Below are 54,938 nucleotides of genomic sequence, written 5' to 3'. Positions count from 1 at the left end.
CCGCATCTCGCCGCCCAGAACGCCGGATCCGGGCCTACCGATACGATGATGAACGAGCAGGTGAAGGAATATGACTGGGTCCGTCCCCAGGCCGATTTCGTCCGCCGCACGGTGATGATCCCGATGCGCGACGGCAAGAAGCTCTTCACCGTCATCGTCTTCCGCAAGGGCACCAAGGACGCGCCGGTCCTGCTCAGTCGCACCCCCTACAATGCCGACAAGGCAACCAGCCGCAATCGCAGCCAGCGGATCGAGGAAATCCTGCCCGTGATGGACGCGGAGTTCGTCAATGACGGCTATATCCGCGTCTATCAGGACGTCCGGGGGCTCGACGGGTCGGAGGGCGACTATGTCATGAACCGCCCCCTGCGCGGCCCGCTGAACCCGACCAAGGTCGATCACGCCACCGACGCCTATGACACGATCGACTGGCTGGTGAAGAATGTGAAGGAGAGCAACGGGAAGGTCGGCATCACCGGCTCCTCCTATCTCGGCTTCACCTCGCTGATGGCGCTGGTCGATCCGCATCCGGCACTCAAGGCGGCCGTGCCGCAAAGCCCCATGGTTGACGGCTGGATGGGCGACGACTGGTTCCACAACGGCGCCTTCCGCACCTTCGGCTTCGACTATGATCTCGGCCAGACGGCGAAGAAGGGGGGCGGCTCGGTGCCCAAGGGCACCGGCGACGAATATACCGCCTATCTGGAGGCCGGATCGGCCGCGGACTATGCCCGGACCTACGGGCTGTTCGACCTTCCCGTGGTGCGCAAGCTGCTGGAGCATCCCAGCTATGACGCCTGGTGGCAGGGCCAGGCGGTCGACAAGCTGCTGGCCGAGCGCAAGCTGACCGTCCCTACCATGCTGGTCGTCGGCCAGTGGGACCAGGAGGACAGCTACGGTGCCCCGGCGGTCTACCAGGCGTTGGAAAAGCAGGACACGGCCAATGACATGGTCAGCCTGGTCATCGGCCCGTGGCGCCATTCCCAGGTCAATTACGAAGCGCGCGCGCTGGGACCACTGACCTGGGAGGGCGACACCGGCCTCCAGTTCCGCACGCGCTACATGAAGCCGTTTCTCGACTGTCACCTCAAGACCAATCCGCCCCAATGCGCCACGCCGCCGGTGCTGACCTATGCGACCGGCGAGGACCGCTGGGAGGTTTCGCAGCAATGGCCGGCGGGCAACTATACCCCGCTCTATCTGGGCGCCAATTTCGGCCTGTCCTGGACGAAGCCGGAGGCGGGCAGCGACAGCTATGTTTCGGACCCCGCGAAGCCCGTGCCGATGCTGCCTCGGCCGATCCACATGCAGGGTGAGGAATGGCGCACCTGGCTGGTGCACGACCAGCGCTTCGTCGACGGCCGTCCCGACGTGCTGAGCTACACGACCGGCGTGCTCGACAAGCCGGTGCACATCAAGGGCGCGCCCAAGGTCGACCTGCGAGCGGCGACCACCGGCCGCGACAGCGACTTCGTGGTCAAGCTGATCGACGTCTATCCGCAGGAGGATTCGGCCAATCCCACCATGGCGGGCTACCAGCTCGGCATCGGCATAGAAATCTTCCGCGGCCGCTACGTCCACGGCTTCTCCAGCCCCGCGCCGCTGGAGCCCGGCAAGACCTATGCCTTCCAGTGGTCGCTGCCCAATGTCGACCATGTGTTCCTGCCGGGCCACAAGATCATGGTCCAGGTGCAGTCGAGCCTGTTCCCGCTCTACGACCGCAATCCGCAAAGCTGGGTGCCCTCCATCATGGAGGCCAAGGCAGCGGATTATGTGAAGGCGACCGAGACGATCCACCGGGGCGGCGACGCCGCCAGCGCCGTCTGGCTGCCGGTCGCGCAGGACTGACCGCAGCCCTCGGGGAAGTCGCTCAGCTGCCCGGCCGCAGCGGCTTCATCGTGCGCAGTTCGGGGAAATCCTTGCTCAGCTCACGCGTGATCGGCTCTGCGGTGGGGATGATGAAAATCTCCAGGATCAGCGAGACCGTCGCCTCGCGCAGATGACCGCCATGGGCGTTGAAGTCCGGCCCGCCCAGGACGACATGCGGGTGCACGATCGGCTTGCCGTCGAGCGTGCCCAGATTGCCGCTCAGCGACAGCACCTCCATCGACGGCTCGAATACGGTGGTGCGGTAGCGCTTGGCGTTGAGGTCGTAATAGGCGACCTCCGCCTTCTCCACCGCCCCGATGCCGGAAATGAGAGCGCCGGGAATGCGCTCCTTCTCGATGATGGCATTGAGGCTGGCGACCACAGGCTGGCCGCGATGCAGCACCAGCAGGTAACCTGTCCCGTCCTTCCGATAGTCCAGGTCGGCGGCGGTGACGGCTGCCGCGGGGGCAGCCGGCGCCGGAGCGGGAGCGCCATTGGCGGCGGCGAGGAGGAGGAATGCGGGAAGGACGGCGATCATGCAGGGGCGCTCCGGTCTCTGTCGGTCGAGCGCCAACCTAGCGGCGGGGCGAGAAAGGACAATCCCGGTTGCCCGCATGCCCACGCGATGTGGCCTCAGATGATGTCTTCCTCCGACGCCTCGTTCTTCCGGGGCCTCCAGGTGAAAAGTCGCCAGAGATAGAGAACTGCCGCCCCGACGACGCAGGCGGTCGCGACCGGTCCGACATATTTGTCGATGTCGCGGAAATTCTGCCCCAGCACATAGCCGGCATAGGCCAGGATCAGGTTCCACACCAACGCGCCGCCACCGGTCCACAGCAGGAAGCGGACATGGCCCATGCGGAAAAGCCCGGCCGGCAGGGAGATCATCGTGCGGAATGCGGGCATGAAGCGGAAGACGAAGACGACCGCTTCGCCATATTTGCCGAACAGCCGGTCCAGCACCATGACGTCGTGCCATTCCAGCGTGGCCCAGCGGCCGTAGCGGTCGACCAGCGGCTTCAGACGCCGGAAACCCAATATGTGGCCGACGAGATACCAGAAATAGTTGCCGACCACGGTGCCGAGCGTGCCCGCCACCTGCAGCCAGACCATGTCCATCCGCCCCTGTCCCACGCGGATGCCGCCGATCCCCATGATCAGCTCCGACGGGATGGGCGGAAAGACATTCTCCAGCACCATCAGCAGGAAGATGCCCCAATATCCCCCCGCGTCGATCAGGCGGAGCACCCAGTCGGTCATCGCGTCGGGCCCAACTTTGCGCCGTCATTCCAGCGTAAGCTGGAATCCCTCTTCTTCCAGTGGATGGCAGGGGGATCCCAGCTTTCGCTGGGATGACGCAACATGCACATGGATGCTAGGCCGCGGCGCGCGCGGCCAGCCGGGCGTCGATCGCGTCCCAGATCATGCCGCCGGTGTCAGTGCCGTTGAAGGCGTCGATCGACACGATGCCGGTGGGCGACGTCACATTGATCTCCGTCAGCCATTCGCCGCCGATCACGTCGATGCCCACGAACAGCAACCCGCGGCGCCTCAGTTCCGGCCCCAGCGCCTCGCAGATCTCCAGCTCTCGCTCCGTCAGCTCGGTCTTGGCGGCCGATCCGCCGACCGCCAGGTTGGAGCGGATCTCGCCCTGTCCCGGGATGCGGTTGACCGCGCCCGCCACCTCTCCATCGACCAGCACGATGCGCTTGTCGCCCTGCGCGACACCGGGGATGAAGGCCTGGACCATGAAGGGCTCGACCCATGACGCCTTGAAGAGTTCCACCAGCGCGGACAGGTTCGCGCCCGACTGCCCGACGTGGAAGACCGCATTGCCGGCATTGCCGTAGAGCGGCTTCACCACGATCTCGCCATGCTGGGCGAGGAAGCTCTTCACCTCGTCGAGGTCGCGGGTGATCATCGTCGGCGGCATGAAGCGCGCATAATCGAGCACGAATAGCTTTTCCGGCGCGTTGCGGACGCTTGCCGGGTCGTTCACCACCAGCGTTTCGGCCTGCACCCGCTCCAGCAGATGGGTCGCGGTGATGTAGCTGAGGTCGAAGGGCGGGTCCTGCCGCATCAGCACCACATCGACGTCGCGGCCGAGATCGAGCATCTCCCAGTCGCCGAAGGCGAAATGGTCCCCCTCAACCTTCTGCACCTTGACCGGCCGCGCCTTCGCCAGCACCCGCCCTTCGCGATAGGTCAGGTCGGGCGCGAGATAGTGATAGAGCCGATGCCCCCGCGCCTGCGCCGCCAGCATGATGTGGAACGTCGAATCGCCGCCGATCTTGATGCCCTCCATGGGGTCCATCTGGACGGCGACGGTCAGGGGGTTGAGTTCAGTCATGCGCTACGCTTTCCTTCTTCCGTTCGCCCTGAGCCTGTCGAAGGGCCGCACTTCTCTTCAAGAAAAGGACTGGGCTTCGACAAGCTCAGCCCGAACGGTTGGAGGTGGCTCACCCCCCATGCCAGACGTTCGCCAGATGGCGTGGCGCGCGGCCCGGCGCAAGGAGGATGACGTCGATTCGCATGTCGTCGCCCGGCTTTGCGAGGTCGTGCCACAGGATTTCCGCCGCTGCCGCGACCCGGGCCAGCCGCCGCTCGTCGATCGCCAGCGCCAGCTCCGCGCCGCTCGCACGGGCCTTCACCTCGACGAAAGCGAGCATCGATCCACGCCTCGCGACCAGGTCGACCTCGCCCGCCGGCGTGCGCATCCGCCGCCCGACGATCTGCCAGCCCTTGAGGCGCAGCCACCAGCCGGCGATTCGCTCCGCCTGCCGCCCGCGCTTCTCGGCGGCCTGCTTATTCACCCTTGATCTCCATCGCACGGGCATAGAGCGCCCGGCGATCGAGCCCCAGCTTCTTCGCCACCTCGCCCGCCGCCTTGGATACGGGCAGGCGCTCCAGCGCCTCGCGCAGCGCCGCGTCGGCATCCTCGGCACTCGCGGGCGGCGCTTCTCCGGGCGGACCGACGATGACGACGATCTCGCCCTTGGGCGGCGCGTCGGCATAGCGGGCGGAAAGCGTTGTCAGCATGCCCGTCGCGGTCTCCTCGAACGCCTTGCTGATCTCACGGCTCACCGTCGCCTCCCGGTCGCCCAGATGCTCCGCCATTGCCGCCAGGCTTTCCGACAGGCGCGGCCCGCTTTCGTAGAAGACCAGCGTGGCGCGCAGCGCCGCCACCTCGTCCAGCGCATCGCCGCGCGCCTTGGCCTTGGCGGGCAGGAAGCCCATGAACAGGAAGCGATCGGTCGGAAGCCCGGAAAGCGTCAGCGCCGCGATCGCCGCGCTGGGACCGGGCAGCGTCGTCACCTTGCGCCCGGCCGCCCGCGCGTCGCGCACCAGCTTGTAGCCGGGGTCGGAGATCAGCGGCGTGCCCGCATCCGACAGCAGCGCCACCGATTCGGCCGCCATCCGCTCGACCAATCGCGCGCGGACGCCTTCTGCGCTGTGATCGTGATAGGGGATCATCGGCCGGTCGGACCCGGCGTGGCGCAGCAGCCGTGCGCTCACCCGTGTATCTTCCACGGCGACCACATCGGCAAGGCGCAGGACTTCGGCCGCGCGGGGCGTAAGGTCTCCGAGGTTGCCGATCGGCCCCGCAACGATGTAAAGCCCGGGTTCAAGCCCAGAAGCAGCAGTTTCCATAAGGATGCCAGATGACAGAGACGGATGCCCCCCGGCAAGCGGACTTGTTCGCTTCGATGAAACGCGCCGGGCGAATCCTCTTCGCCGCGACGGCCCTGCTGGTCGCCGCCTGCCAGTCGATCGTGCCCAAGGGGCCGGCGCCGACCCAGCCCACGGCCCCCACCCAGCCGAGCGGCCCCGACGTCAGCCAGGGCCTGCCCACCGACACCGAACGGCATCGCGTTGCGCTGCTGGTGCCCATGAGCGGCTCCAATGCCGGCGTGGGCCAGTCGATCGCCAACGCGACGACCCTCGCGCTGCTCGATACCAAGGCCGACAAGGTCCGCATCACCACCTATGACACCGCACAGGGCGCCGCTGCTGCCGCCAGCCGCGCAGTGGCAGACGGCAACAAGCTGATCCTCGGACCGTTGTTGGCGGAGGACGCACGCATCGTCGGGCCGATCGCCGCGCGCGCCAACGTACCGGTGCTCAGCTTCTCCAACGATGTCAGCATCGCCGGCAGCGGCGTCTATGTCATGGGATATAATCCCAACCAGTCGATCGAGCGGGTGGTGGAGTTCGCGCGCGGCAAGGGGCTGTCCAACTTCGCCGCGCTGGTGCCCAAGGGCGTCTATGGCGAACGGTCGGACACCTCGCTGCTGCGCGCGGTCGAGCAGGCGGGCGGCACGGTGGTGTCGCTCCAGACCTTCGACCGGACGCCCGCCTCGATCAATGCCGCGGTCAAGAAACTGCAGGCCTCTTCCAGCTATGACGCGCTGCTGATCGCCGACAGCGGCCGGGTGGCGATGCAGATCGCGCCGGTGGTACGCAAGAATGGCGGCGCGACCGCGCGCCTGCTGGGTACCGAGCTGTGGAATACCGACGCGTCGCTCGCCGCCAGCCCCGTGCTGCGCGGCGCCTGGTTCGCCAGCGTGTCGGACGGGCTCTATCGCCAGCTCGCCACCAAATATCGCGCACGCTTCGGCGGCGCGCCCTTCCGTCTGTCGGCTCTCGGCTATGACGCGGTGTTGCTGACCGTGCGGATCGCGCGCGACTGGAAACCGGGCACGGTCTTCCCAGCGGCACGGCTGCGCGATCCCGGCGGCTTCGCGGGCATCGACGGCGCCTTCCGCTTCGGCCGCAACGGCATAGCGGAGCGCGCGCTGGAGGTGAGCGAGGTAGGCGCGGGCACGTTCAACGTCGTCTCCCCCGCCCCGCGCAGCTTCGGCGAATAGCCCCCGCCTAGTTCTCCAGTCGACCGACCGGCAACACCAGCGGCCAGTCGCCTTCAAGATCGATCCGCGCGGCGATGCCATAGACCCGCGCGAGATTGTCGGCTGTGAGGACATCCCGCGGCGCCCCGTCGACGACCAGGCGCCCTTCCTCCATCAGCAGCAGCCGGTCGCACCAGCGCGCTGCCATGGCAAGGTCGTGCAGCACGGTGACGACCAGCGATCCCGCCTGCGCCTCCGCCTGCAGCAACGCCATCACGTCGATCTGATGCCCCGGATCGAGCGCGGCGAGCGGCTCATCCGCAATCAGTGCCGGCGCGCCGACGGCCAGCGCCCTTGCGAGAAGCACGCGCGCCCGCTCGCCACCCGACAGCTCGGTCGCGACCCGGTCCTTAAGCGACAGCACGTCGGCGCGCACCATGGCCGCTTCGATGGCCGCCTCATCCTCGCCACGCAGGCGGGACAGCGGCCCCAGATGCGGCAAGCGACCCAGCGCCACCAGCCGCTCGACCGCCAGCGGCCAGTGCAGCGTCTGGCCCTGCGGCAGATAGGCGATACGTCGGGCGATCTCGCGCCGGTCCATTCCTTCTTTCCCGTCGATCAGCACGCGCCCGGCATCGGCGCGGATCAGGCCCAGCATGGCGCGGATCAGACTGGACTTGCCCGCTCCATTGGGGCCGATGATGCCCACCAGCCGGCCGGGCTCCAGCGTCACGTCGACGCCCCGCACTGCGGCATGGCGGCCCAGCCGCACCTCCAGCCCTTCGGTCGCGATCGTTACCATAGCCGCCGTTCCCGCATCAGGTGAACCAGGAAGACCGGCACGCCCAGGATCGCAGTCAGCACGCCCAGCTTCAACTCGCTGCTCGTCGGGATCAGCCGCACGGCGATGTCGGCGAAGGTCAGCAGCGCCGCGCCGCCCAGCAGCGAGGGCAGCAGGATCGCCGAGGGAGAGCGGTCGGTCAGCGGCCGCACCAGATGCGGCACGATCAGCCCGACAAAGCCGATCGCCCCCGACACCGCCACCGCGCCGCCGACGCCGATGGCGACGCCCAGCATCAACCGCAACCGCGCGCCCCCCAGGTCGATCCCCAGCGCCTGCGCACCATCCTCTCCCAGGGTAAGCGCGTCGAGCGTGCGCCCGTCGGCAAGCAGCAGGGCCGCTCCCGCCGCCACGCAGGGCATCGCGACAAGGACATGCGCCATGCTGCGGTTTTCCAGACTGCCCATCAGCCAGGTCATGATCTCCATCGCCGCGAAGGGATTGGGGGACAGGTTGAGCGCCAGGCTGATCCCCGCACCCGCCAGGGTCGCGACGGCGATGCCCGCCAGGATCAGAGTCAGCGGGCTTTCCGCCGGACCGGCGAGCAGGAACAGCACCCCCAGCGCGACCAGCGCGGCCAGGATGGCGAGCAGCGGCAGGACCACCGGATGAAGCTGCGACAGGCCGAAATAAAGCGCCGCGACCGCCCCCAGCGCGGCCGCGTTGGAGGCGCCCAGCACCGAGGGCTCCGCGAGCGGATTGCGCAGATAGCCCTGAAGCGAAGCCCCTGCGAGGCCCAGCATCCCGCCCACGGCGATCCCCAGCACCATCCTTGGCAGGCGCAGGTCCAGCAGGATGGCCCGCGCGGTCTCGTCGCCATGGCCGGTCAGCACCGCGAGGATGCGGGCCGGCGACAAGGGAACGACGCCGAGTGCGAGCGAGCCGACCGCACCCAGAAGCAGTAGCGCGACGAGCATGGGGAGCAGCAGGGGATGGCGAACGGTCACGCTGTCCCTTCGCCTTCCGTTCTCTTCCCATGCAGGCTAAGGCCGGCACCATGCGCCGCCCGATCGCCGCCCTCGCCGCCCTGGCCCTCACCGCCGCAGCGCCCGCGCCGCCACGGCGGATCGTATCGCTCAACGTCTGCGCGGATCAGCTGGTGCTGGCGCTCGCCGATCCGGGGCAGATCGCCGCGCTCAGCGCCTATGCCCATGATCCCGAGCTTTCGGCGGCGGCGGACAAGGCCCGCGCCTTCCGATCGCTGCGCCGCCCGGCCGAGGAGGTGCTGGATATCCGCCCCGACCTGTTGGTCGGCTTTCCAGCGGGGGAAAACGCGGTCGTCGGTGCCCCGCCGGGCCGCTGGCGCACGCAGGGCGTCGCGAGCGCCGACAGCTATGCCATGATCCGCGGCCAGATCCGCGACGTCGCCCGCGCGGTCGGCCATCCCGCGCGCGGCGAGGCGCTGGTCGCGCGGATGGATCGCGATCTCGCCGCCCTGCCCCGCACCCGGCGCGGCGGGGTCGCCGCCTATTACCAGCGGCGCGGCTATATGACCGGCACGGGCACGCTGGTCGACGATCTGATGCGCCGGGCCGGCCTCACCAACCTCGCCGGCAAGCTCGGCAAGCCGGCGCTGGCGCAGGTTTCGCTGGAGGAAATGATCGCTGCGCGCCCTGACTGGCTGATGGTCGAAAGCGGCAGCGAGGCGGTGGTCGACCAGGGCACCGAGATGCTGCACCACCCCGTACTCGCCGGCATCCCGCGTATCCGGCTGCCGCAGGCGTGGACGGTCTGCGGCGGCCCCGCCTATGTGCAGGCCGCGCGCAGCATCGTCGCGCAGGCGAACCGCTGACCGGTCCGGCCCGTCAGAAGCGCACACGCACGCCGCCATAGGCCGATCGCCCATAGGTGCCATAGCCATAGGCGGTGGCGTAATTCGCATCGAACAGATTGTCGATCCGGCCGTACAGCTCCAGATGCTCGCCCAGCGGCAACGACGCCCTGACTCCGGCCAGCGCATAGCCGTCCAGCCGCCGCAGGTTTGCCGCATCGTCGAAGCTGTCCCCCACCATGGTCAGCGTTGCGCCGGTCGACAGGCCGAAGGACCAGGCATAGTCGGCCGACACGCTCACCGCATTGGCCGCCCGCCGCGCCAGCCGATTGCCGCGATCGGGCGACAGGTCGGACCGGTCGCGCGCGTCGACATAGCTGTAGGAACCGGTGACCGTCAGCGCCTCCACGGGCTTCAGCGTCACGGTCGCCTCCACCCCCTTGGCGCGGGTGCGGTCGAGATTGCCATAGACGAACGTGGCATTGTCGAAATTGATCTGGTTGCGCGTGTCGCGCCGGAACGCCGTCACGGACAGCACCGCCCGCCCATCGTCCAGGCTCTGGTCGATCCCGATGTCATAGCTCTTCGACCGCTCCGGTCGCAGCGCGCTGTTGCCGCTGAAACTGTCGTAGAGCTGGTAGAGCGACGGCGCCTTGAAGCCCTCGCCATAGCTCAGGCGCAGGTTGGTCGCACCACGGTTGGGCGTGTAGTTGGCGTTCGCGCCGAAGGTCGTGGCGCCCCCGAACTGGCTGTGGTCGTCATGACGCAGGCCGCCGGTCAGCGACAGGCCCTCGACCGGCTTGACGATGGCAAGGCCATAGACGCTGTCGATGTTCGCCCTCGCACTGCCCGTGTCGCCGAAGCCGAAAAAGTCATAATCCGGCCGCTCATGCTCATAGCCGAAAATCAGCTTCGCCTGCTCGACGGGCGTATAGACCCCCTCATATTCGAAGCGCAGGTTGGTGCCGGAATAGCCGTAATCCGGGTCGGTCCCGCGCACGAAATAATAGTCGCGGTCGTTCCGCAGCCAAGTCACCGCCGCCCGATTGGTCAGCTTGCCGTCGAGCAGGGCAAGATTGATCCCGGCATAGCCGACATATTGGTCGAGCTTGCTGACGTCCGCGCTGTCGGCCGGCGCGCCGAAGAAGCTGTCATAGTCAAGATCGGCATGAATATAATAGCCGCGCAGGTCGAGACTGAGCGTGTCGGTGAAGGCGAGCTTCAGCTTGGCGTTCGCCGCGACATTCTCATAGCCGTCCTTCTCGGTCGCGCCGAACGACCGCGCGGCCGACGATATGCCGTCCGTGTCGAAATAGGCGACGCCGACTCCGCCGGAAGCGATCCCGCTGCTGCCCGACACATCGGCTTTCGCGTTCAGCGTGTCGCTATAGCCGTAGTCGGCCGAGGCATTCGCCTCGAACCCTTCCGCCGGCGTGCCGGTCATCACGTTCACCACGCCCCCGATAGCCTGGCTGCCGTAAACCACGGAGTTGGAACCGCGCAGCACCTCGATCCGGCGGATATTGCCGGTCAGCAGGTGGCCGAAATCATAGCCGTCGCCGATGCCGCTCGGATCATTCACCTTGACCCCGTCGATCAACACCAGCGTCTGCGTCGTCTCCGCGCCGCGCAGCGACACCCCGGTCGCGCCGCCGACCGATCCGTTGCGGTTGAACCGCACGCCCGGCGTGGTGGCCAGCAGGTCGACGACATCCACGGCCTGCCGCGTTTCGATGGTCTGGGCGTCGATGACGGTGATCGCCTGCCCCACCTCGTCGCGCGGCTGCGCGATGCCCGACGCGGTGACGACGATGTCGTCCTCCTGCGCCAGCGCGGGCGCGGCGGCGATCAGCGCGACGAGCGATAGTCCGGTCTTCAGCATGTAAGTCTCTTCCCCCCGGCGCCACGCGACTGCGGCGGGGCACCGCCTGAGCGGCCGGCATGCGGGACCGACGGGACGCCACCGTCCGTTCCGCGCGCCGTGCGGCCCCATGCCGCTCGGTCGTCGCTCAGACGGAAAGACACCGTGCCCCGGCCATCCCCTGGACGCGTGGGCAAGAGCGACACGCTCCGGCAGGTCTCCTGGCTCGCGGGTCAGGGCACGATGCGCCAGCCTTCCCGGGCCTCGCCCAGTGGCCGGTCCTTGCGGACCACGGCACATCGCACTCACCGCTCACAGTTGCAGGGACAGCCGCGGAATGGGGCCTTGCAAGGCCCGCACCGCATTCCCGTTTTCAGCCCATAAAGGGCACCGGCGCGCTATGCGGTGGCCCATAGGGGAATGACGCGGCGTTGCCAAGCCGGATGCCAACGCTTGGGATCACCGCGCCGGAAGGCCGTGTCGTCCGTATCGGCTGGTCTTCGAATGTCATCCGCTATCCAGTCGCCGCCCCCGGGCTCGCCAGCACCGCATCACCCCGCGCCAGCACTACCAACGGCAAGCCGGCGACGGCGGCGCGCTCAACGGCAAGACTGGTGGGGGCGGAGATGGTGACCAGCAACGGACATCCACTCAGCACCGCCTTCTCGACCAGTTCGTAGGAACAGCGCGAGGACAGCAGCGCAAAGCCGCCGTCCCAATCCGCATCCGTCCGGCGCATGGAGCCCACCAGCTTGTCAAAGGCGTTGTGGCGCCCGACATCCTCCCGCACCAGCCGGATCGTACCCGTGGCATCGGCCCAGGCGGCGGCATGGGCAGCGCCGGTCGCGCGGTTGAGCGGCTGCTGCGCCTCCAGACCCGCTAGCGCGCGGAAGATCGCGACGCGGTCCGCGCAACTGCGTGCCTCGACCTGGGGCAGAGGGCGCAGCGCCTGCTCGAGATTCTCTATGCCGCAAAGCCCGCAGGAGGAATCGGTCGCCCGGTGCCGGACCCGCGCCAGCAGCCTTTCCGCCCGCCCGGCGGGCAGGGTCGCGCGCGCGACCAGCCCCTGCGGCGCGATATGGACATCGACATCGAAAGGCGCGTCCTGGGGCTCGACAAGCCGCTCGGACAGCGCAAAGCCTTGCACCAGCTCTTCGACATGCTGCGGCGTTGCCATCAGCACGGCATAGCCGACCCCGTCGAACTCGATGGCGACGGGCACCTCCTCCGCCAGCATGCGCCTGATCGGCGCCGCATCTCCATCGGGGGTCAGCTGGGTGAAGGGCCGCTCGCCCGCGGGATCGATCGCTTGTGTCGCCATCCGCCGGATATAGCCCGCCCCGGCGCGATGCCAATGCCCCCTCCCCGGCTGTTGCGGACCGCCGCTGCCCCCTTACTGACGGATGCAGCAACAAGGGAAAGCCGCATGTCCGATTCGCTCGCCATCTCCGCCGCCGATGTCGCCGATGCCGCCCGGCTGCTCGCCCCGGTGGCGGTGCGCACGCCGCTGGTGGAGAATGCCGCGCTGAACGAGCGCTGCGGACGGCACGTGCTGGTGAAATTCGAAGGCGCACAGCATTGCGGGTCATTCAAGTTTCGCGGTGCCTACAACCGGCTCGCCCGGCTGGATGCCCGCGAACGAGCGGCGGGCGTGGTCGCCTGGTCGTCCGGCAACCATGCCCAGGGCGTCGCCTTCGCGGCGCGGATGCTGGGCATTCCCGCGACGATCGTGATGCCGTCCGACGCGCCCGCCATCAAGACCGCGAACACCCGCGCGCTGGGTGCGGAGGTCGTGCCCTATGACCGCTTCACCCAGAGCCGCGAGGAAATCGCCACCGCATTGGCGCAGGCACGCGGAGCGACACTGGTACCTTCCTTCGACGACCCATATATCATAGCCGGCCAGGGCACGGCAGGGCTGGAGATCCTGGAACAGGCGCAAGCGGCCGGCGCGCGGGTGGGCCAGATCCTGGTCTGCTGCGGCGGAGGCGGCCTCGTCGCCGGCATCGCCACGGCGGCGAAGGCCGGGCAGCCGGATATCGACGTCTATGCGGTGGAACCCACCGCCTTCGACGACACCGCGCGGTCGCTGCGCAGCGGCGTGCGGGAAAGCGTGCCGTCGGATGCTCGATCGATCTGCGATGCGCTGCTGTCGCCGATGCCGGGCGCGCTTACCTTCCCGATCAACCGGGCGCTGCTGTCGGGTGGCCTCACCGTGACCGACGAACAGGTGAAGGAGGCGATGCGCTTCGCCTTCTCCGCGCTGAAGCTGGTGGTGGAGCCCGGCGGAGCGGTGGCGCTGGCGGCCGTGCTGGCGGGTCTAGCGCCAGAAACCGAGGGAGCGACGGTCGTGGTCGTGTCCGGTGCCAATGTCGATCCCGCCGCCTATGCCGCGATCCTGACCGGGGACGCGCGATGAGGCTGCTCGGCGCGGTGCTGGCAGGCGGGCGATCCAGCCGCTTCGGGAGCGACAAGGCGCGGGCGCTGATGGCGGACGGGCGCAGCCTGCTGGACCATGCCGTCGCCGCGCTGGCGCCGCATGTCGAAGCGGTGGCGGTGTGCGGGCGGGCGGTCGAGGGGCTGCTGTCCTTGGCCGACCGGCCGGCGCCCGATCTGGGGCCGCTCGGGGGGCTGGCAGCAGCGCTGCATCATGCGCGGGAACGAGGCTTCGACGCGGTGCTGACGACCGGCTGCGATATGCCGGTGTTTCCCGCCCGGCTCGCGGCGGCGCTGATCGACAACGCGCCGGCCGTGCTCCAGGGACAGCCGCTCGCCGGCTGCTGGCCCGTTGGCTTCTCTGACGCGCTGGACGCGCATCTCGCCGCGACGGAGGACCGGTCGATCCGCGCATGGGTCAGCCGGGCGGGTGCGCGCACCATCACCCTGCCCGACATGGTGCTACCCAATATCAACCGTCCCGCCGACCTTGAAACGCTGCAGCGGGACCGATCCTGACGGTCAGTGCGCGGCGGACGTGTCGACCTGACCGGGCGGCTTGGGGCGGGGAGACAGGATGACCAGGGTCGCGCTCGCCACCAGCACCAGGGCCGTGATCAGGAAGATATAGTTCAACCCGACGACGGCGGCCTGCTGGTTCACCAGATTGTCGATGGTCTGACGAATCTGTTCGGAGGAGAATCCGGCGCCGGACAACAGCGCCTGCGCCTGCTCGGGCTGGATCGCCCCCGCCAGTTCGCTGTGCGACACCCGTTGCGCGTCGCCCCAGCCGGTCAGCACCAGCGACGTCGCGACTGCCGACCCCATCGTCCGCAGGAAATTTTGGAGGCCCGCGGCGGATGCCGTTTCTTGCGGCTCGACCGCGCCCAGCGTCAGCGTCGTCATTGGAATGAAGAAGAAGGGCATGGCGAAACCCTGCAATATCTGCGGCAGGGCAAGCGTCCAGAAGTCGGCCGACGTGTTCCAGTGAGCGCGGAGCACCGACATGCAGGCCAGCCACAGGATGGCGCACGCCACCATCACCCGCGAATCGACCTTCCCCAGCAGCCGGGCGGCGATCGGGGAGGTGGTGAGCGCGGTCATCGCGGTAAAGGCGGTGACGATCCCGGCGTCCGTGGCGGTATAGCCCATGGATATCTGCAGCCATTGCGGGATGGCTACGATGCTGGCGAAGTAAGCGCCGAAACACAGCGAGAGCGCGAACACGCCGAACGAGAAGCCGGAATGGCGGAATACGCGCAGGTCGACGATCGGATGATCCTGCGTCGCTTCCCAGATCAGGAACACGCAGAAGCCGATCCCCGCGAAGACCGCGAGCATCACGATCAGCGGATCGCCGAACCAGTCATGGTCGCGCCCGATGTCCAGCATGATCTGAAGGGAGCCGATCCAGAAGATCAGCAGCGCCAGGCCGACCCGGTCGATGGGCTGCCTGCTGGTTTCGGTATCCACCGGCCGCAGCAGGGCAAAGGCCGCCAGGACGCAGACCACCGTGATCGGGACGTTGATGAAGAAAATCCAGTGCCAGCTCCAATTATCGCTGATGTAGCCGCCGACGATCGGTCCGATGGCGGGGCCCAGCAGCGTCGTCATCGCCCACATGCCCATCGCCCGCCCGCGTTGATCCGGCGGGAAGACGCGCAGCAGCAGGGTCTGGGACATCGGCATCAGCGGCCCGCCGCACAGCCCCTGGCCGATGCGGCATACCACGATCATGCCCAGCGTCGTGGACAGGCCGCAGAGCAGCGAGAAAAGCCCGAAGCCCGCCATGCCGAACGCGAACAGCCGAAGCGCACCGAAGCGCTGCGCCAGCCAGCCCGTCAGCGGCACGCAGATCGCCTCCGCCACGGCATAGGACGTGATCACCCATGTGCCCTGATCGGGCGAGATGCCCAGATTGCCGGCGATATGCGGCACCGACACATTGGCGATCGTCAGGTCTAGGACGACGATGAAGTTGGCGAGGGCCAGCGTCAGTCCGGCGAGCGTGCGCTGCCGGGGCGAAAGCCTCTCCCAGGACGGGATGTCTGCCACGGGAGGCCTCAATTACCCGAAAGGTCGATCTCGACCTCGGTCGACAGGCCCACGCGCAAGGGATGTTCCGCCAGTTCCCTGGGGTCGAGCGCGATCCGCACCGGCAGGCGCTGCACCACCTTGATCCAGTTGCCGGTCGCGTTCTGCGCCGGAATCAGCGACAGCGAGGAACCGGTGCCGCCGGAAAAGCCGACGACCTTGCCATGATACACCACGCCGCCGCCATAGATGTCCGCCACGACGGTGGCGGGCATGCCCACCTTCACGCGGCGAAGCTGGCGTTCCTTGAAGTTGGCGTCGACATAGACCTGCGACAGCGGAACGATGCTCATGATCGGCGAACCCTGGCCGACGCGCTGCCCCACCTGGACCTGGCGCCGGGTCACCACGCCGTCGATCGGTGCGCGGATGACGGTGCGGACCAGGCCCAGCCTCGCATTGTCGAGCCGCGCCTTGGCCGCCATCACCGCCGGGTCGGTATCCTCGGTCGATCCGCGCACCAGTGCATCATTGGCCTCCAGCTGCCCTTCAGCCGCGCCGCGCGTGGCCTGGGCCTGCGCCACCGCGGCTCGGGCAAGGTCGAGCGCCGCCTTGGCCGATGCAAAGGTGTTGCGCGCACTGGTCAGTTCCTCGCCCGACACGGCGCCATCGGGCGCCAGCGCCTCGCGACGCTGCAGGTCGATGCGCGCCTTCTCGTAATCGGCCTGGGCGGTGGCGAGCTGTGCGCGTGCCTGCGCGATGTCGGAACCCCGCGCCGTCACCTGCGCCGCGAGCGAGCTGCTGGTCGCCGAAGTCTGACGGAAGCGCCGCCGTGCCTCGGCCAGGTCCGCCTCCGCCTGGGCCACGGCGATGCGGGCATCGGTGGGGTCGAGACGCACGAGCACGTCGCCCCGCTTCACCGTCTGGGTGTCGCTGACCAGCACCTGCGTCACCTGGGCGGAAATCAGCGGCGTCACCTGCGCCATTTCGGCGTTCACATAGGCGTTGTCGGTGCTGACATGGTTGCGCCCGACCAGAAAGTACCAGGCGGCATAGATCAGACCGACGATCGCGATCGCGGCCGCCAGGCGCAGCAGCCAGGTCCGGCGCGTCGCCATGCGGCTGGCCTTCTCGTCGGTCTGGCCGGCATCGGCGGTGAATTCGGGGGCGGCATCAGCCATGGGGTTGATCCTTGGGCAAGGCGCCGGCGGCGAAGCCGCCGCCCAGCGCGCGAATGAGGGCAATGTCGGTGGAAAATGCGCTGGCTTCCAGATCCGCGACCGTCTGGCGCGTATCAAGCAGCTGGTTTTCCACGTTCAGGACATCGAGATAGGTGGAAAGGCCGCCTTCGTAGCGCTTGCGCGCTATGGCATAGGCATCCTCCGAAGCGGTGACCGCGGCGCGGGCGTCCACCAGCCGCTGGTCGATCATGCGGCGCGACGTGACGGCATCCGCCACCTCCTGATAGGCGCCGAGCACGGCCTTGTCATAGGTTGCCACCGCCTCGTCATATTGCGCGCGGGCGTTGCGATACTGCGCCTTGATCGCACCGCCGTGAAAGATTGGCAGGCTGATCGCAGGCCCGGCATTGCCGTATAGCGAGTCCTTTTCGAACAGGTTGTTCACGAAGGGAGTGGAGCTGCCGGAGATGCCTGCGCCGTTGAACAACGTCTCGTAGCCCAGCGACTGCACCCCCACCAGTGCGCTGAGGCGGATGGCCGGGAAGAAGTCCGCCCGCGCCACGTCGATACGCTTTGCGGCAGCCTCGGTGCGGGCCAGCGCAGCAGCGACATCAGGCCGGCGGACCACAAGATTTGTCGTGACATCGGCGGGCAGGCCCAGCGGGCGCAGCGCGCCGACCTGCGGCCGCGCGATAGACAGGCCCCGATCCGGGCCGGCGCCGATCAGCGCCGCGATCTGGTGCCGGCGCAGCGCAATCTGCTGGTCGATGGCCGACAGCTGTGCGCGGGCGGACGCCACGGTCGCATCGGACTGGCGCAGGTTGCCCCGGGTCTCCAGCCCGTTCTTCTGCCGATCCGACACCAGCTTCTGGCTGGACAGGCGGATGTCCAGCGCGCGCTGCCGGATGTCGCGCTCGTCGAACAGGCGGGCAAGGTCGGCATAGGCGTCGGCGATGCCGGTGGTCAGGACCAGCCGCGCCTGCCGCTGGTCGATCTCCGCGGCCCGCGCCTGCGACGTGGCGGCGGCCAGCGCGGCGCGGTTCCTGCCCCACAGGTCAAGATCGAAGCCGAAATCGAGCGCGATGTTGCCGGTGCCCAATATCCCCTTCGGCACGAACTCCTTGGGCATGCCCATATTGTAGCTTTGCTTGGTTCCCCCGGCCGAAGCGTTGAGATCGACCGTAGGCGCCAGCGCGGCGCCCGCCTGGCGCGCCGCGGCGGCCGCCTGACTGAACCGCGCAGCGGCGGCGGCCATGTCCGGCGCGTTGCGGATCCCCTCCTCCATCAGGGTGGAAAGCTGCGTATCGCCATAGACCGACCACCAGTCCTCGGCGGGCCAGTCGGTGGCATCTGCGGCCAGGCTCTGGCGCGATTCGACGGAGGCGGCCGTACGGGGTTCGGGGCGTGGCCCCAGATCAGGCACGGCGCAGCCCGACAGCAGCAGGGCGGCCACCATCATCAGCTTTCGTGCGGAAAAAGCGGTGCGACTCATGGAGATAGAAAACCGTACTATTTGGTATGGGAATGTGCCATGCCCCGCTCGCATGGCCTTGTCAACCAATTTAGCGTACTGTAGAGTACGATTTCAAATGACGTCCGACTGCCCCATCCTCAGCCGCCGCGAGGCGAAGCGCCGCGATCGGCGCGAAGCCATATTGGACGTGGCCGCCGGCTACTTCCTCGAACATGGCTATGCCGGCACCACCATGTCCGGGATCGCCGCGGCGCTCGGCGGATCGAAGGGCACGCTCTGGAGCTACTTCCCGTCGAAGGAGGAGCTGTTCTCGGCCGTACTGGACCAGGCGACGACCGCCTATCGCGCGCGGCTCTCCGAAATCCTCGACCCGTGCGGCGAACTGGTTCCTACTCTTCGTCGCGCGTGCATCAGCCTGATGGAGAAGCTCACCTCGCCCCAGGCGATCGCGCTGCACCGGCTGGTAATCTCCGAAGCAAGCCGCTTCCCGGAGATGGGCCGGATATTCTACAAGCATGCCCCGCGCCATACGCGCCAGTTGATCGCCACCTTCCTGAAAGGGGCGATGGATCGTGGCCAGCTACGCCGGGCGGACGCCGAGGAAGCGTCGCGTATCCTGACGGTGCTGTGCATGTCGGGCTGCCACCAGAAGCTTGTCTTCGGGCAGATCGATAAGGCGACGCCGGAAATGATCATGAAGGATGCCTCGGTGGCGCTGGACGTCTTCATGCGCGCTTACGGACCGGGAGGCGCCCCGGCTCCCGCCGGCCATGAGCCTGGAGGCGACGCGCAAAGGGCATAGCCCCTGCCCTTCACCGTCCGCGGCCTCGGCCAGTCGAAGCCACGGTCCAGCTCCGCCCGAAGGCGCGACATATTCGCGCGCCAGCACGGGCACCGGCGCGCCCGTGCGCTCCTCCCCGAAAACTGCACGCGCCCGTTCGCTTCTGAAGGCGGCGCGGCGTCGATGACCGTCGCCGTCATCCACACCCTCTCGGTCCGCGCAAGCACCAGGTGCCTCACGCTGCCGCTGCGCGTGGCGCGAAAGGGCCGCAGGTGGAGCGGATCGGCCGCCATCGCCCGGCATCTTTCTTCCAGCAACTCCGTCAGCCAGCCGATGTCCTGCAGAAACGGCCGGATCAGGCCGACCGCCTCCGCCCTTGCGACAGCGGCGCCCAAGCCTCCAGGGTCACGGACGGCTGATGACCGCGATCACGACGTCCATCAGGCCGATCTCCAGCGCGTCGCCCACGCCCAGCCCGAACAGGCCAGCCGTCTCGCCGAAATCCACGATGTCCTCGATCGAAAGCTGGGTGATGTCTTCCTGCATGTTGGTCTCCTCCATTGCATTGTCAGGAACAGGCTATGCAGCGGACAGGGCGGAACCCATTAAATCCGTTAATCGCTCGGCCGGGCATTAACCTTTTCTTTGCCATGCTTTTCTAGGGTCGCGGACGGCAGGAGGACCGCCCATGCAATTCTTCAAGCGCAACCGCGACACCGACGAGCAGGCCGCATTCCGCGCGCCGCAGCGGCGGCTGCGTGTCCTGATCGTCGATGAGGATCCGACCGCGCGCGCGGTGCTGGCGCGCCGCCTGTCGCATATGAATTACGATGTCGCGGTGGCGGAAAACGGCTTCGCGCCGCTGGCGCTGCTGGTGACACGGCCCGTCGACATCATCCTGATCGACCGGGGCCTAACCCTGCTCCCGCCGATCACGACGATGCAGAAGATCCGGGCCGCGGGTCTTGCAGGCAACGCCTGTTTCGTGATGATCGCGGGCCGGCTCGACAGCCAGTGGGCGGTCGAGGCGCTGGATGCCGGCGCCGACGACCATGTCCTGAAGCCGATCGACTTCGACCTGCTCGACGCGCGGCTGCGCCATGTCCATGCCCGTGCGGAAAAGCTGGGCGCGCTCAGTCGCCACAATGCCGAACTCGATGCGCGCATCGCCCGCCGCGCGGTGGAGTTGGGCGAGACCCGCGACGCGCTGGAGGCGCTGCAGGCGGACCGCGCGCGCCTGGTCTCCTCGATCCAGGCGCTGCATGATGAAATCGAACGGCTGAACGCCGCTCAGGGCTGAGCGTCAGACCGCTCCAGCCACAGCCAAAGCCCCTCGCCACTCTCTTCCGGCGGTGCCTCCGCGCTGATCCGCATCGCGTCCGCGCGCGCCCGGTCCAGGATCGCCGCCGACACCCCGGGCCAGTGATAGACCCGGTCCGCCTGCCCCAGCAGCCGCGCCGCGCGCAGCGTAAGGTCGTCGGGATCATCGGACAGAAGCCGGATGGTGACCAGCCCCGTCCCGACCGCAGCGTCCCCGCCCGCAAGCCAGCCCTCGACCGCCTCCGCCGCGCCCTCGCGCAACGGGTCGAGCAGCCCGCCTTCCGCCAAAGCGGCGTCGATTGCCCGCCGCCGTCCGGCCGCGTCGGGCCAGCGCGCGCGCATCGCCTGCCGCGCCCCCTTCAAAGCCAGCGCCAGCCTTCCCAATCCCTCGGGCAGCACAGCCTCGATCCGCTGCCGCAGAGCCTTGGCAAGGCCGGCGGAGGCGCCGCCCGTGCCGATGGCGACCAGCACCGGATTGCGATCCACGATCGCAGGCAGGGTGAAATCGCACAGGTCCGGCCGGTCGGTCGCGTTCACCAGCACGCCGCGCGCGCGCAGCCTGGCCACCGCTTCCTCGTCATCGACAACGATGGCGATCGCGGCCGGCGCCTCCTCGCCCACCACCTGCGCGCCCGCACGTTCCAGCAGCCGCCTCTTGGCGTCCGCCGCCTCGCCGTCGCCCACCAGGATCACGGGGCGCCCCGTCAACCGCAGGAAGACGGGCAGGCTGTGCATCAGTCCGCGACCCAGTCCGGAATGGAATCGCCCGCGATCAGCGCTTCGATCGGCGGCCGCGCGCGCACCACCGCCCACTTGTCGCCCGACACGAGTACCTCGGGCGTCAGCGCCCGGCTGTTGTAGGTGCTCGCCATGGTCGCGCCATAGGCCCCGGCGGTCATGAAGGCGACCAGGTCGTCGGCCTGCACCACATCCATGTCCCGGCCCATCGCGAAGGTGTCGCCGGTCTCGCACACCGGCCCCACGACATTGGCCTTTGCCTTGTCGCCCGCTGGCCGCACGGCGCGAATGTCGTGCCAGGCGTCGTAGAGGCTGGGACGCAGCAGGTCGTTCATCGCCGCATCGACGATGACGAACGGCGCCTGCGCGCCCTGCTTCACCCGCACCACGCGCGACAGCAGCGCGCCGGCATTGCCCACGATCACGCGCCCCGGCTCGAACATCAGGCGGACGTCCCAGCCCTGCGTCACGCGGGTCACCATCGCGCCATAGTCGGCAGGGCTTGGCGGCATCGGCTGCGCCGGATCATAGGGCACGCCCAGGCCACCGCCCAAGTCGGCGGTGCGGATCGCATGTCCCGCGCCACGCAGCGCCTCGATCAGCGCGCCGACCTTGACGAAGGCTGCCTCCAGCGGGGCGAGGTCGGTCAGCTGGCTGCCGATATGAACGGCCACCCCCTGCACGTCCAGGCCGGGCAGGTCGCGCGCGGCGGCATAGCTCTCCAACGCGCGGTCATAGGGGATGCCGAACTTGTTCTCGGACTTACCGGTGGAAATCTTGGCATGGGTGCCCGCGTCCACGTCCGGGTTGATGCGATAGGCGACCGGTGCGCGCCGACCCATGGACAACGCCACCTCCGACAGCATCTCTGCCTCCGGCTCGCTCTCCAGATTGAACTGGTAGATGCCCTTCTCCAGCGCGACGCGCATCTCCTCGGCGGTCTTGCCGACGCCGGAAAAGACGATGCGATCGGCCGGGATGCCCGCCGCAATGGCGCGCAGCAGCTCGCCACCCGACACCACGTCCGCGCCCAGGCCCAGCCTTCCCAGCGTGGCGAGCACCGCCGCATTCGGGTTGGCCTTGACCGCGAAGGCGATCAGCGGGTTCTCCAGCGCCGACAGCGCCTCGCGGAACACCCCTACATGGCGGCTCAGGGTCGCGGTCGAATAGACATAGACGGGCGTGCCCACCGCGGCGGCGATGGCCTCCATCGGCACCTGCTCCACATGCATGGCGCCGTCCACATAGTCGAAATGGTCCAACTGGCGGTCCTTAAGGGTTCTCGTCGGGGTTGCTGGGCGGCGGCAGGTCGAACGGATCGGCGTCGCGCTGGCGCGACTGGGTCAGCAGTTCCACATTGCGTTCCGGCCGCGCCTGGCTGGGCGCGGTGGTCAGGTCCTGCGCCGTGGGCGCGGTTGCGGCGCCGATCGGCACGGCCGGCAGCTTCTGGTCCTTCAGCGGCCGCAGCGGCTGGCGGCCACCGCAGGCCGCCACGCCCAGCAGCAGCGCGGCCAGCAGAGCGCCCTTGGCGATCGTTCGGGTCATCGGCTCATCTCCTCCCGCGCCTGCGCGATGCGGGCGCGAACCTGGTCCGGCGCGGTGCCGCCATGGCTCCTGCGGCTGGCGACCGACGCATCGACCGTCAGCACGGCATAGATGCGATCGTCGATGCGCGGGTCAATGGCCTTCAACGTCTCGATCGACAGTTCGGCGAGCGGCGTTCCCGCCGCCTCCGCCGCCGCCACGGCGCGCCCGGTGATGTGATGCGCCTCGCGGAACGGCACGTTCGCCTCGCGCACCAGCCAGTCCGCCAGGTCGGTGGCGGTCGCGAAGCCGCTCTCCGCCAGAGCGCGCATCCGGTCGGTGCGGAACGTCACGGTGCCGATCATGCCGGTCATCGCCGCGATGGAAAGGCCCAGCAGGTCATGCGCCTCGAACACCGGCGGCTTATCGTCCTGCATGTCCTTGGAATAGGCCAGTGGCAGCCCCTTCATCGTCACGCACAGCGCGGTCATGCAGCCCATGATGCGCCCGGCATGGCCCCGCACCAGCTCGGCCGCGTCGGGATTGCGCTTCTGCGGCATGATCGAGCTGCCGGTCGAATAGGCGTCGGGCAGCTTGACGAAGCCGAAGGGTTGGCTCGCCCAGATGATGAACTCCTCGGCCAGGCGCGACAGGTGCAGGCTGCACTGGGTGGCCGCCATCAGATAGTCGAGCGCGAAGTCGCGGTCCGACACGCTGTCCAGGCTGTTGTCGGTCGGCCGGTCGAAGCCCAGCGCCGCCGCCGTCGCGTGCCGGTCGATGGGAAACCCCGTCCCCGCCAGCGCCGCCGCGCCGAGCGGACATTCGTTCATCCGCGCCCGTGCGTCAGCGAAGCGGCTGCGATCGCGCCGGATCATCTCGAAATAGGCCATCAGGTGATGCCCCAGCGTCACCGGCTGCGCGGATTGCAGATGGGTGAAACCCGGCATCACCGCCCCGACATGTTCCTCCGCCCGCGCCAGCAGCGCCGCCTGCAGCGCTTCCAGCCCCGCTTGCACCTCGTCGATGGCATCGCGCACCCACAGGCGGAAATCGGTCGCCACCTGATCGTTGCGCGACCGCGCCGTGTGCAGCCGGCCGGCTGCCGGCCCGATCAGTTCGGCCAGGCGCGATTCCGTGACCATGTGGATGTCTTCCAGATCCATGTTCACCGGCACGCCGTCGGCCTCATATTCGGCTGCGATGCGGTTCAGTCCCTCGGTGATCGCCTGCGCGTCCTCGCCCTCGACGATGCCCTGTTTCGCCAGCATCGCGACATGCGCCTTGGACCCGGCGATGTCCTGCTTCCACAATCGCTTGTCGAAGGGGATCGAGGCATTTATCTCCCGCATGACCGAAGCCGGGCCGCCCGCGAAACGGCCGCCCCACATGCTGTTGGAGCTGGAAACCTTGCTCATGTCCTCGCGATCCGTAATGACACTGCTCCTGCTGGCGGGCCTCGCCGCGTGCGATAGGCAATCGCCGCCCAAGGAGCAAGCGGCGGCGAACGCCGCGGCTCAGGTTCCGCCGGGCAGCGAGGAGGTGCAGGGCGCCAGCGAAAGCGGCGGACAGAACGGCGGCGGCGCCTTCGCCTATTCGATCGACCGGTCGAAGGCCGGCACGCCCGCCCCGGACATCGCCTTCCAGGATCCCGACGGCGGCGACGCGAGCCTGAAGGACTTCGCGGGCAAGCCGGTGCTCGTCAATCTCTGGGCCACCTGGTGCGCGCCCTGCGTCGCCGAGATGCCGGAGCTCGACAAGGTCGCCGCCGAATACAGCGCGCGCGGCCTCGCCGTGCTGACCGTCTCCCAGGATATCCAGGGTCAGAAAGTCATCGCCCCCTTCTTCAAGCAGAGGAAGCTCGCCCATCTGAAGGGCTGGGTGGATCCGGAAAACCGTCTCGCCCAGCATTATGGCGCGGCGCAGCTGCCTACGACCGTCCTCTACGACGCACAGGGCAAGGAGATGCTTCGGATCGTCGGCGCGATGGACTGGAGCAGCAAGGAAGGCCAGGCCCTGCTCGAGGCCGCCGTGAAGAGCTGAATGGGATAAAGACGAGCGCCAGTAGAAAAACCGCCATGCCACATCACAAAAGATAATGAAAGCAATGCGATCACGGCCTGACAATCATCGTGATGCGTATTCGCCAAACCTTCCGGAAGTCACCGGACACAATTCACTTTTCTGTAAAATTTGTGCGCCGCAATAGCGGATTTCCGCACTTACCTCGTTAGCCCCCTTGTCAAAAAATGCAAAACAGGGGGCATGAATGACGAGATTTTCCGCACTTCGCCTATCACTCATCCTCGCATCGTCTTGGTCGGCCTGTGCAGCCGCACAAGAGCCGCAACAGGCGCCGCAGGCCGATGACGGCACCGCCATCATCGTCACCGGCACCCGTGCCGTGGGCATGTCAGCCGCCGAAAGCGCCGCGCCGATCCAGGTGCTGAGCGAAGAAGCCATCAGCCACGTCGGCCAGCCGAACCTCAACCAGGTGCTGACCCAGATAGTACCGAGCTTCACGGCGCAGACGCAGGGCACCGACATGTCCAGTTTCTCGCTGTCGGCCCGCCTGCGTGGCCTCAGCCCGAACCACACGCTGGTCCTGGTCAATGGCAAGCGCCGTCACGGCAACGGCATCCTCCAGGTGCTCGGCGCCTTCTCCGGTTCCGCCGCCCCCAGCATCGACCTGATTCCGCCGGACGCCATCTCGCGCGTCGAGGTTTTCCAGGAAGGTGCTGCGGCCGTCTACGGCACCGACGCCATCGCCGGCGTGATCAACTTCATCCTGAAGGATCAGACCGACGGCGGCACGTTCAAGGTCACCGGAGGGCAATATTATAACAGCCAGGGCGAACTCTTCTCGGCTTCGGGCAATGTCGGCTTCAAGCTGGGCGAGGATGGCTATTTCGACCTGACGCTGTTCCATCGGCGCCAGGACTACACCACGCTAGGCAAGGGCCAGGTCCAGGTCACGAAGCCCGACGGTACGCTTCAGCCCAACGCGCCGGCGCAATGGTCCAACCTTACCGGCGATGCGCTGGCCAATATCAATGGCGGCCAGCCCAAATCGAGGCTCAACGTCGCCTTCTACAATATGGGCTATGATTTCGGTGGCGTGGAACTGTACAGCTTCGGCGATTATGCCCGCCGCGAAGGCTGGGCCAAGCAGGGCTACCGCCATCCCAAGCGCATCTGCTACGAAACCGGCAACCTCGGCGGCAGCGTAACTCCTGCGGCCTACGATCCCTCGATCTGTTACAGCGATACCGGCGTGTGGGGCATGGTGCCGCTCCAGCATGTGATCGAAGATGAATACAGCTTCACCATCGGCGCAAAAGGCGAGTTCGGGAGCGACTGGAACTACGACCTCAGCGGCACCTATGGCTACCAGAAGAACGAGATCTGGACCGAAAGGTCAGCCCATCGCGAAGTCTGGCAGGAAAGCTATGCAGCAGCGCGCGCCGGCATCGGCGTACCCAACACGCCCGATAAGGCTTATGACGGCGGCTTCCGCTTGAGCCAGACGACGATCAACGCCGACATCCGCAGGGAATTCGACGTCGGCATGGCCGGGCCTCTAACCTTCGCCTTCGGCGGCGAATATCGCAAGGACATGTACGAGATCGTCGAGGGTGATTTCTACTCGACCTACAAGACGGGCGTGCAATCATTCCCCGGCTACAAGTCCACCGACGCCGGACGCTACACCCGCAATTCCAAGGCTGGCTACGTGAACTTCATCGCGGAGCCGGTCGATGGCTGGAGCGTTGACATCGCGGGCCGCTACGAGGACTATTCGGACTTCGGCGACACGCTGATCGGCAAGATCACGACACGCTACGACTTCAGCGATGCCTTTGCGATCCGCGGCACGGCCAGCACCGGCTTCCGCGCCCCGACGCTTGCCGAACAGAAATATTCGACGATCAACGTTGGCCCGACCAGCGCCGTTGCCCAGCTACCCGCCGGCACGCCGGCCGCGCAGCTGCTCGGCTTCGGTCCCCTGGGTCCGGAAAAGTCGAAGAACTTCTCGGGCGGCATCGTGCTGCGGCCGGTGCCGAAGCTCGCGATTACGGTCGATGCCTATCTCATCAAGATCAAGGACCGCATCACCGCGACCGCATCGCGCAATGCGGTCCAGGGTGGCGTGATCCAGCCCGGCGCGGCGGCGATTTTCGATGCACTGGCGGCGGCGGGCATCGTGCTCGACACCGCACTGCAGACCGTGGGCGTGCAGAGCTTCACCAACGGCATCGACACCCGGACGTGGGGCATCGACTTCTCCGCCAGCTACCCAGTCGCGCTCGATTTCGGCACGCTCAACCTGTCGCTCAACGCGAACTACAACAAGACCAAGATCACCAACAATCAGGTCGGCTATCCGCTGTTCAACGCGGCGTCGGAAAGCAATATCGAGGACTCGACGCCGGACTACAAAATCGTCGCGAGCGCCCTGTTCAAGAGCGGCCCGTTCTCGCTGAACCTGCGCGAAACCTATTATGGCAAGACCAGCATGCTGGTTCGGCCGGGCTTCACCGCGCGGGACAGCAGCGGGAACATCGTCGTTCCGCAGGGCGGCTTCCTCATTCCGGACGCCGCCGGCGGAGCGAACCAGCTCTACTTCAACGGCGTGGTCAAGGCAGCCCCGATCACCGACCTCGAGGCAAGCTACGACTTCACCGACGCCGTCACCTTCTCGGTGGGCGCGAACAACCTGTTCAACAAGAAGCCGGAGGTGCCCAAGCTGCTGACGGGCGTGACCGTGCCCGTCGGCCAGTCGCCCTATATCAACGGCTCTGGTGCCTATGACAGCCCCTATGGTCATGGCCCCTACAGCACGGCGGGCGGCTACTATTACGCTCGCATCGACTTCAAGTTCTGACGAGGTCACGAAGGGGGGCCGGTCCGCATGGGCCGGCCCTTTTTCCTTCAGCGGATAAGGATCGCGATATGAAGCACGCACTTGCCACCCTGTCCGTCCTGCTGGCGTTGTCTGCCACCCCCGCCCACGCGGCAGGCGTCGAGCACAGGCAGGCGCCTGGCGCGATGATCGCCAGCGCGGCCATCGTGCCGCCGGGCAGCACCTTCTACTATCTGTCGGGCGCCACCGCCTCGCCCGTCAGTCCGGCCGACACCGAAAGCCCCGACGCCTATGGCGATACGGAGACACAGACCTTCAGCATCCTCACCAAGATGAAGGCACAGCTCGCCGAGATGGGCCTCGGCATGGGCGACGTCATCAAGCTCACCGTTTTCCTGGTCGGTGATCCCAAAAACGGTGGCAAGATGGACCGGGACGGGCTGACCCGCGCCTACAAGAAATTTTTCGGCACCGCCGATCAGCCCAATCTGCCCACCCGCTCCGCCTTCCAGATCGCGGCGCTCGCGCGTCCGCAGCAACTGGTGGAGATCGAGGCGATCGCAGCCAAGGCGCCGTAGGAACCGGCGCCCCGCGGCAGGGGATCGGGGGCGAAACCCCTGCCGCGCAGTCTTCGCCCGTCCTGCAACAGGGTGGACCATGAACGACGTCACGCAACCCAGCCGCCGCCAGCTGCTGACCCTCATCGGCAGGATGGGGGGCGCCGCCGCCATGTACCAGGCGATGACCGCGCTCGGCCATGCCGCCGAAACCCAGTTCACCGGTCCGCCCGTCCTGTCGGGCGCAAAACCGGGTGCCTCGGTCGTAGTGCTGGGCGCGGGCCTCGCTGGGATGGTCGCTGCCTATGAGCTGGAGAAGGCCGGCTACAGCGTGAAGATCCTGGAATTCCAGGACCGGCCAGGCGGGCGCAATTATTCGTTGCGCGGCGGCGACAGCTTCACCGAAAGCGACGGCACGGTGCAGAAGGTGACATTCGCGCCCGGCAACTATGTCAATCCCGGTCCCTGGCGCATCCCGCACCATCATAAGTGCCTGCTGCATTATTGCCGCCAATTCGGCGTCGCGCTGGAACCGTTCATCCAGCTCAATCACAATGGCTTCATCCATTCGTCGGACGCCTTCGGCGGCAAGCCGATGCGCTATCGGGAAGTCGCCGTCGACTTCAAGGGCCACACGTCGGAACTTCTGGCCAAGGCGCTGGGCGCCGGTGCGCTGGACCAGAGCGTGACGGCGGAGGACAAGGAAAAGCTGCTGGAGGCGTTGCGGAACTGGGGCCTGCTCGACGCGAACATGGCCTATACCAGCAGCGTCCACGTGTCCTCGCAGCGCGGCTATGACCGGCCGCCCGGCGGCGGCATCAACGGCGCGCCCACGCCCTCGCAGATCGCCAAGCTGTCGGACGTGTTCTCGCCGCAAGTGTGGACGGCGATGTCCTTCTATTTCAACTATGTGATGCAGACGACGATGTTCCAGCCGGTGGGCGGCATGGACATGATCGGCAAGGCCTTCGCCAAGCATGTCGGCAAGTCCATCACCTATAATGCAAAGGTCACGAAGGTCGCCCAGAACGGCAAGGGCGTGACCGTCAGCTATCAGGACGTCCCCTCCGGCAAGGTGAACACGGTCAGCGCCGACTGGTGTGTGTGCACCATTCCGCTGTCGATCATCCGCCAGGTGGAGATGCAGGTCGGGCCGAAGCTCGCCGCCGCGATGAAGGCGGTGCCCTATGCCGGTCACATCAAGATGGGCCTGGAATTCAAGCGCCGCTTCTGGGAGGAGGACGATGCCATCTATGGCGGCCACAGCTTCACCGATCAGGCGATCGGCCAGCTGTCCTATCCCAATGATCGCTTCTTCTCCAACGGCCCCGCCGTGCTGCTGGGCGCCTTCACCAGCGGGGCGGGCGCCTTCCAGCTTGCCGGCATGACCCCGGCCGAGCGGATCGAGGCGGCGCTGAAGCAGGGCGAGGTCTTCCACCCGCAATATCGCAAGGAATATCTGAGCGGCGTGTCGGTCCCCTGGACCCGCGTGCCGTGGATCCTGGGCTGCACCTCGCGCTGGAGCGAGGAGAACCGCGCGGCGCATTACCAGAACCTCGTCGCCCTCGACGGCCGGGTCGTGCTGGCGGGCGAACATGCCAGCTATTATGGCGGTTGGATGGAAGGGTCGATGCTCTCGGGCCTCGACGCCATCGCCCAGATCCACAAGCGCGCGAGCGCGGCATGAGGCGTGGCCTCTTGCTCCTGCCGCCGCTCGCGATGCTGGCCTTGCCGTTCATCGCCTCGGCGCAGGACATGCCGGGCAGCATGCAGGCGAAGAACAACACGGCGGAAGGCGGAAAGATCTTCAAGGAGATCTGCGCCGCATGCCACCTGCCCGACGCCCGGGGCACAGGCGCCATTCCCGCGCTTGCCAAGGACGCCAATCTGGCCGATCCCGCCTATCCGATCGGCGTGCTTGCCAAGGGCAAGGGTGCGATGCCGCCGATGGACGACATCCTGACCCCGGCGCAAATGGCCGCCGTCATCACCTATGTCCGCACCAATTTCGGCAACGCCTATCCCCAGCCGGTGACCGAGGCCGACGTGAAGCGCCTCGGGAAGCCCTGACACCCAGTCCCAGCAGGAGCGTGCCATGACCGAAGTGCCGGAAAGCGCCATCCTCTCCCGCCGCATGCTGATGCGCGGCGCCCTCGCCGCCTCCGCACTCGCGGGCGCGGCCCCCGCCGTCGCGCAGCGAGGGCGCAAGGTCGCCCTGCCGGACGATCCCGCCGGCATGGTCGCCACCCTGACCGACGCCGTCTACATCAATTCCAACGAGAACCCGCTCGGCCCCTGCCCGGCCGCGCGGCAGGCGCTGGCTGGCCTCGAAAAGCTCTCCGGCCGCTACGGGATGGCGTTCGCCACCAAACTCGAAAGCCTGTTCGCGCGGCAGAATGGCCTTTCGCCCGACCAGGTGCAGGTCCATCCCGGCTCCTACATGCCGCTGCGCTCGGTCGCGCTCGCCTATTCGTCGAAGGACCGCCCGATCGCCTGGTTCGAACCCACCTTCGACAGCGGCTTCATCGGCAGGTCCGACCAGTGCGTGACTCGCGCCGTCACCCTACCGCTCGGCGGCGACTATGCGGTCGACGTGCGCAAGCTGCTCGCCGCCGCGCCGAACGCGGGCGTTTATTATCTCTGCAACCCCAACAACCCGACCGGCCTCGTCACCTCCCGCGCCGACATCGAATGGCTGCTCGCCCACAAGCCGGCCGGATCGGTGCTGCTGATCGACGAGGCCTATATCCAGTTCAGCGATGCGCAGAGCTGCCTCGACCTCGTGGCGAAGGGCGCGGACGTGCTCGTCGCGCGCACCTTCTCGAAGATCTACGGCCTTGCCGGCCTGCGCTGCGGGTTGATCGCCGCGCGCAAGGATCTGCTCGACGGCATGGCCGACTATGGCGTCAACATCACGCCGATGCCCGCCGTCGTCGCGGCCGAAGCAAGCCTGCTCGACAGCGATCTCGTCCCCCAGCGCAAGGCCTATAACAGGGCAGTGCGCGACGACCTCTTCGCCTGGCTGGATGCGAAGGGGATGCGCTACCTTCCCTCGCAGGCGAGCTTCGCGATGATCCATGTCGGCCGCCCGGGCGCAGACGTCACCGCCGCGCTGGCGAAGGAAGGCGTCTTCATCGGCGGCCCGCGCAAGCATATGGAGGACTGGGTCCGCGTCTCCTTCGGCACGCCGCAGGAAATGCAGGCTTTCAAGACCGCCTTCCTCAAGGTCCTGGCATGACGCTCAGCCGCCGCGAAGCGCTGGGCGCGGCGCTGGCCGTTCCGCTCGCGGCACAGGCGGCGCGCGCGACGCCCGCCGGCCTCCTTCCCGACAAGGCCAGCTTCGCCGCCTCGCCGGTGGCCTATTTCGACAACGCCGCCACCCATCCGGTCAGCCTGGGCGCCCGCGCCGCCGTCGATGCCTATCTCGCCGGCCGCACGCTCGATCCCGTGGCCGCCGCGCGCCCACCGGTCGACCGCACCGCCGTCATCGCCCGCTTCGCCCGGCTGGTAAATGCCGACCCGGACGAGATCACCTGGACTCAGAGCACCACCATGGGCGAACAGGCCGTGCTGCGCGTCATGGGCTTTCCCCACGCGGGCGGCCGGATCGTCACCGACACGCTCCATTTCTATGCCGCCTTCCCCATGTACATGGAAATGGCGAAGCAGGGCGTCGATGTCGCCTGGGTCCAGGCGCGCGACAACCGCATCGCGATGGAGGACATGGCCAAAGCGATCGTGCCCGGCACGAAGCTCGTCTGCCTGTCGCTGGTCTCTACCTATAACGGCTTCCGCCACGACCTGAAGGCGGTGTGTGATCTCGCGCATAAGGCCGGCGCGCTGGTCTATGCCGACATCATCCACGCCGCGGGTGCGATGCCGGTGGACCTGCATGGCAGCGGCGTCGATTTCGCTGCCGGCGCCAGCTACAAATGGCTGATGGGGGATTTCGGCCTCGGCTTTCTCTATGTCCGCCGCGACGTGGCGGACCGGCTGCCGCGCACCGAATATGGCTATTATGGCTTCGCCGCGCCCGGCGCGCCGCCCGGCATCGGCCTGTCGCCGCCCGAAACCCATGTCTATCCGCTCGATCCGCCCGGCCCCGGTCCCGTCAGCTACAGCAGCCGTCCCGGCGCCATCGGTCATTTCGCGACGGGCACCTATGCGCAATCGGTTATCGCCCAGCTCGACCATTCGCTCGGCTATATCGAACGGATCGGTCCGGCCGCGATCCAGGCCCATGCCCAGACGTTGATCGGCCAGTTCCGCGAAGGACTGGCGGCAAAGGGCTACGCCATCGTCACCCCATCGGACAGCGGCGCGCCGATCCTCAGCTGCGTCCTGCCCAGCGCGCAGCAGCGCCTTGCCGAACCGCTGGCGAAAGCGCAGGTCCGGATCGCGCTGCACGACCATCATTTCCGCATCTCGCCCTCCGTCTTCAACGATGCGAAGGATGTGGACCGCCTGCTCGCCGCGCTGCCGCGCGCCTGACCCACCAAGGAGAGACAATCCGATGAAGAAGACCCCGATCGCTGCCGCCGCCCTGCTGCTCGGCCTCGCCACCACGCCGGCCCACGCACAGCAGGCGATGCCCGCGAAGCTGCCCTTCTCCCCCTCCGTGCGCGTGGGCGACATGCTCTACATGTCGGGCCAGATCGGCCAGGTGCCGCAGGGCATGGACCCGCACAAGGAAGGCTTCGACGCCGCCGTCCGCGCCTCGATGGATTCGATCGGCAAGATCCTGAAGGACAACGGCCTCGACTTCGGCAACGTCGTCAAATGCACGGTGATGCTGGACGACATGACCGACTGGCCCCGCTTCAATGCGGTCTATGTCCCCTATTTCGACGGCAAGCGCCTGCCCGCCCGCAGCGCCTTCGGCGCCGATGGCCTCGCCATGGGCGCCCCGCTCGAAGTGGAATGCATCGCCGCGTTCAAGTGAACGACCCGAATTTCCCCCCTCCCGCTTGCGGGAGGGGCAGCGAGCCTTGCTGAGCCGAAGGCGAAGCTAGCCGCAGCGGGGTGGGCATTTCGCCCCTCGCCTCACAACGCCCGCGCTTCCCGCACCAGCAGCACCGGCGTCCCGTCCCGCACCGGATAGGCCAGCCCTGCCGCCTCCGATATCAATTCCTGCGCCGCCGCGTCATACCGCAGGGGTGTCCGCGTCACCGGGCACACCAGCTTCGCCATCAGCCAGGGATCGTCGACCGCCTTCATTGCAGCGTCGCCCCGCCATCCCGCTGCGCCCGGCCGGCGAACTGCATCAGCTGGATGATCCGCTCCGATCGCTCCGGCAGCGTGTCCGCCTCCAGCAGCGTCTGCTTGGCGGCGGGATCGAAGGGCGCGATCTGCGCGATGCCGTTCACCAGCGAGGCATCGTCCAGCCGCGACACCGCCGTCCAGTCGACCACATAGCCCAGCATGTCGGCAAAGCGCCGCGCTTCCTGCTCCAGCGCCGCGCGCTCGACAGCGGAAAGGATCTCCTCGTCGGGGTCGGGCGCCGCCTCGACATCCGCCTCGATCTGGCGGAAGGCGGTTGCGACGTCCAGCTCCCGCACCAGGCGGAAGCGCGCCAGCCCGCGCAGGACGATGTTGAACCGCCCGTCGTCCAACGCCTCGATATGGCCGATATGCCCCAGGCACCCCATGTCGTAGAGCGCTGGCGTCAGCCCACCCCCGCGCGGCTGGATCATGCCGATCCGCCGATCGCGCGCCATCGCGTCATGGATCAGGGCGCGGTAGCGCGGCTCGAAAATGTGCAGCGGCAGGTCCATGCCCGGCAGCAACAGCGCCCCGGACAGGGGAAAGATCGAGACTCGCGCCATCGTGCCCGCGTCAGGAAAACAGGATCTGCGACAGCCTGCGCCGCTGCGCCGCCACCCACGGATCTTCCAGCCCGACGGCCTCGAAGATCTTGAGCAGTTGCGCCCGCGCCGCGCCCTCGTTCCACGCCCGGTCACGCCGGACGATCTCCAGCAGCGCCTCGGCCGCGCCGTCACGGTCGCCATTGGCCATCAACCCGCCCGCCAGTTCGAAACGCGCCTCATGATCGTCGGGGTCGGCGGCCACGCGCGCCTGCACGCCCGACAGGTCGGCGACGGGCTTCGCGTCGCGCGCCAGCGCGATCGCCGCGCGCGCCTGGTCCACCTGCGCGCCCTTCGCGCTTTCGGCCGGCAGCGCGTTCAGCACCGCCTCCGCCTCATCCAGCCGCCCCAGTGCTGTCAGTGCCCGCGCCCGTCCGGCGGCAACTTCCGCATGGTCGGGCGCCATCTCCGCAATCTGCTCGAACACCGAAAGGGCGCGCTCGGTCTCGCCGCCTGCCAGCAGCTCCTCGCCCATGGCGATCAACGGTTCCAGCTCGGCCGCCTGGGCCTTCTCATCGGATTCGATCGGCAGCTGCGCCAGTATCTGGTCCAGATACTGCTTCAGCTGCCCTTCAGTCCGCGCCTGCGACAGGTCGGCGACCGGCTGGCCCTGGAACACGGCATAGACGGTCGGGATCGACTGCACGCGGAACTGGCTCGCGATGAAGCCATTCTCGTCGACATTGACCTTGACCAGCTTGACGCCCTTTGGCTCATATTCGGCGCATACCTTCTCGATCACCGGGGCAAGCTGCTTGCACGGCCCGCACCATTCGGCCCAGAAGTCCACGATCACCAGCTGCGTGCGCGAAGGCTCCACCACGTCACGGCGGAACGCCTCTACGGCCGCCTTCTCGGTGTCGCTCAATCCCAGGGTCGCCACGCTTTCATCTCCTGTCATGCTTGCGGGTTCGCCCGCCCATAGCCTGCCATATGGGGCGCGTCACCCCATAGGCGCAAGGGACAGCGCCAGCGCATGGGCGCCGCCCTCAGAGGAAATATTTGAGCCGTACATCCTGTTCCACGGCCGACGCGGCGATGGGGAAGCTCGCCGACCGAAAGCTCGGCGCGCCGAAGCGCAGCGCCGGATTGCGCGAGAAGCCCACGCCTTCACGCGGAATACCGACGAACGTGTCGAGCCGGCCGTTGCCATTCTCATCATGAATGATCGCTATCGCGTAATTGCCCGGGTCCACCAGCCCCAGCGCGACGTCGCCGCCCTTGGCGGGAACGGAAAAATGGCGCTTTTCCGGATCGTCCCGGCAATCGGGAAAATGATCCGGCCGGCGCGTGACGCAGATGAGCACCTGGCCCCGTTCCGACCGCAGGCCAAGCAGGTCGATGCTCAGCGGCTGCGGCAGGTCGGTCGGCGCGGCGCCGGTCAACGCCATCATCCCCGCCAGCAATGCCGCCCCGCCCGCCTTCATGCCTTCACCCCGTGAAAATCGCCCAGTCCCCGGTCGGTGCCGCACAACCGGTCCCAAAGCCTGAAATAGAGCCCGTAATTGCAGCGATAGAGGTCATGGTGCCGCTGGTGATGGCTGGCGGTGATGAGCCATCGGCCGATCGGTCCCCGCACCATCCAGCGGGGAAACATCTCCCACCCCATATGATTGCTGACGCCCATCACCGTCATGATCGTCAGCACCACGCCCAGCGCGCCGACATGGATCGGGATCAGGAACACCAGCGCCGGGATCACCACCGCCCCGGTCAGCGCCTCCCAGGGATGGAAGCTCATCGCCGCCCAGGCCGTGGGCGGACGGCTGGCATGGTGCACGGCATGGGCGATGCGGAACAGCCGGGGCCGGTGCATCCAGCGGTGCGTCCAGTAGAACCATGTGTCATGCGCGATCAGGTACAGCAGCACCGACAGCGGCAGGTACCAGAGCGGAAAAGCGTGAACGTCGGCATAGATGCGCGTCCATCCCCGCGCCTGCCACCCCCAGGCGACGATCCCCGCCGGCACGCCGTAGATCAGCGCGGAGGCGAGCGACCAGCCGATCTCCCGCCGGATCTGCGATCCCAGGCCCCGGTAGAGCCCCGGCTGACGAACTGCCGTCGCCAGCGCGAATCCCCCGCTCGCCAGCAGATAGCGCACCCCGACGATCAGGCTCATCGCAAGCGCGGAGAGGAGGATGGCGGCGAGCATGTCCTATATTAACTCAACGGGCTCCCGGCGTCCCTGCGAAAGCTGGGCGAAGGGAGAGAAAAGTCCCCCTACCCTATGTTCGCGGCCGCGCCTGGCGGTAACTGCCCAGCATCCGAACCCATTTGGTGTGGAACTCCAGCTCGGCGAGTGCACGATCGATAGCAGGATCACCCGGCATCCCCTCGATATCGCAATAGAATTCGGTCGCGGCGAAGCTTGCCCCGCGCTGGTAGCTTTCCAGCTTGGTCATGTTGACGCCATTGGTCGCAAAGCCGCCCATGGCCTTGTACAACGCAGCCGGGACGTTCTTCACCTCGAACAGGAACGTCGTCATCACCGGCCCGACGCCGGGCTGGGGCACCCTGGGCTCCTGCGCCAGCACCAGGAAGCGGGTCATGTTGTCGTCGCTGTCCTCGATATTCTCGGCGATCAGGCGCAGGCCATAGAGCTCCGCCGCCAGATAGGGCGCGATCGCGCCTTCTCCCGGCGTCCGCCGCTCGGCCACCAGCGCCGCCGCGCCCGCCGTGTCGGCATAGCTCACCGGTTGGATGCCGCGCTCGCGCAGATAATGGCGGCACTGGCCCAGCGCCTGCGGATGGCTGATCGCGCTCGTCACCGGCACCGTGTCGGCCGCCATCAGGCAATGGCGGATACGCAGGAAATATTCATCGACGATGCGCAGCCCCGATTCGGGCAGCAGGAAATGCATGTCGGCAACGCGCCCGTGCAGGCTGTTCTCGATCGGGATGATCGCGCGCGCCGCCAGGCCATTCCGCACCGCGTCAATCGCATCCTCGAAGGAAAAGCAGGGCAGCGGCACGCAGTCGGGCGCATAGCCCAGCGCCGCGAGATGCGAGTTCGCGCCCGGCGCGCCCTGATAGGCGACGGCACGGGCGGGATCGGTCGCGGCCTTTTCCGCCATTTCGGCGACCAGGGCGCGCGCGGGTGCGGGATAATTCTCCATGGCGAAAGGGCGCTTAGGCCGTTGCCCGCCCCCGTGCAAGCGCCGCCTCCGGGCCATGCTCCAAAAGCTTGCACCTTCGCGCTTGCGCCATTATGGCAGCGCGCTAGAGGGGGCGCGGAACACAAGCCGCCAGAACAGAAATTCAAGGGATAGCGAGCGAATGGGCGATCGTTTCAACACCGTTGCGGGCTGGGCGTTGTTCGCGGGTATCATTGCGCTGGGTGGCGCGATCGTCAGTTCCAAATATTTCCACGACGAGCGGCCCGAGAAGATGGGCTACGCGATCGAGGGCGTCGAAGCGGAGGGCGAAGGCGCCGCCAGCGGTCCCGGCCTCAACACCCTGCTCGCCAGCGCTGACGTCGCGGCGGGCGAAAAGGTCTTCGCCAAGTGCGCGGCCTGCCACACCGTCAATCAGGGCGGCGCGAACGGCATCGGCCCCAATCTCTACGGCACTGTCGGAGAGCCGATCGGCCAGGGCAAAGGCGGCTTCGCCTTCTCCGACGCGCTCAAGAGCAAGGGCGGCAACTGGACCTTCGAGAATCTCGACCACTGGCTGACCAGCCCCCGCGAGTTCGCCCCGGGCACCAAGATGACCTTCGCGGGCCTCGGCAACCCGGCCGATCGCGCGAACCTGATCGCCTGGCTCAACACCCAGGGCTCCAACCTGCCGCTGCCCGCCGCCGATGCGGCGCCCGCCGCGGCGGAGGGTGGCAATGCCGCGGACAATGCGGCCAACGCCGCCGCACCGGCGGAAAACGCTGCCAACGCAGCTGAATAATCCTTCGGGCAACACTGTCCGCATCGCGGATCTGACGGGCGCGGCGCTGGTTGCCGCGCTCGATTCTTTGGCGGCCCTGCGCATCGCCGTCTTCCGCGACTTCCCCTATCTCTATGATGGCGATCGCGCCTATGAGCGCGACTATCTCGGCGCCTATGCGCGCAGCCCCGGTGCCATCGTGGTCGGCGCCTATGACGGCGACCGGCTGGTGGGCGCAGCCACCGCCGCGCCCATGGCCGATCATGCCGAAGCCTTTGCCGAGCCATTGGCGGCGCAGGGCATCCCCATCGACCGGGTCTATTATTTCGGCGAATCCGTCCTGCTTCCCGGCTGGCGCGGCCGGGGGATCGGCCACGCCTTCCTCGACCGTCGCGAGGCGAAGGCGCGGGAACTGGGCTTCGACCTCGCCGCCTTCTGCGCCGTCATCCGTCCGCCCGACCACCCTGCCCGCCCCACCGACTATTCGCCGCTCGATCCCCTCTGGCGCAGGCACGGCTTCGCTCCGGTCGATGGCCTCGTTTGCCATTTCGCTTGGAAGGATGTGGGCGAGGAGGCGGAAAGCCACCACCCGATGCAGTTCTGGATGAAGCGGCTGGCGGAGTGAGAGACTCCTCCGTCAACCCACCGTCGTCATCCCAGCGAAAGCTGGGATGTGGAAAACTGCCGGCGGCGTTCCTACCGAACCCGCCGCTTCTGATCGAGTGCCAGCACCAGGTCGGCGCGCGCCGGCATCTCGCTCGATATGTGCCGCGTCAGCCGCTCATAATGGCTGATGAAGCGCGCAACCTCGGCATCGCTCATCACCCCGGCGCCGTTCCCGGCCTGGGCGCGCAGCGCATGTTCCTGCTCGGTCCGCCAGTGCAGCACCGTCTCGAATCCCGGCGCGGCCAGCAGCACCAGCCGGTCTACCCGCGCGAACAGCGCCTGATAAGGCCCGGCCAGAGCGTCATTGGCGAAGCGGCGCCACACGCCTTCCGGGTCATCCTCCCGTTCCAACACATTGACCGGCTCGGCCAGCGCCGCCTCTGTCTGCGGCCGAGCGCCCACGCACCAGCCCTCGAAGATCAGCACGCGCGTCCCCGCTTCCGCCCGATCCCACAGATTGGATGGCAGACGGTCATCCGCCGCCTTGTCGAACCGGGGCAGCGCTGCCGCCTCGCCCCGCGCCAGCGCGTCGATCGTCGCAAGGCCCAGCGCCACGTCATGCGTCCCCGGCACGCCGCGCGTGCGCAGCAGCGGGTGGACGTCGCGCGCCAGCGCCTCGCGCTCCCCCCGTGTCAGATAGAGGTCGTCGATCGACAGGATCGCGGATGGCACGCCGTCCCGAACCAGCCGGTCGCGCAACCCGGCGGCCAGCGTCGACTTGCCACTGCCCTGCGCCCCGCACAGCCCAAGGACCAGCAGCGCGTCCCGCCCCACCAGGGCATCGCGCACCAGCTTATCCACCCGGCCCAGGGCGCCGGCCGGCTCCGCCATGCTATTGCGCCGCCACCAGCAGCTTGTCGATCTTGCGTCCGTCCATATCGACGATCTCGAATCGCCATCCCTGGTCCTCGACATAGTCGCCCACTTCGGGCAGGCGGCGCAGCAGCCACAGCGCATGGCCCGCTACAGTCGCATAGTCGCGGTCCTCGGGCAGGTCGATGCCGATCCGGTCGGCCAGCTGGTCGACCGGCATCTGGCCGGATACCAGCAGGCTGCCGTCCTCGCGCTCGACCAGGTCCGGTTCCTCATAGGCATCGCGGTCGGACGCGAATTGCCCGGCGATGGCGGACAGCAGGTCGGCGGGGGTCACGATCCCCTCGAAATGGCCATATTCGTCATGGACCATCACCATCGGCACATCGGACCGGCGCAGCACTTCCAGCGCGTCCATCGCATCCACCTGGTCGGGGACGACCTCAGCCCGGCGCATCAGGACCTGCAGGTTCAGGGCCTCGCCCCGGAACAGCGCCGCCATGATGTCGCGCGCCTGGACGATCCCACAGATCTCCTCCACCGACCCGCGCCCGACCGGCAGGCGGGTGTGCGGCGTCTCGAGCAGCTTGGCGCGGATCACCGCCTCGTCGGCGCCAATGTCGATCCAGTCGACGTCCATGCGCTGCGTCATCACCTCCCGCACCGGTCGGTCAGCCAGGCGGACGACGCCCGAAATGATCGCCCGCTCACTTTCCTCGATCACGCCCGAACGGCTCGCCTCGGCGACGATCAGGTGCAGTTCCTCGGCGGTCACGTGGCTTTCCGATTCGCGCTTCAATCCCAGCAAGCGGAAGATCAGCGCGCTCGATCCGTCGAGCACCCACACGATCGGCGCGGTCAGCTTCGCCAGCCACAGCATCGGCGTCGCCACCAGCACCGCGATCGGCTCGGGCGCGCGCAGCGCGAACTGCTTGGGCACCAGCTCGCCAACGATCAGCGACGCATAGGTGGTCAGGCCGATCACCAGCGCGAAACCCAGATTTTCGGCACTGTTGGGCGACAGGCCCAACCCCTGCAGGCGTTCACCCACCGGCCCGCCCAGGCTCGCGCCGGAATAGGCGCCCGCCACGATGCCGATCAGCGTGATGCCGATCTGCACGGTGGACAGGAACTTGCCCGGATCGGCCGCCAGCGCCAGCGCGGTGCGGGCGCCGCTGCGCCCCGCTTTCTCCAGCGCCTGCAGGCGCGGCTTGCGGGCCGACACGATCGCCAGCTCCGACATCGCAAAGACGCCGTTCAGCGCGACCAGCGCCAGGATGATGAGCAGGTCGACCCAGGGAAAGGGCGAAAGCGATGCGGGGGGAGGTGTGGCCATGGTGGTCGCCGCCCTTATAACCGCGATTCTTTCAATTCCACAACCGCTGCATCATTTGCAGTTCAGTTCGCTTGTGGAACAAATCGTCGCCTCCGACAATTTGGGGACCATGTCCCGCACGGATAGACAAGGGAAACAGGAGCATGAAGATTTCTCACCGCATCATCGGCGCAGCAGGCCTGGCCGCCATGCTCGCCACCACGGCCTGCACCACCGACCCCAATACCGGCCAGCGCAGCATTTCGAAGGCGGCGATCGGAGGCATCGGCGGCGCGCTCGGCGGATATCTGCTGGGCGATCTGGTCGGCGGCCGCAACGACCGTACCGAAAAGATCCTAGGCGCGGGCATCGGCGCGATCGCTGGTGCCGGCATCGGTGCCTATATGGACGAGCAGGAGCGCAAGCTGCGCGCGGAAACCGCCGGTACCGGCGTGGACGTGATTCGCGACGGCGACAATCTGGTGCTGCGCATGCCCTCCGGCATCACCTTCGCCTATGACAAGGCGGACGTGCAGCCGCAGTTCCAGCCGACGCTGAACGACGTCGCCTCCGTGCTGGCGCAATATCCCAAGACCTATATCGACGTGTACGGCCATACCGACAGCGACGGCTCCGACGCCTACAACCAGACCCTTTCGGAACGTCGCGCCCAGTCCGTCGCCAATTATCTGGTCGGCCACGGCGTGCAGTCGGCCCGCATCGCCACCCGCGGCTTCGGCGAGACCCAGCCGATCGCATCCAACGCGACCGAGGAAGGAAAGGCCGCCAACCGCCGCGTCGAAATCAAGGTCGCGCCCGTGACCGAAGGCGACGTGCGCGGCTGATCAGCGCTCTCGGGCGCGGGTGGTGAGCGCCCGCGCCATCAACTCCAGTGCCGCCCGTTCCGCTGCCGGATCGGGCGGCAGCCTGCCGTCGAGCGCCAGCGTCGCCAAACCATGCACCAGTCCCCAGCAGGCAAGCGCCCCGGCTTCGGCCCTGTCAGGCGCCAGGTGCGCGACGCGCCGGGCCATCAACGCATAACCGCCCTTGCATTGATCGGGCGGCAGGGTCATCCCCGCCCCATCGGCGAACATCAGCCGGAACAGCGCGGGATGGGCACGGGCAAAGGCGATATAGGCTTCGCCCTGCGCCGCCAGCGCGGCAGCGGCGTCATCTTTCTCGTCCGCGGCGCGCGCGTTCGCTTCCATCATCGCGAAACCGCGTAGCGCGACCGCCGCCATCAGCGCGCTCTTGTCGTGGAAATGCCGATAGGGCGCCATGGCGGAGACGCCCGCCGCCCGCGCCACCGCGCGCAAGCTGACCTCCGCTTCCCCGCGTTCCAGCAGCGCCAGCGCGCAATCGACCAGCCGGTCGTGTAGCGGGGCTTCGGGCGGAATAGCGGCGTCTGTTCGGGGCATGTTTACACCGTAATCATCAGGCTCTATGTTTACAGTATAAACCGGAAGGAGCCAGTCGATGCAAGCCCGCCAGTTCCAGTCCCGCCAGTCCGTTGACCTTGCCGCCTATCCCCACCTCATCGTCGTCATGCTCGGCTTTCGCGTGTCGAGTTGGCGCGGCTTTCTGTCTCTGCTCGGCATCGGCAAGGGGCTGCGTGGCATTCAGGATGCGCCGCCGGACGGGCTGCTCGCTCATGAACAATGCCTGTTCGCGCTCAACCATGTCGGTATCCGCCAATATTGGCGCGATCTGGACAGCCTGGAGCGCTTCACCCGGTCTGCCCCGCATTCGCACTGGTGGCGCGACTTTGCAAAGCTCAGCAAGGGCGCCGGCTTCTGGCATGAAACCTATGCGCGATCGGGCGCGATGGAGGCGCTTTACACCAACATGCCAGGCCCGATCGGCTTCGGCCGCTTCGCCCCGCCGCTCGATCCGACCGGCCCGTTCCTGACAGCCCGCGCCCGGATGGAGCGGCGCGCTGCCGCCTAGAAGCTCGCCTTCAGCCCGTCGATCACGAACTGGGCGGCCAGCGCCGCGAGCAGGACGCCCAGGAGACGCGTGATGACCGCCTCGATCTTCGCGCCCAGAAGCGCCATGATCGGCCCGGCGGCGAGCAGCGAACCCAGCATCAGCGCCAGCGTCAGCACCACGGCGCCCAGCACTACGCCCCGTTCCGCAAGGCCGTCGGCACGCGACATCAGCAGCATGACCGTCGCGATGGAGCCCGGCCCCGCGATCATCGGCATCGCCATGGGAAAGACCGACACATCCTCGATCTCGGGCGTGTCCGCGATCTTCTGCGCCCGGTCCTCGCGCCGCTGGGTGCGCTTTTCGAACACCATGTCCATCGCGATGATGAACAGCATGATGCCGCCGGCGATGCGGAAGCTGTCGAGCTGGATGCCCAGCACGCCCAGCAGCTGCTTGCCCCAGAGCGCAAAGACCAGCAGGATCGCCGCCGCAATGCCCGTCGCGCGGATCGCCATGGCGCGCCGCTGCGCCTGGCTCGCGCCGGTGGTCAGGCTGGCGTAGATGGGCGCGCAGCCCGGCGGGTCGATGACGACGAACAGCGTCACGAAGGCAGAAAGGAAAAGCGCGATCACGGCGCCGCCACCCTGTCGTCGATCACGGTTTCATAGTCGCTGCCGGTCCACATCCGCACGGTGACGCGGCGGCTGTTGTCCGGTCCGACATCCGCTGTCCAGACCAGGCTCTCGTCCTTGGGCATCTCGGGCGCTGGCGCGCCCTTGGCCGGCCGGCGCTCCATCGGCGGCGGCGGCCCCTCGGGCCGTCCGCCGCGCTTGCAGGTCGCCACCTTTCCGCTCAGGAAATCCGGCGCCTCGCGCGGGCTGGCCAGCTGGTCGCCATGGTCCAGCACCCATTTCCACACGCCCTTCTTGCCGCGCCGCCAGATGGTCGTGAAATAGCCGACCGATCCGTCCGGCCGCTTCCAGTTGCCGGTGCTGGCGGCCAGATTGCCGTCGCAGGACACATAGACGACGGACGGGCTCCAGCTGACCGATGCGGGCGGATCGACCTGCTTCTTCAGCCAGTCGCGCGCCAGAACCTTCTGCGGCACGAACATCACGGCATCTTCGGCCGCCGTCTCGCGGAAGGCGGTCCACTGGCCCTTTTCCTGCGCCAGCCGGTTGAACGCGATTTCGGCGGCGATCACGGAACTGGGATCGGGCTGATAGCGCATCGGCGGCCTGGCCGAGAAGGACGGGGCCGCCGTCAGCGCGACGAGGCCCAGCGCCAGCAGCGCCGCGCGCGCCTTCACAGCCCCTCGGGCGCCGGCAGGCCGGCACGCGCATGGGCGGCAACCAGCGTGTTGCGCAGCAGCACCGCGATCGTCATCGGCCCGACGCCGCCGGGCACCGGAGTGATCGCGCGGACATGGGCCAGCGCCTCGGCCGTCGCGACATCGCCGACGATCCGGCCCTTGCCGTCCTCGGTATCGGTGACGCGGTTGATGCCGACGTCGATCACGGTCGCGCCGGGCTTGATCCATTCGCCCTTCACCATCTCCGCCCGGCCCACGGCGGCGACGACGATATCGGCGCGATGGACCACGCTGGCGATATCCCTCGTGCGGCTGTGCGCGATGGTGACGGTGCAGTTTTCGGCCAGCAGCAGCTGCGCCATCGGCTTGCCCACGATATTGGAGCGGCCGACCACCACGGCCTCCAGCCCGGAAAGGTCGCCCAGCTCGTCCTTCAGCAGCATGATGCAGCCCAGCGGCGTACAGGGCACCAGCGCGTCCTGCCCCGTCGCCAGCCGCCCGGCATTGACGACATGGAATCCGTCCACGTCCTTCGCCGGATCGATCGCGGCGATCACGGACGCCTCGTTGATGTGCGCGGGCAGCGGCAGCTGCACCAGGATGCCGTCCACCCGGTCATCGGCGTTCAGCTCCTCGATCAGGTCGAGCAGCTCCTCTTCCTCGATGTGCGCGGGGCGCCTGAACTCGAAGCTTTCCATGCCGGCCGCCACCGTCATCTTGCCTTTGTTGCGGACATAGACGGCGCTCGCCGGATCTTCGCCCACCAGCACGACGGCCAGGCCCGGCTTGCGCCCCTGCGACGCCGCGAAGGCGGCGACGCCCAGCGCGACCTTGTCGCGCAGCCCCGCCGCGAACGCCTTGCCGTCGATGATCTTGCCGATGGTCATGCAGCTTCTACCCGTTCCTCGATGATGGCGGAAAGTCGCGCCAGGGCATCCTCTTTTCCGCCGCCCGCGATCCGCAGCCTTTTTAGCCGGTTGGTGTCGCCCGATTCCAGCGAAATCGCCCCCTTGGGCCAATCCAGCCGGTCCGCCAGCAGCGCCGCCAGCGCCGCATTGGCTCTCCCCTTCTCCGGCACGGCGCGGACGCGGGCTGAAAGCCATTGCGCGCCCTTCTCGTCCGTCCAGCACCCGCCGATCTCCTCGCGCGCCGATCCGGGCGTCAGCCGGACCCGCAACAGCAGGTCGTCGCCCTCGGCGCTCCAGGCGGTCACCTGACTCCCAGGAAGAGCGGCGGCAGAATGGCCTGCCGGATGATCAATATCGCCAGCAGCACGACCATGGGCGACAGGTCGAGCGCGCCCAGGTCCGGCATCACCCGGCGGATCGGATTGTAGATCGGCGCCGTCATCCGATCTAGCGCCATCAGGATCTGGCGCACGAAATCGTTCGACAGGTTGATGACGTTGAAGGCGATCAGCCAGCTCAGGATCGCCTGGATGATGATGATCCACCACAGCACGTCCAGAAGGATGACGATGATCTGATAAAGCGCGTAGGCCACAGGGGACTCCGTTGATGCGTCGCGCCGCTCTAGCCGAGGGGGCGGGGCCGGGACAAGGGATGGCATGGCACTATTCTGCAATGCCCACCCTGCCGGGCGATCGCACCTCGCTCCGAACCTCCCGCGTTGAAATAAAAACGACATATAATCGTCTCCTGTTTGTAACAGAAACGACATAGTCGCTGCCCCGCAACGAAAGGGCGGGAATGCGCTACCTCACGATACGGACAGAATTGCTGGCAGCGACGATGCTCGCCCTGGTGCCGGGTACGGCGCAGGCGCAGAGCAATGCCGAATTGCAGGCGCAGATCGACGACCTCAAGGCACAGGTCCAGGCACTGACCGCCGCCCTCGCCGCCAGCCGCAGCGCGTCTGCGCCTGCCGCGGCAGCATCGGGCGCTGCACCGCAGTCCGCGCCCACGCCCCTTGCCGCCGCGCCGGCCCAGCCCGCACAGGCCACGCCGTCCGCGCCCACGTCGATCCTGACGACACCCCAGTCGCGCAAGCTGTCGCTGCGCGGCTATACCCAGATGCGCTACAACGCCTTCCTGTCGGGGGACGATACCGCACCCGCCGGCGTCTCGCGCCTGCGCTCGGTGCACGACAGTTCGATCAACGACCGCAGCGGCTTCTCCCTGCGCCGGGTCCGCCTCGCCTTCCAGGGCGACATATCCGACCGCGTCTCGCTCTATCTGCAATCGGACTTCGGTTCGGCCGTCACCAACCAGGCCGGCAGCGAGCGGCGCGAACATTTCGCTCAGCTGCGTGACGCCTATGCCGACATCTCCCTCGACAAGCGCAAGACGCTCCGCCTGCGCGCCGGCCAGTCCAAGGTGCCCTATGGCTGGGAGAATATGCAGTCCTCGTCCAATCGCCTGACGCTCGACCGCAGCGACGCGATCAACAGCGCGGTCCCGGGCGAGCGCGACCTTGGCCTTGTCGCCTATTACACGCCGCCTTCGGTCCAGAAGATCTGGGACGATCTCGGCCATGACGGACAGAAGCTGTTCGGCAATTACGGCGCCTTCGGCCTTGGCGTCTTCAACGGCCAGGGCATCAACCGCACCGAACAGAATAGCGGCCTGATGAAAGTCGCCTTCGCCACCTGGCCCTTCCGCCTCGACGGTCTGGGCGATGCGTTCGAAGGGCAGGTGCTGGAGGTCGGCGGGTCGGCCATGCTGAATGAGGTCCAGCCCGAAACGCGCAATGGATCGGTCAGCACCATCGCCTACAAGGACAATCGCGCCGGGCTGCACGCCATCCTCTATCCCCAGCCGATCGGCATCCAGGCCGAATGGAACTGGGGCAAGGGGCCGCAATTCGACGTCGCCACCCAGTCGATCCGCACCAAGCCGCTGTCGGGCGGCTATGTGCAGATGATGGTTCGCCTGCCCAGCGACGATTTCGGCGCCTTGATGCCCTATGCCCGCTGGCAGCATTATCGCGGCGGGTGGAAGGCATCGACCAACGCGCCGCGCCTGGAAACCGACGAGCTGGAACTGGGGTTGGAATGGCAGCCGTGGAAGGCGCTGGAACTGACCGTGGCCTATGCGCGGATGAAGCGGGCGGAGGCGGACGAACGCCGCACCGGCCGGGCGGAGGGCGACCTCATCCGCACCCAGCTCCAGTGGAACTACTGACCGGCGCTATTTGCGGACCAGCGTGCCCGCGCCACGATCGGTGAAGACTTCCAGCAGCATCGCGTGCGGCACCCGCCCGTCCAGGATGACGGCGGCGTCCACCCCGCTCTCGACCGCGCGGACGCAGGTTTCCAGCTTGGGGATCATGCCGCCGCTGATCGTGCCGTCCGATTCCAGCCCATGAATGGCGGCGGGGTCGAGATCGGTCAGCAACTGGCCCTGCTTGTCCAGCACCCCCGGCACGTCGGTCAGCAGGAAGAAGCGCGACGCCTTGAGCTCCGCCGCGATCGCGCCCGCCATGGTGTCGGCGTTGACGTTATAGGTGTGGCCGTCCGTGCCGATGCCCACCGGCGCCACGACGGGAATGATGCCGTCCTGCGCCAAGGTGTCGAGGATGCGCCGGTCGACAGAGACGGGATCGCCGACGAAGCCCAGGTCGACATTGCGCTCGATGCCCGAATTGGGATCGGCCTCCCGTTTGCCCAACACCTTTTCACACAGCACCAGGCCGCAATCCTTGCCCGAAATGCCGACTGCCCGGCCGCCCGCGGCGGAAATCCAGCCGACGATCTCCTTGTTGATCGAACCGGCCAGGACCATTTCGGCGACCTGCGCCGTCTCCGCGTCGGTGACGCGCAGGCCGCCGACGAACTTCGATTCGACGCCCAGCTTCTTCAGCATCGCGCCGATCTGCGGTCCACCGCCATGGACGACGACGACGTTGATACCGACCGCCTTCATCAGCACCACGTCCTCGGCGAAGTCGCGCGCCGCTTCCGGGTCGCCCATCGCATGGCCGCCATATTTGACGACGAAGGTCTTGCCCGCGTAGCGCTGCATATAGGGCAGCGCCTCCACCAGGGTTTCGGCCTTGGCGAGGAGCGCGGGATCGGGGGCGTGCTTGCTGGTCATGCGCGCGCGCATAGGGCCATATGGGGGTTACGGCAAGTCATTGCCCTGCCCCCTAGCGCCTCCAAACCCGTTCGCCCTGAGTAGGGGCTGAGCTTGTCGAAGCGCCGTATCGGCCGCGCACGACAACGGATCGTCAGCGATCCAACCGCCGCCCCAGGGCCACCACTGCGGAGATCAACGGCGGCACCAGCACGATCGACAGCACGACCTTGGCGATCATCTGTCCGACCATCAGGTCCAGGATCGGCCGCTCGCCCAGGAAGGATATGGTGATGAACAGCACCGTGTCGACGATCTGGGACACGACGCTGGCGATCATGCCGCGCAGCCAGACCAGCTTGCCCTCGCCCCGCGACAGCTTCGAAAAGATGAAGACGTTGAGCGTCTGCGACGTGCCGTAGGAAATCAGCCCGGCGATCATCATCCGCGCGCCCTGCCCGACGACGATCGGAAACGCCTCGATCGCTGGCGGATACATGCCGGGGTCGTGCGGCAGAGCGATGACGATCTGGATCAGCGCCGCCGACACCAGCAGCGGCACGAAGCCCAGCCGCACCAGCCCGGTCGCGACCTTCTCCCCATGCAGCTCGGACACCGCACTCGACAGGATGACCAGCATCAGGAAGGCGAAGATGCCCGCCTCCACCGCCAGCGGCCCCAGCACCACCTGCTTCACCCCCAACACGCCCGCCATGCAGACCATGCCGCCATAGAGGATCGAAAAGACGAAGAGCGAGCGGGAAAGCGGCGCGGCGGCGGGAGTCGTCATCGCCGGGCCTTACCGGGATTTTCGGCGCGAAGGAAGATGGGGGCTGGGAAGAGGCCCACCCTCTTCCGTCATGCCAGCGAAAGCTGGCATCTCACTTCCTTCCAGTACATCCTCGCCGCCATGAGAGGCGGCTGGGTCTATATCATGACGAACCGTGCCTATGGCGTGCTCTACATCGGCGTCACGACCAGCCTGCCCCATCGCACCATGCAACATCGCGATGAGACGGGTTCGGAATTTTGCCGTCGCTACAATCTGATCAGGCTCGTCTATGCCGAACGGCATGAAACAATCATCGAAGCGATCGCGCGAGAAAAGGCAATGAAAGCCTGGAAACGGCAATGGAAGATCGAACTGATCGAAACCATCAATCCGCAATGGCAAGACCTGTTCGATACACTGCACCTGGAATGAAGGGCTGAAACGAAGAAAGAGAGATCCCAGCTTGCGCTGGGACGACGATGTTGAGGTGGCTCTACACCACCAGCCGATACTCCACCCCCATCGCCTGGGCGAGCTGGCGCAGCCGCCGTTCGACCGCTTCGCCCAGCAGCGCCCCGTCCCTGTGGCGCAGGGTGAGCGTCAGCAGGCCGCCCTCCAGCTCCAGCGCCGACATCACCAGCGGCCCCTCGACACCAGCCGACAGTCGCTGTCCCAGGCGGATCGCCAAGCCCCACAGCACGGCGCGGCGCAGCGCCTCGGGCGACGCCAGCCGTTCCAGCGCGGGCAGCGGCACCGCTCCGCCGCCGAAATTGCTGCACAGCGCCTGCGCCAGCATGGCCCGCTCGGGCGCGGTGATGCCCACCCAGTTGCTGTGCAGCGCGATCTCCACGCCGCGTTCCGCCCGGAAATCCGGATTGGCGCGCCAGCCCACATCGGCCAGCAGGCAGGCTGCGCGCCGGATTCGCCGCCAGCCGCTGCCGTCCTCCAGGAACAGCGGGGCGATCCAGCGCTCGATGACATCGCCATGGCCGGGAAAGCGGGCCTGCGCCTCGCCCTCCGCCTCGGCCGCCACCAGCAGCGGGTCCTGCTCCCGGATGTCCGGCGGCAGGTCCTCGAACAGCAGCCCCTCGCGCAGGCCATAGGCCGACACCACCAGCCGGCTCGACCGCAGCTGCCGCACCATGACCGACAGCAGCGCTGCCGCGTCGGGCAGCGTCGGCACGCGCGACCCGGTGATCGCCGGTATGTCCTTCAGCCGCGCCCGGCCGACATGCGACACGATGCGGGTCAACCGCTCCGCCCGGCTCGCCGGCATCTCATATTGGTGCACCACCGGCAGCGGAAAATGGGTGAGTTGCATGTCGAAGCGCGCCAGCGCCCGCCACGACCCGCCGACAAGGTAGAAGGGCAGGCCCGGCTTCACCGCCCATCCCGCCTTTTCCAGCATCCGGCCGACCTGCCGCTCCAGCGCCTTGGGCCCCTTCGCCCGGATCTGCGGCAGGCGCAGCACGCCCAGCGGCAGCGACACCGTCTCGTGCACGCCGCCGTCCCGGATGCGCGCCAGCTCCAGGCTGCCGCCGCCCAGGTCGCCGACCACGCCGTCCGCGCCCGGAATGCCCGACAGCACGCCATAGCCCGCGCCGATCGCCTCCTGCGAACCGGACAACAGGTCGACCTTCACGCCCATCGCCTCGGTGCGGGCGATGAAATCGGCCCCGTTGGCGGCATCGCGCACGGCCGCGGTGGCGACGCAGCGCACGTCCGCCACACCCATGTCGCCGCACAGATGGGCAAAGCGCGCCACTGCCTTCAGGCCGCGCTCCATCGGCTCGGCCTCTATCCGCCCCGTGCGCGCCAGCGATCCGCCCAATCCCGCCATCACCTTCTCGTTGAAGAGGATGAAGGGGATGCGGCGTGGCCCGTCATAGACGACCAGGCGGATGCTGTTCGACCCGATGTCGATGATCGCCATCCGCCCATGGTCGGCCTGCGACGTCGGCGCCATCGTTTCGGCGACGGCGCGCACCCGGCTGAGCATCGAGTTCATCGCGTCTCAGGCCCGGCCACGCAGCCGCAGCGTCGGCACCGCGCCGTTGTCGAGCGCAGCGCCGCGGCCCGACAGCGACGGATTGGTCATGAAATAGCGGTGCAGGTTGAACGGCTTGTCACCCGGATCGAGCCGCCGGTAATGGCCCTCGCTGTCCAGAACCCAGCTCTGCTCGGTGTCGATCAGGTTGGCCACCATCACCTGGTCCAGAATCTGGTCGTGCACCGTCGGATTCTCGACCGGCGCCAGGAACTCGACCCGCCGGTCGAAATTGCGGGGCATCCAGTCGGCCGAGCTGATGAAGACTCTCGCCCCGTTGTTGGGTAGCGCCTTGCCGTTGCCGAACGCGGTGATGCGGCTGTGCTCCAGGAAGCGCCCGACGACCGATTTCACGCGGATATTCTCCGACATGCCCGGCACCCCGGGCCTCAAACAGCAGATGCCGCGCACGATCAGGTCGATCTGCACGCCGGCATTGCTCGCGGCATAGAGCTTCTCGATGATGGCGGGGTCGACCAGCGAGTTCATCTTCGCCCAGATCGTGCCCGGCCGACCGGCGCGGGCATGCTCGATCTCCGCGTCGATATTGCGGCACAGCGTATCGCGCAGGTCGCGCGGCGATATCACCAGCTTCTCCAGGTGCCGCGGCTCCACATAGCCGGTGATATAGTTGAACAGCGCCGCCGCATCGCGGCCATAGGCCGGGTCGGCGGTGAAGAAGCTGAGGTCGGTATAGATGCGCGCCGTCACCGGATGATAATTGCCCGTGCCGAAATGGCAGTAGGTGCGGAACTGCTCGCCCTCGCGCCGGACGACCATCGACACCTTGGCATGGGTCTTCCAGTCGATGAAGCCATACACCACCTGCACGCCCGCGCGCTCCAGCGCGTCGGCCCACATCAGGTTCTGCTCCTCGTCGAATCGGGCCTTCAGCTCCACCACGGCGGTCACGGACTTGCCCGCCTCCGCCGCGTCGATCAGCGCGCGGATGATGGCCGACTGCTTGCCCGCGCGATACAGCGTCTGCTTGATCGCGACCACATCCGGGTCGGACGCGGCCTGCTTCAGGAAGGAAACGACGACGTCGAACGCCTCATAGGGGTGGTGGACGACAATGTCCTTGGCCCGGATCGCGGCGAAGCAGTCGCCGCCATATTCACGGATGCGCTCGGGGAAGCGGGGCGCATAGGGTTCGAACTTCAGGTCGGGCCGGTCCTCGTCAACCACGCCGGAAAGGTCGCCGATCCCGACGAAGCCCTCCACCTCGGCGACGATCGCGTCATGGCCCTGAAGCATGTCCTGCAGCATCTCCTCGACCGGTTCAGGGATGCGCGCCTCTATCTCCATGCGGATCACGCGCCCGCGCCGCCGCCGCTTGATGGCGCTGCGGAAATAGCGGACCAGATCCTCCGCCTCTTCCTCGATCTCGATGTCGCTGTCGCGGATGATGCGGAACACGCCGCTGTTGCGCACCCGGTATCCGGGGAAAAGATCGGCGGAAAAGCGCCGGATCACCGCCTCCAGCGCCATATAGCGCGCCGGATCGCCCGGCAGCCGCACGAATCGGGCCAGCGACGCCGGGATCATCACCAGTTCGCGGATCGACTCCTTGTCCGACAGCCGCTCCAGGTCGAACACGATCGACAGCCCCTGGTTGGGGATGAAGGGAAAGGGATGCGCCGGGTCGAGCGCCTGGGGGGTGAGGATCGGGAAAATCTGCGTCATGAAATGCTCGCGCAGCCAGGTCGCGCAGCCTTCCTCCAACGCGCTCGACGGGCCGATCACCTCGATCCCCACCTGCGCCAGTTCGCCGTGCAGCACGGCCCAGACCTTCTGCTGCGCCATCATCAGCCGCGCGCTTTCGTCCGCAATGGCGGCCAGTTGCTGCCCGGCGGTCAGCCCGTCGGCCGAACGCATGTCGACGTCCTGCAACTGCTGCCCCTTCAGGCCCGCCACCCGTACCGAAAAGAACTCGTCCAGGTTCGCGCCGGAAATCGACAGGAAACGCAGCCGCTCCAGCAGGGGATGAGCGCGGTTCATCGCTTCTTCCAGCACGCGCTGGTTGAACGCCAGCCAGGACAGCTCCCGGTTGAAATAGCGGTCGCTCGGCAGGGTCAGGCTGGCGGAGGGGTCTGCTTCGGCCACATGTCTCTCTGGGTCAGTGGGAAGGATCGGGCGGGAGTATAGGCAAAAGCCCGGCCTGTTGCAGGGCTTCTTTCGCCAATGCGACGGAAATCTTGCGACCGGATGACAGTGCGGCCCGGTCGAGCGCCCGCGTCGCCGCCGCGATCGCGCCATAGCTGCGTTCGATCCGGCGCAGCAGCCAGTCGGGCAGGTCGGCCGCGTAGCGCGCCCCGCCCTGCCCCAGCGCGCGCTCGATCAGCGCCCGGGCCAGCGCCTCGTCCGGCTCCGCCAGGGCGACATGCGGCACCGACGCCAGCCGGGACCGCAGGTCCGGCAGCGCCACCGGCCAATGCGTCGGCGGCGCTCGTCCGATCATCAGCAGCGGGCGATGCTGGGTCTGCGCCTCGTTCCATGCGTTGAACAGCAGCCGGTCGTCGCGCCCCTCCGCATCGTCGATGACGGTGCCGCCGCTCATCGCGACGAACTGCCGTCCCAGGGTGGAGCGGCCCGACAGCGGCGGCCCTGTCAGCACGCCGACCGACAGCGGCCAGTCGCGCCAGCCCTCCAGATGGGTCACCGCCATCCGGTTGGCCTCGCTCACCAGAAAGTCCCCGTCGCCCCCGCCGCCTGGCGAATCGAAGGGCAGGCTGATCTGGCCCGTCATGGGTTGGGGGCGGCCGCTCCCGCCGGGGCCGCCTGCGCCGCCCGCCGCGTGATGCGCAGCGTCGTGCCGTTCGCCGCCACGGTATAGCCGCGCGCCTGCAATCCGGCGCGCAGCATGTCCACCGTGCCCTCGAAATTCACCTGCATGACCGAGGTACCGCCCAGCGCCAGGCTGCGCGTCGCCGCGGACCGGACACCGGGGATCGCCCGCACCGCCGCCTCGCCGGCACTCACCGACGCGACGTCGGGGGTTTCGAACTGGATGGAGAAGCTCGTCGCCGTGCCGCCCGGCAGGGCGGAAACGTCGACCGCCTCGATCGGCAGTTCGACGGCATTCTCGATCGCCAGCGCGTCGGGATCGACCGGCTCCTCGATGATCAGCGACGGGTCGGGCCGCAGCCGGCCGTCGTTCAGCGCCCGGATATACAGCTCGTCGATGCGCCGCGCGCCCTCGTCCATCATCTGCGGCAGCGCCGCCTCGTTCGACGCCCGCAGCGAAAAGCTGCCGATCAGCATGTTGTCGGGGCCATAGCGCGCGGTGAAGGTGCCGGTCACCGGCCCGCCCGGCCATTGCCGTTCGATCCGCGCGATCGGAATCACCACGTCGGCGGCGCCATATTGGTCCAGCAGCACGCGCCACCACAGCCGCCCGCGCCGCCCGGTCTGTCCGGCGTTCAGCAGGATCGGGTCGGCGATGGAGCCGGCCACCCGCACATAGTCGATGGCGCTGTCGCCGGTGCGATAACGCGCCCAGGCCTTCTGCCATTCATTGACCCGCTCGTAGGATACGGCGGAGCCGCCGTCCCACAGCACCGGGATCACCAGCAGCGGGGGCGATCGCATGACATTGCCGGATACGCCCAGCAACTGCCCGGTCCGCGCGCGATCGAACATCACGCCCAGCGTCGCGACATAGCGGTTCGGCCCCGCCTGCTCCTGCTCGATCTCGATACCGGAAATCATCGCCTCCAGCTGCGAATCGGACAGGGATGGCACGCCGGATGCGCCATGGGTGCGGGTCCACAGCATCCGCCACGCCTGCCGCTGCGCCAGCCGCCAGCCGGCATGGCGCGCCGTATCGGCATCCTTGGCATAGACGTCCACCTTGACGCCCTGCACCTCGAAATCGCCGCCGCTCGCGATCGGCGGCACGCCGCGCTCTCCCTCCATCTGCGCCAGCAGCGCCGCGGCGGCGAGGCCCAGCAGGATCGCACCCGCGACCTGTACCGGGCGGGAAAGGGCGCGCAACAGGGTGATCGGCCGGACGGAAAGGCGGCGGAGGGGCAGGATGGAGTTCACGCGCGCCCTTTTGGCGGGAAACACCCCGCCTGCCAAGCGGGAAGGCACGTCATCAGGCGATCGTCCGTTCGCCCTGGGTAGGGACTGAGCGAAGTCGAAGGCCCGTATCGAAGGGTTTGCGCGCGACATCGGTCCTTCGATACGCTGCTTCGACAAGCTCAGCGGCACCTC

Annotated in this window: 58 protein-coding genes and 1 riboswitch (1 of these 59 only partly in view); of the genes, 21 read left to right on the top strand and 37 right to left on the bottom strand. The window is 67.6% G+C overall.

Going from position 1 to position 54,938, the window contains the following annotated elements; all coding sequences use genetic code 11:
• Positions 1 to 1,848 carry the 3' portion of a CocE/NonD family hydrolase gene (locus M529_RS43545; RefSeq protein ID WP_031295453.1) on the top strand. 63 nt of this gene lie to the left of the window's left edge, so 1,848 of the gene's 1,911 nt are visible here — the last part of the coding sequence; the start codon falls outside the window, past its left edge; its stop codon occupies positions 1,846 to 1,848.
• Between the two features lie 22 nt (positions 1,849 to 1,870).
• On the opposite strand, the gene M529_RS43540 is transcribed toward M529_RS43545, so the two are convergent.
• The 5 genes from M529_RS43540 to rsmI form a co-directional block, all read right to left on the bottom strand.
• Entirely contained in the window at positions 1,871 to 2,407 is a 537-nt protein-coding gene (locus M529_RS43540; protein ID WP_021319516.1) for a PPC domain-containing DNA-binding protein, read from the bottom strand.
• 95 nt (positions 2,408 to 2,502) lie between these two features.
• Positions 2,503 to 3,129 (bottom strand): DedA family protein, encoded by a 627-nt coding sequence (locus M529_RS43535; RefSeq protein ID WP_021319515.1) that lies wholly within the window; start codon positions 3,127 to 3,129, stop codon positions 2,503 to 2,505.
• A gap of 115 nt (positions 3,130 to 3,244) precedes the next feature.
• On the bottom strand, positions 3,245 to 4,219 hold the full coding sequence (gene gshB, locus M529_RS43530; RefSeq protein ID WP_021319514.1) for a glutathione synthase: 975 nt from the start codon (positions 4,217 to 4,219) through the stop codon (positions 3,245 to 3,247).
• A gap of 109 nt (positions 4,220 to 4,328) precedes the next feature.
• Positions 4,329 to 4,682 carry a YraN family protein gene (locus M529_RS43525; RefSeq protein WP_021319513.1) on the bottom strand — a complete coding sequence of 118 codons (354 nt, stop codon included), beginning with the start codon at positions 4,680 to 4,682 and terminating at the stop codon, positions 4,329 to 4,331.
• A complete protein-coding gene (gene rsmI, locus M529_RS43520; RefSeq protein WP_021319512.1) occupies positions 4,675 to 5,520 on the bottom strand; it encodes a 16S rRNA (cytidine(1402)-2'-O)-methyltransferase in 846 nt (281 codons plus the stop codon). The genes M529_RS43525 and rsmI overlap by 8 nt, the downstream gene beginning before the upstream one ends.
• Positions 5,521 to 5,531: 11 nt before the next feature.
• Between rsmI and M529_RS43515 the strand changes: the two genes are divergently transcribed.
• Positions 5,532 to 6,737, top strand: coding sequence for a penicillin-binding protein activator (locus tag M529_RS43515; protein WP_021319511.1), 1,206 nt, complete (start codon positions 5,532 to 5,534; stop codon positions 6,735 to 6,737).
• 7 nt (positions 6,738 to 6,744) lie between these two features.
• On the opposite strand, the gene M529_RS43510 is transcribed toward M529_RS43515, so the two are convergent.
• On the bottom strand, positions 6,745 to 7,518 hold the full coding sequence (locus M529_RS43510; RefSeq protein WP_021319510.1) for an ABC transporter ATP-binding protein: 774 nt from the start codon (positions 7,516 to 7,518) through the stop codon (positions 6,745 to 6,747).
• Positions 7,512 to 8,474, bottom strand: coding sequence for a FecCD family ABC transporter permease (locus M529_RS43505; RefSeq protein WP_031295450.1), 963 nt, complete (start codon positions 8,472 to 8,474; stop codon positions 7,512 to 7,514). Before M529_RS43505 ends, M529_RS43510 begins: the two co-directional genes overlap by 7 nt.
• 80 nt (positions 8,475 to 8,554) lie before the next feature.
• On the opposite strand from M529_RS43505, the gene M529_RS43500 reads away from it, so the two are divergent.
• On the top strand, positions 8,555 to 9,349 hold the full coding sequence (locus tag M529_RS43500; RefSeq protein ID WP_021319508.1) for an ABC transporter substrate-binding protein: 795 nt from the start codon (positions 8,555 to 8,557) through the stop codon (positions 9,347 to 9,349).
• A 13-nt stretch (positions 9,350 to 9,362) separates the two neighbouring features.
• Here M529_RS43500 and M529_RS43495 read toward each other — a convergent pair whose 3' ends face one another.
• On the bottom strand, positions 9,363 to 11,210 hold the full coding sequence (locus M529_RS43495; RefSeq protein WP_021319507.1) for a TonB-dependent receptor plug domain-containing protein: 1,848 nt from the start codon (positions 11,208 to 11,210) through the stop codon (positions 9,363 to 9,365).
• Positions 11,211 to 11,383: 173 nt separating this feature from the next.
• Positions 11,384 to 11,599: riboswitch (cobalamin riboswitch) on the bottom strand.
• A gap of 104 nt (positions 11,600 to 11,703) precedes the next feature.
• On the bottom strand, positions 11,704 to 12,510 hold the full coding sequence (gene fdhD, locus M529_RS43490) for a formate dehydrogenase accessory sulfurtransferase FdhD (RefSeq protein ID WP_021319506.1): 807 nt from the start codon (positions 12,508 to 12,510) through the stop codon (positions 11,704 to 11,706).
• A gap of 105 nt (positions 12,511 to 12,615) precedes the next feature.
• Between fdhD and M529_RS43485 the strand changes: the two genes are divergently transcribed.
• Both M529_RS43485 and mobA read left to right on the top strand, forming a co-directional pair.
• Positions 12,616 to 13,608 carry a threonine ammonia-lyase gene (locus M529_RS43485; RefSeq protein ID WP_021319505.1) on the top strand — a complete coding sequence of 331 codons (993 nt, stop codon included), beginning with the start codon at positions 12,616 to 12,618 and terminating at the stop codon, positions 13,606 to 13,608.
• On the top strand, positions 13,605 to 14,144 hold the full coding sequence (gene mobA, locus M529_RS43480) for a molybdenum cofactor guanylyltransferase (RefSeq protein WP_021319504.1): 540 nt from the start codon (positions 13,605 to 13,607) through the stop codon (positions 14,142 to 14,144). The genes M529_RS43485 and mobA overlap by 4 nt, the downstream gene beginning before the upstream one ends.
• Before the next feature lie 3 nt (positions 14,145 to 14,147).
• On the opposite strand, the gene M529_RS43475 is transcribed toward mobA, so the two are convergent.
• The 3 genes from M529_RS43475 to M529_RS43465 are packed head-to-tail and all read right to left on the bottom strand — an operon-like array spanning position 14,148 to position 18,332.
• Positions 14,148 to 15,680 (bottom strand): DHA2 family efflux MFS transporter permease subunit, encoded by a 1,533-nt coding sequence (locus M529_RS43475; protein WP_021319503.1) that lies wholly within the window; start codon positions 15,678 to 15,680, stop codon positions 14,148 to 14,150.
• 8 nt (positions 15,681 to 15,688) lie between these two features.
• The gene (locus tag M529_RS43470) at positions 15,689 to 16,840 is read right to left on the bottom strand and encodes an EmrA/EmrK family multidrug efflux transporter periplasmic adaptor subunit (protein ID WP_021319502.1); all 1,152 of its coding nucleotides are present in this window, start codon (positions 16,838 to 16,840) and stop codon (positions 15,689 to 15,691) included.
• Positions 16,833 to 18,332, bottom strand: a complete 1,500-nt coding sequence (locus M529_RS43465) for an efflux transporter outer membrane subunit (protein ID WP_236617725.1) — start codon at positions 18,330 to 18,332, stop codon at positions 16,833 to 16,835. Before M529_RS43465 ends, M529_RS43470 begins: the two co-directional genes overlap by 8 nt.
• A gap of 97 nt (positions 18,333 to 18,429) precedes the next feature.
• On the opposite strand from M529_RS43465, the gene M529_RS43460 reads away from it, so the two are divergent.
• Positions 18,430 to 19,116 (top strand): TetR/AcrR family transcriptional regulator, encoded by a 687-nt coding sequence (locus M529_RS43460; protein ID WP_021319500.1) that lies wholly within the window; start codon positions 18,430 to 18,432, stop codon positions 19,114 to 19,116.
• Positions 19,117 to 19,500: 384 nt separating this feature from the next.
• On the opposite strand, the gene M529_RS50020 is transcribed toward M529_RS43460, so the two are convergent.
• On the bottom strand, positions 19,501 to 19,641 hold the full coding sequence (locus M529_RS50020; RefSeq protein ID WP_162832908.1) for a hypothetical protein: 141 nt from the start codon (positions 19,639 to 19,641) through the stop codon (positions 19,501 to 19,503).
• 142 nt (positions 19,642 to 19,783) lie between these two features.
• Here M529_RS50020 and M529_RS43455 point away from each other — a divergent pair, with 142 nt between their 5' ends.
• Positions 19,784 to 20,395 (top strand): response regulator, encoded by a 612-nt coding sequence (locus M529_RS43455; protein ID WP_021319498.1) that lies wholly within the window; start codon positions 19,784 to 19,786, stop codon positions 20,393 to 20,395.
• Here M529_RS43455 and M529_RS43450 read toward each other — a convergent pair.
• Genes M529_RS43450 through argH form a run of 4 tightly spaced genes read right to left on the bottom strand, consistent with a single transcriptional unit; the run spans position 20,386 to position 24,065 of the window.
• Positions 20,386 to 21,150, bottom strand: coding sequence for a precorrin-2 dehydrogenase/sirohydrochlorin ferrochelatase family protein (locus tag M529_RS43450; protein WP_021319497.1), 765 nt, complete (start codon positions 21,148 to 21,150; stop codon positions 20,386 to 20,388). The genes M529_RS43455 and M529_RS43450 overlap by 10 nt on opposite strands.
• A complete protein-coding gene (lysA, locus tag M529_RS43445; protein ID WP_021319496.1) occupies positions 21,150 to 22,415 on the bottom strand; it encodes a diaminopimelate decarboxylase in 1,266 nt (421 codons plus the stop codon). Before lysA ends, M529_RS43450 begins: the two co-directional genes overlap by 1 nt.
• A 10-nt stretch (positions 22,416 to 22,425) precedes the next feature.
• Entirely contained in the window at positions 22,426 to 22,698 is a 273-nt protein-coding gene (locus M529_RS43440) for a hypothetical protein (RefSeq protein WP_021319495.1), read from the bottom strand.
• On the bottom strand, positions 22,695 to 24,065 hold the full coding sequence (argH, locus tag M529_RS43435) for an argininosuccinate lyase (protein ID WP_021319494.1): 1,371 nt from the start codon (positions 24,063 to 24,065) through the stop codon (positions 22,695 to 22,697). The genes M529_RS43440 and argH overlap by 4 nt, the downstream gene beginning before the upstream one ends.
• Positions 24,066 to 24,108: 43 nt before the next feature.
• On the opposite strand from argH, the gene M529_RS43430 reads away from it, so the two are divergent.
• From M529_RS43430 to M529_RS43395, 8 genes are all read left to right on the top strand, one after another.
• A complete protein-coding gene (locus M529_RS43430) occupies positions 24,109 to 24,717 on the top strand; it encodes a TlpA family protein disulfide reductase (protein WP_031295441.1) in 609 nt (202 codons plus the stop codon).
• Between the two features lie 226 nt (positions 24,718 to 24,943).
• Positions 24,944 to 27,559, top strand: coding sequence for a TonB-dependent receptor plug domain-containing protein (locus M529_RS43425; RefSeq protein ID WP_021319492.1), 2,616 nt, complete (start codon positions 24,944 to 24,946; stop codon positions 27,557 to 27,559).
• A 68-nt stretch (positions 27,560 to 27,627) separates the two neighbouring features.
• The gene (locus tag M529_RS43420; RefSeq protein ID WP_021319491.1) at positions 27,628 to 28,116 is read left to right on the top strand and encodes a RidA family protein; all 489 of its coding nucleotides are present in this window, start codon (positions 27,628 to 27,630) and stop codon (positions 28,114 to 28,116) included.
• A 79-nt stretch (positions 28,117 to 28,195) separates the two neighbouring features.
• The gene (locus tag M529_RS43415; protein ID WP_021319490.1) at positions 28,196 to 29,782 is read left to right on the top strand and encodes a flavin monoamine oxidase family protein; all 1,587 of its coding nucleotides are present in this window, start codon (positions 28,196 to 28,198) and stop codon (positions 29,780 to 29,782) included.
• Positions 29,779 to 30,165 carry a c-type cytochrome gene (locus M529_RS43410; protein ID WP_031295440.1) on the top strand — a complete coding sequence of 129 codons (387 nt, stop codon included), beginning with the start codon at positions 29,779 to 29,781 and terminating at the stop codon, positions 30,163 to 30,165. The genes M529_RS43415 and M529_RS43410 overlap by 4 nt, the downstream gene beginning before the upstream one ends.
• Positions 30,166 to 30,190: 25 nt before the next feature.
• A complete protein-coding gene (locus M529_RS43405) occupies positions 30,191 to 31,333 on the top strand; it encodes an aminotransferase class I/II-fold pyridoxal phosphate-dependent enzyme (RefSeq protein ID WP_021319488.1) in 1,143 nt (380 codons plus the stop codon).
• Entirely contained in the window at positions 31,330 to 32,586 is a 1,257-nt protein-coding gene (locus M529_RS43400) for an aminotransferase class V-fold PLP-dependent enzyme (RefSeq protein WP_021319487.1), read from the top strand. Before M529_RS43405 ends, M529_RS43400 begins: the two co-directional genes overlap by 4 nt.
• 22 nt (positions 32,587 to 32,608) lie before the next feature.
• Positions 32,609 to 33,037 carry a RidA family protein gene (locus M529_RS43395; protein ID WP_021319486.1) on the top strand — a complete coding sequence of 143 codons (429 nt, stop codon included), beginning with the start codon at positions 32,609 to 32,611 and terminating at the stop codon, positions 33,035 to 33,037.
• Between the two features lie 101 nt (positions 33,038 to 33,138).
• On the opposite strand, the gene M529_RS48645 is transcribed toward M529_RS43395, so the two are convergent.
• From M529_RS48645 to M529_RS43370, 6 genes are all read right to left on the bottom strand, one after another.
• Positions 33,139 to 33,312 carry a Trm112 family protein gene (locus M529_RS48645; RefSeq protein WP_021319485.1) on the bottom strand — a complete coding sequence of 58 codons (174 nt, stop codon included), beginning with the start codon at positions 33,310 to 33,312 and terminating at the stop codon, positions 33,139 to 33,141.
• The gene (locus M529_RS43390) at positions 33,309 to 33,920 is read right to left on the bottom strand and encodes an LON peptidase substrate-binding domain-containing protein (protein ID WP_021319484.1); all 612 of its coding nucleotides are present in this window, start codon (positions 33,918 to 33,920) and stop codon (positions 33,309 to 33,311) included. Before M529_RS43390 ends, M529_RS48645 begins: the two co-directional genes overlap by 4 nt.
• A 10-nt stretch (positions 33,921 to 33,930) precedes the next feature.
• Entirely contained in the window at positions 33,931 to 34,842 is a 912-nt protein-coding gene (locus tag M529_RS43385) for a tetratricopeptide repeat protein (protein ID WP_021319483.1), read from the bottom strand.
• A 106-nt stretch (positions 34,843 to 34,948) separates the two neighbouring features.
• The gene (locus tag M529_RS43380; protein ID WP_021319482.1) at positions 34,949 to 35,386 is read right to left on the bottom strand and encodes a DUF2141 domain-containing protein; all 438 of its coding nucleotides are present in this window, start codon (positions 35,384 to 35,386) and stop codon (positions 34,949 to 34,951) included.
• A complete protein-coding gene (locus M529_RS43375; RefSeq protein WP_021319481.1) occupies positions 35,383 to 36,111 on the bottom strand; it encodes a sterol desaturase family protein in 729 nt (242 codons plus the stop codon). The genes M529_RS43380 and M529_RS43375 overlap by 4 nt, the downstream gene beginning before the upstream one ends.
• A gap of 73 nt (positions 36,112 to 36,184) precedes the next feature.
• Positions 36,185 to 37,075 carry a prephenate dehydratase gene (locus tag M529_RS43370; RefSeq protein WP_021319480.1) on the bottom strand — a complete coding sequence of 297 codons (891 nt, stop codon included), beginning with the start codon at positions 37,073 to 37,075 and terminating at the stop codon, positions 36,185 to 36,187.
• A gap of 160 nt (positions 37,076 to 37,235) precedes the next feature.
• Between M529_RS43370 and M529_RS43365 the strand changes: the two genes are divergently transcribed.
• Positions 37,236 to 37,853, top strand: coding sequence for a c-type cytochrome (locus M529_RS43365; protein WP_021319479.1), 618 nt, complete (start codon positions 37,236 to 37,238; stop codon positions 37,851 to 37,853).
• 31 nt (positions 37,854 to 37,884) lie between these two features.
• Positions 37,885 to 38,457, top strand: coding sequence for a GNAT family N-acetyltransferase (locus M529_RS43360; protein WP_031295438.1), 573 nt, complete (start codon positions 37,885 to 37,887; stop codon positions 38,455 to 38,457).
• A 71-nt stretch (positions 38,458 to 38,528) separates the two neighbouring features.
• Here the strand turns inward: M529_RS43360 and M529_RS43355 are convergent, their stop codons facing one another.
• Together M529_RS43355 and M529_RS43350 are read right to left on the bottom strand one after the other, a co-directional pair.
• Positions 38,529 to 39,329 carry a hypothetical protein gene (locus tag M529_RS43355; protein ID WP_021319477.1) on the bottom strand — a complete coding sequence of 267 codons (801 nt, stop codon included), beginning with the start codon at positions 39,327 to 39,329 and terminating at the stop codon, positions 38,529 to 38,531.
• A gap of 1 nt (position 39,330) precedes the next feature.
• Positions 39,331 to 40,647: a hemolysin family protein gene (locus M529_RS43350; protein WP_021319476.1), complete on the bottom strand. Its 1,317-nt coding sequence runs from the start codon at positions 40,645 to 40,647 to the stop codon at positions 39,331 to 39,333.
• A gap of 143 nt (positions 40,648 to 40,790) precedes the next feature.
• Here M529_RS43350 and M529_RS43345 point away from each other — a divergent pair, with 143 nt between their 5' ends.
• Positions 40,791 to 41,471 (top strand): OmpA family protein, encoded by a 681-nt coding sequence (locus tag M529_RS43345; protein WP_021319475.1) that lies wholly within the window; start codon positions 40,791 to 40,793, stop codon positions 41,469 to 41,471.
• Here M529_RS43345 and M529_RS43340 read toward each other — a convergent pair whose 3' ends face one another.
• The gene (locus M529_RS43340) at positions 41,472 to 42,044 is read right to left on the bottom strand and encodes a TetR/AcrR family transcriptional regulator (protein ID WP_021319474.1); all 573 of its coding nucleotides are present in this window, start codon (positions 42,042 to 42,044) and stop codon (positions 41,472 to 41,474) included.
• Between the two features lie 58 nt (positions 42,045 to 42,102).
• On the opposite strand from M529_RS43340, the gene M529_RS43335 reads away from it, so the two are divergent.
• Positions 42,103 to 42,573 carry a monooxygenase family protein gene (locus M529_RS43335; RefSeq protein ID WP_021319473.1) on the top strand — a complete coding sequence of 157 codons (471 nt, stop codon included), beginning with the start codon at positions 42,103 to 42,105 and terminating at the stop codon, positions 42,571 to 42,573.
• Here the strand turns inward: M529_RS43335 and M529_RS43330 are convergent.
• The 5 genes from M529_RS43330 to M529_RS43310 are packed head-to-tail and all read right to left on the bottom strand — an operon-like array spanning position 42,570 to position 45,370.
• Positions 42,570 to 43,187, bottom strand: a complete 618-nt coding sequence (locus tag M529_RS43330; RefSeq protein ID WP_021319472.1) for a MarC family protein — start codon at positions 43,185 to 43,187, stop codon at positions 42,570 to 42,572. The genes M529_RS43335 and M529_RS43330 overlap by 4 nt on opposite strands.
• Entirely contained in the window at positions 43,184 to 43,864 is a 681-nt protein-coding gene (locus tag M529_RS43325; protein WP_021319471.1) for a YybH family protein, read from the bottom strand. Before M529_RS43325 ends, M529_RS43330 begins: the two co-directional genes overlap by 4 nt.
• Positions 43,861 to 44,754, bottom strand: coding sequence for a bifunctional methylenetetrahydrofolate dehydrogenase/methenyltetrahydrofolate cyclohydrolase FolD (gene folD / locus M529_RS43320; protein ID WP_021319470.1), 894 nt, complete (start codon positions 44,752 to 44,754; stop codon positions 43,861 to 43,863). The genes M529_RS43325 and folD overlap by 4 nt, the downstream gene beginning before the upstream one ends.
• A complete protein-coding gene (locus M529_RS43315; RefSeq protein ID WP_021319469.1) occupies positions 44,751 to 45,080 on the bottom strand; it encodes a DUF167 family protein in 330 nt (109 codons plus the stop codon). Before M529_RS43315 ends, folD begins: the two co-directional genes overlap by 4 nt.
• Entirely contained in the window at positions 45,077 to 45,370 is a 294-nt protein-coding gene (locus M529_RS43310; RefSeq protein ID WP_021319468.1) for a YggT family protein, read from the bottom strand. Before M529_RS43310 ends, M529_RS43315 begins: the two co-directional genes overlap by 4 nt.
• 206 nt (positions 45,371 to 45,576) lie before the next feature.
• On the opposite strand from M529_RS43310, the gene M529_RS43305 reads away from it, so the two are divergent.
• On the top strand, positions 45,577 to 47,010 hold the full coding sequence (locus M529_RS43305) for a porin (RefSeq protein WP_021319467.1): 1,434 nt from the start codon (positions 45,577 to 45,579) through the stop codon (positions 47,008 to 47,010).
• Positions 47,011 to 47,016: 6 nt separating this feature from the next.
• Here M529_RS43305 and argB read toward each other — a convergent pair whose 3' ends face one another.
• Positions 47,017 to 47,934 (bottom strand): acetylglutamate kinase, encoded by a 918-nt coding sequence (gene argB, locus M529_RS43300; protein ID WP_021319466.1) that lies wholly within the window; start codon positions 47,932 to 47,934, stop codon positions 47,017 to 47,019.
• Positions 47,935 to 48,055: 121 nt separating this feature from the next.
• A complete protein-coding gene (locus tag M529_RS43295) occupies positions 48,056 to 48,691 on the bottom strand; it encodes a queuosine precursor transporter (RefSeq protein ID WP_021319465.1) in 636 nt (211 codons plus the stop codon).
• 120 nt (positions 48,692 to 48,811) lie between these two features.
• Here M529_RS43295 and M529_RS0125050 point away from each other — a divergent pair, with 120 nt between their 5' ends.
• Positions 48,812 to 49,105, top strand: a complete 294-nt coding sequence (locus M529_RS0125050; protein WP_031295433.1) for a GIY-YIG nuclease family protein — start codon at positions 48,812 to 48,814, stop codon at positions 49,103 to 49,105.
• A gap of 61 nt (positions 49,106 to 49,166) precedes the next feature.
• On the opposite strand, the gene M529_RS43290 is transcribed toward M529_RS0125050, so the two are convergent.
• Genes M529_RS43290 through M529_RS43275 form a run of 4 tightly spaced genes read right to left on the bottom strand, consistent with a single transcriptional unit; the run spans position 49,167 to position 54,767 of the window.
• Positions 49,167 to 50,681, bottom strand: a complete 1,515-nt coding sequence (locus M529_RS43290; protein WP_021319463.1) for a Ppx/GppA family phosphatase — start codon at positions 50,679 to 50,681, stop codon at positions 49,167 to 49,169.
• Positions 50,682 to 50,687: 6 nt separating this feature from the next.
• Positions 50,688 to 52,826, bottom strand: a complete 2,139-nt coding sequence (locus M529_RS43285) for an RNA degradosome polyphosphate kinase (RefSeq protein WP_021319462.1) — start codon at positions 52,824 to 52,826, stop codon at positions 50,688 to 50,690.
• Between the two features lie 13 nt (positions 52,827 to 52,839).
• The gene (locus tag M529_RS43280; protein ID WP_021319461.1) at positions 52,840 to 53,469 is read right to left on the bottom strand and encodes a P-loop NTPase family protein; all 630 of its coding nucleotides are present in this window, start codon (positions 53,467 to 53,469) and stop codon (positions 52,840 to 52,842) included.
• Complete coding sequence (locus M529_RS43275; RefSeq protein ID WP_021319460.1) at positions 53,466 to 54,767, bottom strand: hypothetical protein; 1,302 nt, start codon at positions 54,765 to 54,767, stop codon at positions 53,466 to 53,468. Before M529_RS43275 ends, M529_RS43280 begins: the two co-directional genes overlap by 4 nt.
• Between the last annotated feature and the right edge of the window lie 171 nt (positions 54,768 to 54,938).

Origin of the sequence: Sphingobium ummariense RL-3, assembly GCF_000447205.1 — a bacterium.
Taxonomy (GTDB): domain Bacteria; phylum Pseudomonadota; class Alphaproteobacteria; order Sphingomonadales; family Sphingomonadaceae; genus Sphingobium; species Sphingobium ummariense.
Note: the sequence above shows the minus strand (reverse complement) of the source record. Positions and strands in the feature narration are given on the sequence as shown.

What these genes read in the sequence shown, in the direction of transcription:
- gshB (WP_021319514.1), bottom strand. Translation starts at nt 4,219, where the DNA reads ATGACTGAACTCAACCCCCTGACCGTCGCCGTCCAGATGGACCCCATG.
- M529_RS43290 (WP_021319463.1), bottom strand. Translation starts at nt 50,681, where the DNA reads ATGAACTCGATGCTCAGCCGGGTGCGCGCCGTCGCCGAAACGATGGCG.
- M529_RS43510 (WP_021319510.1), bottom strand. Translation starts at nt 7,518, where the DNA reads ATGGTAACGATCGCGACCGAAGGGCTGGAGGTGCGGCTGGGCCGCCAT.
- fdhD (WP_021319506.1), bottom strand. Translation starts at nt 12,510, where the DNA reads ATGGCGACACAAGCGATCGATCCCGCGGGCGAGCGGCCCTTCACCCAG.
- M529_RS43470 (WP_021319502.1), bottom strand. Translation starts at nt 16,840, where the DNA reads ATGGCTGATGCCGCCCCCGAATTCACCGCCGATGCCGGCCAGACCGAC.
- M529_RS0125050 (WP_031295433.1), top strand. Translation starts at nt 48,812, where the DNA reads ATGAGAGGCGGCTGGGTCTATATCATGACGAACCGTGCCTATGGCGTG.
- argH (WP_021319494.1), bottom strand. Translation starts at nt 24,065, where the DNA reads ATGTGGGGCGGCCGTTTCGCGGGCGGCCCGGCTTCGGTCATGCGGGAG.
- M529_RS43535 (WP_021319515.1), bottom strand. Translation starts at nt 3,129, where the DNA reads ATGACCGACTGGGTGCTCCGCCTGATCGACGCGGGGGGATATTGGGGC.
- M529_RS43425 (WP_021319492.1), top strand. Translation starts at nt 24,944, where the DNA reads ATGACGAGATTTTCCGCACTTCGCCTATCACTCATCCTCGCATCGTCT.
- M529_RS43295 (WP_021319465.1), bottom strand. Translation starts at nt 48,691, where the DNA reads ATGACGACTCCCGCCGCCGCGCCGCTTTCCCGCTCGCTCTTCGTCTTT.
- M529_RS43370 (WP_021319480.1), bottom strand. Translation starts at nt 37,075, where the DNA reads ATGGAGAATTATCCCGCACCCGCGCGCGCCCTGGTCGCCGAAATGGCG.
- M529_RS43355 (WP_021319477.1), bottom strand. Translation starts at nt 39,329, where the DNA reads ATGGCGGAGCCGGCCGGCGCCCTGGGCCGGGTGGATAAGCTGGTGCGC.
- M529_RS43440 (WP_021319495.1), bottom strand. Translation starts at nt 22,698, where the DNA reads ATGACCCGAACGATCGCCAAGGGCGCTCTGCTGGCCGCGCTGCTGCTG.
- M529_RS50020 (WP_162832908.1), bottom strand. Translation starts at nt 19,641, where the DNA reads ATGCAGGAAGACATCACCCAGCTTTCGATCGAGGACATCGTGGATTTC.
- M529_RS48645 (WP_021319485.1), bottom strand. Translation starts at nt 33,312, where the DNA reads ATGAAGGCGGTCGACGATCCCTGGCTGATGGCGAAGCTGGTGTGCCCG.
- argB (WP_021319466.1), bottom strand. Translation starts at nt 47,934, where the DNA reads ATGCGCGCGCGCATGACCAGCAAGCACGCCCCCGATCCCGCGCTCCTC.
- M529_RS43540 (WP_021319516.1), bottom strand. Translation starts at nt 2,407, where the DNA reads ATGATCGCCGTCCTTCCCGCATTCCTCCTCCTCGCCGCCGCCAATGGC.
- M529_RS43410 (WP_031295440.1), top strand. Translation starts at nt 29,779, where the DNA reads ATGAGGCGTGGCCTCTTGCTCCTGCCGCCGCTCGCGATGCTGGCCTTG.
- M529_RS43390 (WP_021319484.1), bottom strand. Translation starts at nt 33,920, where the DNA reads ATGGCGCGAGTCTCGATCTTTCCCCTGTCCGGGGCGCTGTTGCTGCCG.
- M529_RS43505 (WP_031295450.1), bottom strand. Translation starts at nt 8,474, where the DNA reads ATGCTCGTCGCGCTACTGCTTCTGGGTGCGGTCGGCTCGCTCGCACTC.
- M529_RS43495 (WP_021319507.1), bottom strand. Translation starts at nt 11,210, where the DNA reads ATGCTGAAGACCGGACTATCGCTCGTCGCGCTGATCGCCGCCGCGCCC.
- M529_RS43420 (WP_021319491.1), top strand. Translation starts at nt 27,628, where the DNA reads ATGAAGCACGCACTTGCCACCCTGTCCGTCCTGCTGGCGTTGTCTGCC.
- M529_RS43450 (WP_021319497.1), bottom strand. Translation starts at nt 21,150, where the DNA reads ATGCACAGCCTGCCCGTCTTCCTGCGGTTGACGGGGCGCCCCGTGATC.
- M529_RS43430 (WP_031295441.1), top strand. Translation starts at nt 24,109, where the DNA reads ATGACACTGCTCCTGCTGGCGGGCCTCGCCGCGTGCGATAGGCAATCG.
- M529_RS43415 (WP_021319490.1), top strand. Translation starts at nt 28,196, where the DNA reads ATGAACGACGTCACGCAACCCAGCCGCCGCCAGCTGCTGACCCTCATC.
- M529_RS43380 (WP_021319482.1), bottom strand. Translation starts at nt 35,386, where the DNA reads ATGAAGGCGGGCGGGGCGGCATTGCTGGCGGGGATGATGGCGTTGACC.
- M529_RS43375 (WP_021319481.1), bottom strand. Translation starts at nt 36,111, where the DNA reads ATGCTCGCCGCCATCCTCCTCTCCGCGCTTGCGATGAGCCTGATCGTC.
- M529_RS43340 (WP_021319474.1), bottom strand. Translation starts at nt 42,044, where the DNA reads ATGCCCCGAACAGACGCCGCTATTCCGCCCGAAGCCCCGCTACACGAC.
- folD (WP_021319470.1), bottom strand. Translation starts at nt 44,754, where the DNA reads ATGACCATCGGCAAGATCATCGACGGCAAGGCGTTCGCGGCGGGGCTG.
- M529_RS43515 (WP_021319511.1), top strand. Translation starts at nt 5,532, where the DNA reads ATGACAGAGACGGATGCCCCCCGGCAAGCGGACTTGTTCGCTTCGATG.
- M529_RS43345 (WP_021319475.1), top strand. Translation starts at nt 40,791, where the DNA reads ATGAAGATTTCTCACCGCATCATCGGCGCAGCAGGCCTGGCCGCCATG.
- M529_RS43280 (WP_021319461.1), bottom strand. Translation starts at nt 53,469, where the DNA reads ATGACGGGCCAGATCAGCCTGCCCTTCGATTCGCCAGGCGGCGGGGGC.
- M529_RS43485 (WP_021319505.1), top strand. Translation starts at nt 12,616, where the DNA reads ATGTCCGATTCGCTCGCCATCTCCGCCGCCGATGTCGCCGATGCCGCC.
- M529_RS43500 (WP_021319508.1), top strand. Translation starts at nt 8,555, where the DNA reads ATGCGCCGCCCGATCGCCGCCCTCGCCGCCCTGGCCCTCACCGCCGCA.
- M529_RS43335 (WP_021319473.1), top strand. Translation starts at nt 42,103, where the DNA reads ATGCAAGCCCGCCAGTTCCAGTCCCGCCAGTCCGTTGACCTTGCCGCC.
- M529_RS43465 (WP_236617725.1), bottom strand. Translation starts at nt 18,332, where the DNA reads ATGAGTCGCACCGCTTTTTCCGCACGAAAGCTGATGATGGTGGCCGCC.
- M529_RS43455 (WP_021319498.1), top strand. Translation starts at nt 19,784, where the DNA reads ATGCAATTCTTCAAGCGCAACCGCGACACCGACGAGCAGGCCGCATTC.
- M529_RS43350 (WP_021319476.1), bottom strand. Translation starts at nt 40,647, where the DNA reads ATGGCCACACCTCCCCCCGCATCGCTTTCGCCCTTTCCCTGGGTCGAC.
- mobA (WP_021319504.1), top strand. Translation starts at nt 13,605, where the DNA reads ATGAGGCTGCTCGGCGCGGTGCTGGCAGGCGGGCGATCCAGCCGCTTC.
- rsmI (WP_021319512.1), bottom strand. Translation starts at nt 5,520, where the DNA reads ATGGAAACTGCTGCTTCTGGGCTTGAACCCGGGCTTTACATCGTTGCG.
- M529_RS43305 (WP_021319467.1), top strand. Translation starts at nt 45,577, where the DNA reads ATGCGCTACCTCACGATACGGACAGAATTGCTGGCAGCGACGATGCTC.
- M529_RS43405 (WP_021319488.1), top strand. Translation starts at nt 30,191, where the DNA reads ATGACCGAAGTGCCGGAAAGCGCCATCCTCTCCCGCCGCATGCTGATG.
- M529_RS43395 (WP_021319486.1), top strand. Translation starts at nt 32,609, where the DNA reads ATGAAGAAGACCCCGATCGCTGCCGCCGCCCTGCTGCTCGGCCTCGCC.
- M529_RS43460 (WP_021319500.1), top strand. Translation starts at nt 18,430, where the DNA reads ATGACGTCCGACTGCCCCATCCTCAGCCGCCGCGAGGCGAAGCGCCGC.
- M529_RS43365 (WP_021319479.1), top strand. Translation starts at nt 37,236, where the DNA reads ATGGGCGATCGTTTCAACACCGTTGCGGGCTGGGCGTTGTTCGCGGGT.
- M529_RS43400 (WP_021319487.1), top strand. Translation starts at nt 31,330, where the DNA reads ATGACGCTCAGCCGCCGCGAAGCGCTGGGCGCGGCGCTGGCCGTTCCG.